The 55,642-nt window shown below is 66.1% G+C and carries 51 protein-coding genes and 1 pseudogene (1 of these 52 cut by a window edge); 29 read left to right on the plus strand and 23 right to left on the minus strand.

Features of this window, described 5'->3' with window-relative positions; genetic code table 11:
- Positions 1-144: 144 nt before the first annotated feature.
- Positions 145-600 (minus strand): MerR family transcriptional regulator, encoded by a 456-nt coding sequence (locus ACOHX0_RS12545; protein ID WP_420677161.1) that lies wholly within the window; start codon positions 598-600, stop codon positions 145-147.
- 74 nt (positions 601-674) lie between these two features.
- Here ACOHX0_RS12545 and ACOHX0_RS12550 point away from each other — a divergent pair, with 74 nt between their 5' ends.
- The 6 genes from ACOHX0_RS12550 to ACOHX0_RS12575 are packed head-to-tail and all read left to right on the plus strand — an operon-like array spanning position 675 to position 4,796.
- Complete coding sequence (locus tag ACOHX0_RS12550; RefSeq protein WP_420677164.1) at positions 675-1,070, plus strand: mercuric transporter MerT family protein; 396 nt, start codon at positions 675-677, stop codon at positions 1,068-1,070.
- A 13-nt stretch (positions 1,071-1,083) separates the two neighbouring features.
- Positions 1,084-1,380 carry a heavy-metal-associated domain-containing protein gene (locus ACOHX0_RS12555; RefSeq protein ID WP_420677165.1) on the plus strand — a complete coding sequence of 99 codons (297 nt, stop codon included), beginning with the start codon at positions 1,084-1,086 and terminating at the stop codon, positions 1,378-1,380.
- Complete coding sequence (gene merF, locus ACOHX0_RS12560; protein WP_420677167.1) at positions 1,377-1,607, plus strand: mercury resistance system transport protein MerF; 231 nt, start codon at positions 1,377-1,379, stop codon at positions 1,605-1,607. The genes ACOHX0_RS12555 and merF overlap by 4 nt, the downstream gene beginning before the upstream one ends.
- A gap of 12 nt (positions 1,608-1,619) precedes the next feature.
- A complete protein-coding gene (merA, locus tag ACOHX0_RS12565) occupies positions 1,620-3,035 on the plus strand; it encodes a mercury(II) reductase (protein WP_420677169.1) in 1,416 nt (471 codons plus the stop codon).
- Between the two features lie 4 nt (positions 3,036-3,039).
- On the plus strand, positions 3,040-3,402 hold the full coding sequence (locus ACOHX0_RS12570; protein WP_420677170.1) for a hypothetical protein: 363 nt from the start codon (positions 3,040-3,042) through the stop codon (positions 3,400-3,402).
- 47 nt (positions 3,403-3,449) lie between these two features.
- Positions 3,450-4,796 carry a dihydrolipoyl dehydrogenase family protein gene (locus ACOHX0_RS12575; RefSeq protein WP_420677172.1) on the plus strand — a complete coding sequence of 449 codons (1,347 nt, stop codon included), beginning with the start codon at positions 3,450-3,452 and terminating at the stop codon, positions 4,794-4,796.
- A gap of 129 nt (positions 4,797-4,925) precedes the next feature.
- Here the strand turns inward: ACOHX0_RS12575 and ACOHX0_RS12580 are convergent, their stop codons facing one another.
- The 3 genes from ACOHX0_RS12580 to ACOHX0_RS12590 all read right to left on the minus strand — a co-directional run bounded on the left by ACOHX0_RS12580 (position 4,926) and on the right by ACOHX0_RS12590 (position 7,033).
- Positions 4,926-5,387: a hypothetical protein gene (locus tag ACOHX0_RS12580; RefSeq protein WP_420677173.1), complete on the minus strand. Its 462-nt coding sequence runs from the start codon at positions 5,385-5,387 to the stop codon at positions 4,926-4,928.
- A 626-nt stretch (positions 5,388-6,013) separates the two neighbouring features.
- Positions 6,014-6,523 carry a metallophosphoesterase family protein gene (locus ACOHX0_RS12585; RefSeq protein WP_420677174.1) on the minus strand — a complete coding sequence of 170 codons (510 nt, stop codon included), beginning with the start codon at positions 6,521-6,523 and terminating at the stop codon, positions 6,014-6,016.
- Between the two features lie 138 nt (positions 6,524-6,661).
- Positions 6,662-7,033 (minus strand): helix-turn-helix domain-containing protein, encoded by a 372-nt coding sequence (locus tag ACOHX0_RS12590; RefSeq protein WP_420677176.1) that lies wholly within the window; start codon positions 7,031-7,033, stop codon positions 6,662-6,664.
- A gap of 587 nt (positions 7,034-7,620) precedes the next feature.
- Here ACOHX0_RS12590 and ACOHX0_RS12595 point away from each other — a divergent pair.
- From ACOHX0_RS12595 to ACOHX0_RS12610, 4 genes and pseudogenes are all read left to right on the plus strand, one after another.
- Positions 7,621-8,068 (plus strand): annotated as a pseudogene (locus ACOHX0_RS12595) (IS66 family transposase); the annotation flags it as partial.
- 137 nt (positions 8,069-8,205) lie between these two features.
- Positions 8,206-14,091 (plus strand): DUF3320 domain-containing protein, encoded by a 5,886-nt coding sequence (locus tag ACOHX0_RS12600; RefSeq protein WP_420677178.1) that lies wholly within the window; start codon positions 8,206-8,208, stop codon positions 14,089-14,091.
- A gap of 1,057 nt (positions 14,092-15,148) precedes the next feature.
- Positions 15,149-17,338, plus strand: a complete 2,190-nt coding sequence (locus ACOHX0_RS12605) for a dehydrogenase E1 component subunit alpha/beta (protein WP_420677179.1) — start codon at positions 15,149-15,151, stop codon at positions 17,336-17,338.
- Positions 17,335-18,369 (plus strand): ACP S-malonyltransferase, encoded by a 1,035-nt coding sequence (locus tag ACOHX0_RS12610; RefSeq protein ID WP_420677180.1) that lies wholly within the window; start codon positions 17,335-17,337, stop codon positions 18,367-18,369. The genes ACOHX0_RS12605 and ACOHX0_RS12610 overlap by 4 nt, the downstream gene beginning before the upstream one ends.
- Positions 18,370-18,516: 147 nt before the next feature.
- On the opposite strand, the gene ACOHX0_RS12615 is transcribed toward ACOHX0_RS12610, so the two are convergent.
- The 3 genes from ACOHX0_RS12615 to ACOHX0_RS12625 form a co-directional block, all read right to left on the minus strand.
- Complete coding sequence (locus ACOHX0_RS12615; protein WP_420677181.1) at positions 18,517-20,115, minus strand: DUF427 domain-containing protein; 1,599 nt, start codon at positions 20,113-20,115, stop codon at positions 18,517-18,519.
- Between the two features lie 277 nt (positions 20,116-20,392).
- Positions 20,393-21,094 carry a winged helix-turn-helix domain-containing protein gene (locus tag ACOHX0_RS12620; protein WP_420677182.1) on the minus strand — a complete coding sequence of 234 codons (702 nt, stop codon included), beginning with the start codon at positions 21,092-21,094 and terminating at the stop codon, positions 20,393-20,395.
- A complete protein-coding gene (locus ACOHX0_RS12625; RefSeq protein WP_420677183.1) occupies positions 21,066-21,359 on the minus strand; it encodes a hypothetical protein in 294 nt (97 codons plus the stop codon). The genes ACOHX0_RS12620 and ACOHX0_RS12625 overlap by 29 nt, the downstream gene beginning before the upstream one ends.
- Before the next feature lie 167 nt (positions 21,360-21,526).
- Between ACOHX0_RS12625 and ACOHX0_RS12630 the strand changes: the two genes are divergently transcribed.
- The 4 genes from ACOHX0_RS12630 to ACOHX0_RS12645 all read left to right on the plus strand — a co-directional run bounded on the left by ACOHX0_RS12630 (position 21,527) and on the right by ACOHX0_RS12645 (position 25,506).
- A complete protein-coding gene (locus tag ACOHX0_RS12630; protein ID WP_420677184.1) occupies positions 21,527-22,018 on the plus strand; it encodes a hypothetical protein in 492 nt (163 codons plus the stop codon).
- A 97-nt stretch (positions 22,019-22,115) separates the two neighbouring features.
- On the plus strand, positions 22,116-22,733 hold the full coding sequence (locus tag ACOHX0_RS12635) for a ribonuclease HII (RefSeq protein ID WP_420677185.1): 618 nt from the start codon (positions 22,116-22,118) through the stop codon (positions 22,731-22,733).
- A gap of 108 nt (positions 22,734-22,841) precedes the next feature.
- The gene (locus tag ACOHX0_RS12640) at positions 22,842-23,945 is read left to right on the plus strand and encodes a site-specific DNA-methyltransferase (protein WP_420677187.1); all 1,104 of its coding nucleotides are present in this window, start codon (positions 22,842-22,844) and stop codon (positions 23,943-23,945) included.
- Positions 23,946-24,120: 175 nt separating this feature from the next.
- Entirely contained in the window at positions 24,121-25,506 is a 1,386-nt protein-coding gene (locus ACOHX0_RS12645; RefSeq protein ID WP_420677189.1) for an adenylate/guanylate cyclase domain-containing protein, read from the plus strand.
- 11 nt (positions 25,507-25,517) lie between these two features.
- Here ACOHX0_RS12645 and ACOHX0_RS12650 read toward each other — a convergent pair whose 3' ends face one another.
- Complete coding sequence (locus ACOHX0_RS12650; RefSeq protein ID WP_420677190.1) at positions 25,518-26,651, minus strand: alkane 1-monooxygenase; 1,134 nt, start codon at positions 26,649-26,651, stop codon at positions 25,518-25,520.
- Between the two features lie 73 nt (positions 26,652-26,724).
- Positions 26,725-27,789 (minus strand): A/G-specific adenine glycosylase, encoded by a 1,065-nt coding sequence (locus ACOHX0_RS12655; protein WP_420677192.1) that lies wholly within the window; start codon positions 27,787-27,789, stop codon positions 26,725-26,727.
- Positions 27,790-27,874: 85 nt separating this feature from the next.
- Here ACOHX0_RS12655 and ACOHX0_RS12660 point away from each other — a divergent pair, with 85 nt between their 5' ends.
- Together ACOHX0_RS12660 and ACOHX0_RS12665 are read left to right on the plus strand one after the other, a co-directional pair.
- Positions 27,875-28,402 carry a DUF721 domain-containing protein gene (locus ACOHX0_RS12660; RefSeq protein WP_420677194.1) on the plus strand — a complete coding sequence of 176 codons (528 nt, stop codon included), beginning with the start codon at positions 27,875-27,877 and terminating at the stop codon, positions 28,400-28,402.
- The gene (locus ACOHX0_RS12665; protein WP_420677195.1) at positions 28,399-29,070 is read left to right on the plus strand and encodes a DsbA family protein; all 672 of its coding nucleotides are present in this window, start codon (positions 28,399-28,401) and stop codon (positions 29,068-29,070) included. Before ACOHX0_RS12660 ends, ACOHX0_RS12665 begins: the two co-directional genes overlap by 4 nt.
- 201 nt (positions 29,071-29,271) lie before the next feature.
- Here ACOHX0_RS12665 and lpxK read toward each other — a convergent pair whose 3' ends face one another.
- From lpxK to ACOHX0_RS12685, 4 genes are all read right to left on the minus strand, one after another.
- Positions 29,272-30,273, minus strand: coding sequence for a tetraacyldisaccharide 4'-kinase (gene lpxK / locus ACOHX0_RS12670; protein WP_420677196.1), 1,002 nt, complete (start codon positions 30,271-30,273; stop codon positions 29,272-29,274).
- The gene (locus ACOHX0_RS12675) at positions 30,260-31,453 is read right to left on the minus strand and encodes a 3-deoxy-D-manno-octulosonic acid transferase (RefSeq protein ID WP_420677197.1); all 1,194 of its coding nucleotides are present in this window, start codon (positions 31,451-31,453) and stop codon (positions 30,260-30,262) included. Before ACOHX0_RS12675 ends, lpxK begins: the two co-directional genes overlap by 14 nt.
- 111 nt (positions 31,454-31,564) lie before the next feature.
- A complete protein-coding gene (locus ACOHX0_RS12680; RefSeq protein ID WP_420677198.1) occupies positions 31,565-32,368 on the minus strand; it encodes an inositol monophosphatase family protein in 804 nt (267 codons plus the stop codon).
- The gene (locus ACOHX0_RS12685; RefSeq protein ID WP_420677199.1) at positions 32,355-33,701 is read right to left on the minus strand and encodes a TldD/PmbA family protein; all 1,347 of its coding nucleotides are present in this window, start codon (positions 33,699-33,701) and stop codon (positions 32,355-32,357) included. The genes ACOHX0_RS12680 and ACOHX0_RS12685 overlap by 14 nt, the downstream gene beginning before the upstream one ends.
- Positions 33,702-33,812: 111 nt before the next feature.
- Here ACOHX0_RS12685 and ACOHX0_RS12690 point away from each other — a divergent pair, with 111 nt between their 5' ends.
- Complete coding sequence (locus ACOHX0_RS12690; RefSeq protein WP_420677200.1) at positions 33,813-34,064, plus strand: hypothetical protein; 252 nt, start codon at positions 33,813-33,815, stop codon at positions 34,062-34,064.
- Positions 34,065-34,132: 68 nt separating this feature from the next.
- Here ACOHX0_RS12690 and ACOHX0_RS12695 read toward each other — a convergent pair whose 3' ends face one another.
- Positions 34,133-35,656, minus strand: coding sequence for a DUF2125 domain-containing protein (locus ACOHX0_RS12695; RefSeq protein WP_420677201.1), 1,524 nt, complete (start codon positions 35,654-35,656; stop codon positions 34,133-34,135).
- Positions 35,657-35,789: 133 nt separating this feature from the next.
- On the opposite strand from ACOHX0_RS12695, the gene ACOHX0_RS12700 reads away from it, so the two are divergent.
- Together ACOHX0_RS12700 and ACOHX0_RS12705 are read left to right on the plus strand one after the other, a co-directional pair.
- Entirely contained in the window at positions 35,790-36,539 is a 750-nt protein-coding gene (locus tag ACOHX0_RS12700; RefSeq protein WP_420677202.1) for an SDR family oxidoreductase, read from the plus strand.
- Positions 36,536-37,147, plus strand: coding sequence for an enoyl-CoA hydratase/isomerase family protein (locus ACOHX0_RS12705; protein ID WP_420677203.1), 612 nt, complete (start codon positions 36,536-36,538; stop codon positions 37,145-37,147). The genes ACOHX0_RS12700 and ACOHX0_RS12705 overlap by 4 nt, the downstream gene beginning before the upstream one ends.
- A gap of 102 nt (positions 37,148-37,249) precedes the next feature.
- On the opposite strand, the gene ACOHX0_RS12710 is transcribed toward ACOHX0_RS12705, so the two are convergent.
- Positions 37,250-37,561 carry an HNH endonuclease family protein gene (locus ACOHX0_RS12710; protein WP_420677204.1) on the minus strand — a complete coding sequence of 104 codons (312 nt, stop codon included), beginning with the start codon at positions 37,559-37,561 and terminating at the stop codon, positions 37,250-37,252.
- A gap of 68 nt (positions 37,562-37,629) precedes the next feature.
- On the opposite strand from ACOHX0_RS12710, the gene ACOHX0_RS12715 reads away from it, so the two are divergent.
- Complete coding sequence (locus tag ACOHX0_RS12715) at positions 37,630-38,844, plus strand: TIGR03862 family flavoprotein (RefSeq protein ID WP_420677205.1); 1,215 nt, start codon at positions 37,630-37,632, stop codon at positions 38,842-38,844.
- On the opposite strand, the gene ACOHX0_RS12720 is transcribed toward ACOHX0_RS12715, so the two are convergent.
- The 5 genes from ACOHX0_RS12720 to ACOHX0_RS12740 all read right to left on the minus strand — a co-directional run bounded on the left by ACOHX0_RS12720 (position 38,814) and on the right by ACOHX0_RS12740 (position 44,164).
- Positions 38,814-39,404 carry a glutathione S-transferase family protein gene (locus ACOHX0_RS12720; RefSeq protein ID WP_420677206.1) on the minus strand — a complete coding sequence of 197 codons (591 nt, stop codon included), beginning with the start codon at positions 39,402-39,404 and terminating at the stop codon, positions 38,814-38,816. The genes ACOHX0_RS12715 and ACOHX0_RS12720 overlap by 31 nt on opposite strands.
- 62 nt (positions 39,405-39,466) lie before the next feature.
- A complete protein-coding gene (gene holA, locus ACOHX0_RS12725) occupies positions 39,467-40,495 on the minus strand; it encodes a DNA polymerase III subunit delta (protein ID WP_420677207.1) in 1,029 nt (342 codons plus the stop codon).
- Positions 40,492-41,022 (minus strand): LPS assembly lipoprotein LptE, encoded by a 531-nt coding sequence (locus ACOHX0_RS12730; RefSeq protein WP_420677208.1) that lies wholly within the window; start codon positions 41,020-41,022, stop codon positions 40,492-40,494. The genes holA and ACOHX0_RS12730 overlap by 4 nt, the downstream gene beginning before the upstream one ends.
- Complete coding sequence (gene leuS, locus ACOHX0_RS12735; protein WP_420677209.1) at positions 41,009-43,573, minus strand: leucine--tRNA ligase; 2,565 nt, start codon at positions 43,571-43,573, stop codon at positions 41,009-41,011. Before leuS ends, ACOHX0_RS12730 begins: the two co-directional genes overlap by 14 nt.
- 90 nt (positions 43,574-43,663) lie before the next feature.
- Positions 43,664-44,164: a DUF3576 domain-containing protein gene (locus ACOHX0_RS12740; protein WP_420677210.1), complete on the minus strand. Its 501-nt coding sequence runs from the start codon at positions 44,162-44,164 to the stop codon at positions 43,664-43,666.
- 320 nt (positions 44,165-44,484) lie between these two features.
- Here ACOHX0_RS12740 and ACOHX0_RS12745 point away from each other — a divergent pair, with 320 nt between their 5' ends.
- Together ACOHX0_RS12745 and ACOHX0_RS12750 are read left to right on the plus strand one after the other, a co-directional pair.
- Positions 44,485-45,516, plus strand: coding sequence for a porin (locus ACOHX0_RS12745; protein WP_420677211.1), 1,032 nt, complete (start codon positions 44,485-44,487; stop codon positions 45,514-45,516).
- Between the two features lie 107 nt (positions 45,517-45,623).
- Entirely contained in the window at positions 45,624-46,274 is a 651-nt protein-coding gene (locus tag ACOHX0_RS12750) for a YggS family pyridoxal phosphate-dependent enzyme (protein WP_420677213.1), read from the plus strand.
- Positions 46,275-46,522: 248 nt separating this feature from the next.
- On the opposite strand, the gene ACOHX0_RS12755 is transcribed toward ACOHX0_RS12750, so the two are convergent.
- Both ACOHX0_RS12755 and ribA read right to left on the minus strand, forming a co-directional pair.
- Positions 46,523-47,053 carry a L,D-transpeptidase family protein gene (locus ACOHX0_RS12755; protein ID WP_420677214.1) on the minus strand — a complete coding sequence of 177 codons (531 nt, stop codon included), beginning with the start codon at positions 47,051-47,053 and terminating at the stop codon, positions 46,523-46,525.
- Complete coding sequence (gene ribA, locus ACOHX0_RS12760; RefSeq protein WP_420677215.1) at positions 47,050-48,138, minus strand: GTP cyclohydrolase II; 1,089 nt, start codon at positions 48,136-48,138, stop codon at positions 47,050-47,052. The genes ACOHX0_RS12755 and ribA overlap by 4 nt, the downstream gene beginning before the upstream one ends.
- 170 nt (positions 48,139-48,308) lie before the next feature.
- Between ribA and ACOHX0_RS12765 the strand changes: the two genes are divergently transcribed.
- The 5 genes from ACOHX0_RS12765 (at position 48,309) to ACOHX0_RS12785 (ending at position 51,945) form a co-directional block, all read left to right on the plus strand.
- Positions 48,309-48,995 carry a response regulator transcription factor gene (locus tag ACOHX0_RS12765; protein ID WP_420677216.1) on the plus strand — a complete coding sequence of 229 codons (687 nt, stop codon included), beginning with the start codon at positions 48,309-48,311 and terminating at the stop codon, positions 48,993-48,995.
- 257 nt (positions 48,996-49,252) lie between these two features.
- The gene (locus ACOHX0_RS12770) at positions 49,253-50,041 is read left to right on the plus strand and encodes an exodeoxyribonuclease III (RefSeq protein ID WP_420677217.1); all 789 of its coding nucleotides are present in this window, start codon (positions 49,253-49,255) and stop codon (positions 50,039-50,041) included.
- A gap of 88 nt (positions 50,042-50,129) precedes the next feature.
- Positions 50,130-51,065, plus strand: a complete 936-nt coding sequence (locus ACOHX0_RS12775; protein ID WP_420677218.1) for a tetratricopeptide repeat protein — start codon at positions 50,130-50,132, stop codon at positions 51,063-51,065.
- A 26-nt stretch (positions 51,066-51,091) separates the two neighbouring features.
- Entirely contained in the window at positions 51,092-51,736 is a 645-nt protein-coding gene (locus tag ACOHX0_RS12780) for an LON peptidase substrate-binding domain-containing protein (RefSeq protein WP_420677219.1), read from the plus strand.
- A complete protein-coding gene (locus ACOHX0_RS12785) occupies positions 51,733-51,945 on the plus strand; it encodes a Trm112 family protein (RefSeq protein ID WP_420677221.1) in 213 nt (70 codons plus the stop codon). The genes ACOHX0_RS12780 and ACOHX0_RS12785 overlap by 4 nt, the downstream gene beginning before the upstream one ends.
- 410 nt (positions 51,946-52,355) lie before the next feature.
- On the opposite strand, the gene ACOHX0_RS12790 is transcribed toward ACOHX0_RS12785, so the two are convergent.
- Positions 52,356-53,582 (minus strand): FAD-dependent monooxygenase, encoded by a 1,227-nt coding sequence (locus tag ACOHX0_RS12790; RefSeq protein ID WP_420677222.1) that lies wholly within the window; start codon positions 53,580-53,582, stop codon positions 52,356-52,358.
- A 109-nt stretch (positions 53,583-53,691) separates the two neighbouring features.
- On the opposite strand from ACOHX0_RS12790, the gene ACOHX0_RS12795 reads away from it, so the two are divergent.
- Both ACOHX0_RS12795 and ACOHX0_RS12800 read left to right on the plus strand, forming a co-directional pair.
- Positions 53,692-55,023: an amidase gene (locus ACOHX0_RS12795; protein ID WP_420677223.1), complete on the plus strand. Its 1,332-nt coding sequence runs from the start codon at positions 53,692-53,694 to the stop codon at positions 55,021-55,023.
- A 112-nt stretch (positions 55,024-55,135) separates the two neighbouring features.
- Positions 55,136-55,642 carry the 5' end (the start) of an aminotransferase class I/II-fold pyridoxal phosphate-dependent enzyme gene (locus ACOHX0_RS12800; RefSeq protein WP_420677224.1) on the plus strand. The gene runs 672 nt beyond the window's last position, so only the first 507 of its 1,179 coding nucleotides appear in the window; its start codon is at positions 55,136-55,138; its stop codon lies beyond the right edge, outside the window.

A 55,642-nucleotide genomic window follows, 5' to 3' on the forward strand; every position in this document is an offset into this window, starting at 1 on the left:
ACGTCCAGACCAACATAATGCAACATGGTCGTTCTCCTTCACGGCTGGTTTTGCTGAGGCCGATCTTATCGGACCTCGTTCGCCCTGGGAGAGCGGCCGCCGCAAACACACCATGTCAATCTCTGCGCCCCGCCTTAACGGCAATTATTCGGACGTCCTTGCCACCCGTTCTGTATAGGCCTGCCCCTCGTTGAGAACATTGAGCAATGGGCAGTCAGGGGTGTCGGTGCCGGTGCAGCATGCGATAGTTCCGGCGAGAACGGACTCGATCGCCTGAAGATCACGGATTTTTGCGCGGACGACATCGAGATGGTGGCGCCCCATCCGTTCCACCTCGGCGCAGGTATGGCTGCCGCGATCGACGAGGGACAGCAGGCCGCGGATCTCTTCCATGGTGAAGCCAAGATCCCGGGCACGCATCACGAAGTTGAGCCGTTCCACATGCGCCGAGCCGTAGCGGCGATGGCCCGACGCCGTGCGCGGCGGATCGGGCAGCAGGCCCACGTTCTCGTAGTAGCGGATCGTCTCGAGATTGCAGCCCGTCAGGCGCGCGAGATCCGAACGCTTCAGGCTGCTCGCGATGGCGTGATCATCGGACATAAGAAAACCCCTTGTTCCTGTAGCTGCTACAGACCCTATCTTGCCTGTCATCAAGCGACAACCACGGTGAAGCGATGAGCGAGATGATTGAGATGGAGCGACAGGCCAGAGACCGCCCGGACAGGTCAGGATGGGCTGCCACTGGTGCAGGAGTGCTCGGCGCACTGGCGATGACCTCCTGTTGTATCCTGCCACTTGTGCTTGTCAGCCTCGGCGTGACCGGCGTTATCATCGGCCAGCTCACGGCGCTTTACGCATACAAATGGGTGACTTTCTCCCTCGCGGCAGTGGCTCTGGGCTATGGCTTCTGGAAGGCCTATCGCCCGGTGCCCGCTGATTCCTGCGGCACCGGCGCCTGCGTCCGTCCGGTGGATCGGGGCGTGATGCGGGCGCTTCTCTGGAGCGCACTGGCCGTCGTGCTGCTGGCCCTGGTCTTTCCCTATGTCGCCCCGCGCATTCTGACCTTCTGATACGGAGACCCCGATGAAACGAACCCTTCTTGCCGCGACGCTCATGCTCGCTCCTGTGATGTCATTGGCCGGCGAGGCCGAGACCCGTCTGCATGTCACCGGCCTGACATGCCCCTCGTGCAGCTACATCGTCGCCACCGCGTTGAAGAAAGTGGCGACCGTCCAGATCGCCGAGTTCACCGAGGGCGACGCCGAGGATGGCACTTACCTGGTGCAATATGACGACGCCGTCACCGATCCCGAAGCTCTGCTCACGGCTGTGACTGGCTTCGGTTACGGTGCGTCTCTCGTCGCCGGGAACGGATCGTGACCCAGCCCGAGACACCCTCGGGCAAGAACGACCGCCTCCTGAAATACGGGCTGATCGGCACCGTCCTCGTGGCGCTGTGCTGCTTCACCCCGGTCCTGGTTGTCCTGTTCGGTGCAGTCGGGCTGTCGGCTTTGCTGGGCTGGCTTGATATCGTGCTCCTGCCGACGCTCGCGGTGTTCATCGGCATAACCATCTACGCGCTCTGGCGGCGCCAACGCATCAACTGAAGTGAGACTGACATGAATGATTGCTGCTTCCCCAAGGGCGGCGCCTATGACCTTGCCGTCATCGGCGCCGGCTCTGCCGGCTTCTCGGCCGCCATCACCGCCGCCGAAGCCGGAGCGCGGGTCGCCCTGATCGGCGACGGGACCATCGGCGGGACATGCGTCAACGTGGGCTGCGTGCCCTCCAAGGCGCTGATCCGCGCAGTCGAAGGCGTGCACCATGCCCGCGCCTCGAACCGGTTCGACGGCATTGAGGCCGAGGCCCGTGTCAACGAGTGGGCCGCGACTGTAGGGCAGAAGCAGGCGCTGGTGGAGGAGCTGCGCGCGGCGAAATACGCCGACGTGCTGCCCAGGCACGAGAACATCGACTACGTTGAGGGCCGCGCCCGGTTCGACGACGCGGGTCGGCTGACCCTGGTAGGCTCTGTTTTTCCGGCGGCGAAGATCGTCATCGCGACCGGCTCCCGACCGCATGTGCCGGCGATCCCGGGCATCGAGGCGGTCGACACCCTCGACAGCACCTTGGCACTGGAGATGACCGCGCTGCCCGCCTCCATGCTGGTCCTCGGCGCGGGGTATATCGGCGTGGAATTGGCGCAACTTTTTGCCCGTGCCGGTGTCGCAGTAACGCTGGTCAGCCGCCGCGGCGTGCTGCCCGAGGCCGAACCGGAAGTGTCCGAGGCGCTGGAGGGATACCTTTTCGAAGAAGGCATCCGACTGGCGCGGGTCACGGGCTACGAGAGCGTGGCACGCGACGGCGATGCCATGCGTCTGACCGTCGCGGACGGAGAAACCTTCGACGCCGATCGGCTGCTGCTGGCCACCGGGCGGCTTCCGAACAGCGACGGTCTGAACCTCGGCGCCGCGGGCATCGAAACCGATGCACATGGCGGGATCGTCGTCGACGCGCTGATGCGCACCGCCAACCCGAATGTCTGGGCCGCGGGCGACGTCACCGGGCGCGACCAGTTCGTCTACATGGCGGCCTACGGCGCCAAGATCGCCGCCCGGAACGCGGGGGCGGGCGAGGCGCGCAGCTACGACAACGCCACGATGCCCTGGGTGGTGTTCTCCGACCCGCAGGTGGCGGGCGTGGGGCTGAGCGAAGCACAGGCGCGGGCTGCCGGGCATGAGGTCGTGACCTCGGTCCTGCCGCTCGATGCCGTGCCGCGCGCCCTCGCCGCCCGCGACACGCGCGGGCTGATCAAGTTGGTGGCAGAGGCGGGCAGCAAGCGGCTACTGGGCGCGCAGATCCTCGCCCCCGAGGGCGCGGACAGCATCCAGACGGCGGCGATGGCGCTGAAGGCGGGGCTCACCTACGAAGAGCTGGGCGACACCATCATGCCCTATCTCACCACGGTCGAGGGGCTGAAGCTCGCTGCCCAGACCTTTGAGAAGGACGTGGCCGCGCTCAGCTGCTGCGCCGGGTGACCCCATGAGCGAGAGATCGAAGCGCGACCTCCTCGGCTCGTCCCTCAGCGCCATCCTTGCTTGGTGGCTCCCTATCGGCGCCATGGTCCTGGCGATCCCGCTGCCCGATGGTCCCAAGGCCGGGATTTGGCTGCTGGCGCTGGTATGGATGGGCGGGGCCTGCCTGCTCAACGCCCGGCGGTGCGGTCGGGTGCATTGCCGCTACACCGGGACCTATTTGCTGGCGATGACGCTTCCGGTGTTGGGTCACGGCACCGGGCTGATGCCGCTGGGCGGCAAGGGATGGCTCTGGCTCGGCCTCGCGATCGGCGGGGGCACTGCTGCGATCTGGGGGCTGAGCGAGCGCATCATGGGCAGATACCGCTGAAAGCAGGGAGCCTCTACCATCCGACAGGCAAAAAGCGAGGAGCAGACATGACAGAGACACTCGACCTGATCGTAATCGGTGCCGGCATGGCCGGGATTAACGCCGCGAAGAAGTGCGCACGCGCCGGCTGGTCCACAGCCATCGTCGACGAGCTGCCTTATGGCGGCACCTGCGCGCTCAGGGGCTGCGACCCGAAAAAGATGCTGCGCGCCGGTGCCGAGGCGGTCGACGCTGCCCAGCGGCTCGAAGGCAAGGGCGTCACGGGCGAGACCCGGATCGACTGGCCGGCGCTGATGAAGCACAAGGAAAGCATCACCGAGCCGGTGCCGGAGAGCATGGAAAGCGGGCTGAAGGAGGCCGGGGTGCGGACGCTGCACGGCCGTGCGCGCTTCACGGCCGAAGATCGGCTCGCGATCGACGGTCATGGCGAGATCGCCTTCCGCCACGCGTTGATCGCCACGGGGGCGAAGCCGCGGCCGCTGGAGTTCCCCGGCGCCGAGAAGTTGATCGACAGCACCGACTTCCTGAACCTCGCCGAGCTGCCCCGCCGGATCGTCTTCGTTGGCGGCGGCTACATCTCCTTCGAGTTCGCCCATATCGCGGCGCGGGCCGGGGCCCAGGTGACGATCCTCGACCGTGGCGCGCGGCAACTGAAAATGTTCGACCCCGATCTCGTCGACATGCTGATCGAGCGCAGCCGCGCCGCCGGGATCGAGATTGTGGCCGAGGCCGCGATCGAGCAGGTCGAGGATAAGGATGGTGCGCACCGCGTGATCTACCGAAGGGCGAACGAGAACCATGCCATCGAGGCCGACCTGGTCGTTCACGGCGCGGGCCGGGTGCCCGCCATCGACCACCTCGACCTCGCCGCCGCGGGCATCGAGACCGAGCACGGCGGCGTGAAGGTTACACCCTGGCTGCAATCGACGTCGAACCCGCGCGTCTTCGCGGCCGGCGACGCGGCCGCCTCGCGCGGCAAGCCGCTGACCCCGGTGGCGGTCTTCGAGGGCAAAATCGTCGCTTCGAACATGCTGAAGGACAAGCGCACCGAGCCCGACTACACCGGCGTGCCGAGCGTCGTCTTCACCATCCCTGAGCTGGCACGGGTTGGCCTCCTCGAGGAGGAGGCGCGAGAAAGGGGCGATGTCGATGTGAGATTCCCCGACACCTCGGGCTGGTTCTCGCAGAAGCGGCTGGGCGAAAGCCATGCGGGCGCGAAGATCATTACCGGTAAGGAAGGGCAGATCCTCGGTGCGCACATGTTCGGCCCGGACTACGCCGAGCTCATCAGTGTCTTCTCGCTGGCGATTAAGCTGGGGCTGACGGCAGCGCAGCTAAAGGCCATGCCCGCAGCTTACCCGACGGGCGCATCCGACATCGGGTCGATGTTCTGAAAGACCAGCGGCCCTTCGCTGCGCGATCCACCAATGTTGGCTAACGGCCGGAAGAGACAGAAGCCCGACGGCCAAAGGTCCGTCGCACCTGAACCCATCTCTTGCAAGTCACGATCAACCGGCAATAGCCTACGCGGCTGGTATCGGCTGCGAAGCGAGGACTTGCTCGACGAGTTCAAGGTTTTTCGCTCGACCATCTTGCAGGACCCCAAAACACTCGGTCAAATCAATGATCTTCATTAGCTGTTTCGGTGATAGTTCGATGCCAAGATAGACCGCGCCTTTACCGATGGCCCATGTCGAGTCGATGACACGTCCGGATGAGGGGCAGAGGTTCCAGGCGTGAGAGAACGGGAGCGCCCTCAGTTCGACGTCCCATCCATAGCCCTCACAGTAAGGAAACCCATGCGAAAGGCTCAGTTGCCAAGCATTTCGAAAACACTGTCTTTGGGGCCCTTTCTTTATGCCTGGCGGCAAAGCACTTCCCGTCCAGCGCCTGCCGTTCCTGCGAAGGTAGTCTGTGAGAGGCAGGGCTCCGTAGGGACCGGCTAAAGTCTGGTCGATCAGGTCGAGTTGCTGAACGGCGTTCATGTTGTGTCTCCTTTTTGGTGCTCAGGAGATTGGTCTTTGCCGTCGCAACGAAAAACCAAGATCGGAGCGAAGGTCTGCTCTCGCTCGAAAGGTGACCCTCGCACCCTGGGCGATCCTGTGCGCCACCGTTTAGCACTGCGGGATGAAGGCGACGGGTATCATGAAGTTCCGGAATGGGCCGACAGCGAACTCAGTTGACCGTCGCCGCTGTCTACGAGGACATTTCGCTCGACCGGGGAGTTAGAGGGCGCCCGCAGAGCGTGATGATTTGATGGGCGTCGCTACCCCCGCGAGCCCGTCGTGCAGCCTTTCAACGGCAACTTGGGCACCAGAGGACAATGTCGGCTGCACGGACTGGCTCATTCGGCTGGCAAGTATGGGTTTGGCAATACCGGTATGTAACGAGGCAATGCCGTGCACATACCAGTACTCGCAGTCGCGCAGGACGTTCTTCGGACGGCCCAAGATTTAGGGCCTGGTCCTGCCCCTGCGAAAGCATCCCCGCTTCTCGGGCTTATGGAAGGAATGCCCCGCGCGAGCGGGTGATCTGCTGCCCGCGGCAAGGGCAACTATGTCACGTGCGTCCGAATTGGCGGTCCAGATGTTCACGCTTAATCGGCGGCGGTTTAAACAGGCAACTGGTGGATCATGGCACGGGGGCGGCCATCCTCCGCCCAAAGGAACGCCAGCGTGATCGGCAGCCGGAAGCGGCGCGGGCCGGCTGCCCCGGGATTCAACCAGAGAATTGGGCCGGCCTCTTCAATGCTGGGCTTGTGCGAATGGCCCGAGATCACAACATTCCAGTCTGCGGCCTCCGGATCGGCCATTAGATCCTTGCGGTTATGGATCATGTAAATATGCAGCCCGTGGATCGTGAGGCTCGCCGTTCGGGGCAGGTCCTCAGCCCAGGGACTGCGGTCGATGTTGCCGCGTATTGCCGTCAAAGGCGCTATGCGCGCGAGAGCGTCGAGATGTTCTGGATCGCCGATGTCTCCTGCGTGCAGGATGCGGCCGACGCCTTGAAGAGCTTCCAGCGCTTCGGGTCGGAGAAGGCCGTGAGTATCGGAGATGACGCCGACAAGCTCCTCGCGAGTCGGCGGGCGAAGGGACTGCACAGGAGAAGCGTCGGTGGTCATCGAAGGAAATCCTGTATGTGTTTAGCGTCTCGGAGAGTGGCTCGGCGCGACAGTAGAATGCGGACGGCTCCATGAGACTGAGTAAGCGCTCATCCTGCTCTCTCACCCCCTCGTCGGGGAGTTGCTTGGTGGCTCGCGCTATTCAACATCGAGGTCGATATCCGAACTGATGCGGCCGCGGGCCTTCACGAAAGCATCCCTGAACGCATCTTCGCTATCGATCTGCTTGTCCGAGATGAGCAGCGCGAAGTGGCCACCACATGCATTCACGTAGCGCTCGATGGACCCGAGGCTTGGCACGGGCCCGGACAGGGATTCCAGCCGTGCAATCACCGATTGGGTCATACCCGCTGCCGCCGCAACTTCCTCCTGGGTTAGTCCTCGTGCATCGCGCAGAGCGCGCAGTTTTACGGCGATCCCACGCTTGCGGGCGTTCTTGGCTTGGTGCTCCGCGAGCTGCGGATGCGCGTGATGGAGCGCGCCTCGGAGGGATTTGTAACTCTTGGCCATGACCAGGATCTCCATCGTGGAGCCGTAGTATAGCACATTTGCTATGAATCTATCAGTCGCTTGTGATGTTCTTGATTTGCGCCCGGCCAGTCTGGCCAAGCCGAAGGCTCTAAAGGCGATGGGCGTGCACGCCATCCTGCACCGCGAATTAGGACTGCCGAGGACGCCTTCGACGCCGCACTCGACCTCGTCGACGGCCTTTGACGTCCAACGGAAAACGCCTTCTATGGACGGCGTGACGTGCCCCGAAAAAATATGCGCGCAGGCCGCGAAAAAAATCGCGCGCGGAACGCAGCTAAGTCCCTGATCCCCAGCGTGCCAGACGAAAAAATATCCGCACCCCTACATCGGGTGCAGGGGTCGCATATTTTTTCGCGCCGCGGCTGTTCTCTGCGTAGTCCCACTCCCAAATTTTCAAAGGGATAGGTAGGCTGCGCGCAGCAGAAACGAGTCCGGACTCGCTGAGCTATGTCTCTTGCAAGCGACAGGGCGAGAGCTTCGGCGCCAATGCCATTTGTCAACGCCGAGGCGCATTGCCCATCAATCGAACGCCGGTTGGTGCATGAGGCCGAGCCATCGCTTTGGGTGGCAGCAGCCAGTTCCGGGAGGCGGCGTGCTCGGCGTATCTGAGGCGTGGCCTTCATGATGTCTGGGGAGGCAACCGGGTCAGAGATCGCGCGGCAAGCCCTCGACGGGATCGGAAAGCTCTGCAAAATTGAACGGAAGATTACCGGCCAGCGCGCCGAACTGCGCAAGGCTGCGCGCCAACAGCACTCCGGGCCCATGGCCGCGGCCTTCAAGACGTGGGCTGAGGCCCGGCTGGCGCGCATTCCAGGAAAGGGCGATCTCGCCAAGGCCTTCCGCTATGGGCTGTCCCGCTGGCCCTCCTTCGTGCTCTTCCCGGAAAACGGGCGCATCGGTATTGAACACAACTCCGCCGAGCAGGCTTTCCGCCCGATTGGCATCGGGCGGAAAAACTGGCTTTTCGCCGCTTTCGACAGCGGTGGGGAAGCCCTCGCTCGAGCCATGATGCTTTGATGCTTTTCGAACCCGTGCTCTGCGCCCCAACCTTAGATCGTCAAAAGCTGGATTTTTCCGGGGGCAGAGCACTACGGATTGACACACTGGTGCACGTGTGCAGCATCGACCCAGGTTTATCAATAGGTCGCATTATGTCAGAAGTCATTGAACCGGAAGCCCCAATCAAGAAAAGTCAGAATCTTGAAGTAACTTTTTCGACGGCGGACAAGGTCAACTTCTCCTCTGCCCAGAACGGGGTTTCGATCCTTCGCAAGATTACACTGCATAATCCGACAGACGCTCCCCTGGAAGGCCTCGCCATTTCCATTGAGAGCAGCCCCTCCGTCATCAAACCGAAAACCTGGACGCTGGATCGGCTCGGCCCGGGCGAAGAGCGGAACCTGTCAGACCTCGAAACGCCCTTGAACGACACGCTTCTTTCCGGGCTGAACGAGGCGGAATTTGGCCAATTGACCTTGACGGTGTCCGCCAATGACACCGAATTGTTTCGCGAAGAGCGCCGGATCGAAATGCTGGCCCGCGATGAGTGGGGCGGCATCGGAGACATGGCGCATCTGCTGGCAGCATATGTCTCGCCCAACGATGCCGTGGTGGCCGCGATCCTGAAGGAAGCCGGCCGGTTGCTGGAGCGTGGCGGGCAAAGTGGCGCGATCGACGGCTACCAGTCTAAAGACCCGGGACGGGCGTGGATGCTGGCAGGAGCGATCTGGTCCGCGACAACTGCACTCGGGCTGACTTATGCTTATCCGCCAGCCTCTTTTGAGACCCGCGGACAGAAGGTGCGCAGCCCTGCGCGGATCAAGTCCGAAGGGCTGGCCACCTGCCTGGACAGCGCCTTGCTGCTGGCTGCCTGTTTCGAAGCTGCGGGGCTGAACCCGGTGGTATTGTTTTCCGAGGGACACGCCTGGACGGGTGTATGGCTCAGAGAGCGGGATTTCGGTCAGGTGACGGAACCTGACGTGATGACCGTGCGCAAGGCCATCGACGCCCGCGAGTTTGTCGCTATGGAAACCACACTTCTGACAAAGAGGCCGGCAATCGGGTTCGAACAGGCGGTCAGCGCGGGTCGAGATCTGACGGCGGAGCGCAATGAACACACGTTCCAGCTGGCTGTTGATATTCGCCGGGCCCGCGTGGCGCGTATTCGGCCTCTCGCCTCTCATAACACTGAGACAAGCCAGGATGCTGGGCAGATCGACGCCGCGCCGCCAGCCCTGCCGAAACCGCTGGCCTTCGATTTCCTGCCGGGCGATCTGGTGGATGAAGAGCCCAAAACGCCGCAGGATCGGATTTCCCGCTGGCAACGCAAGTTGCTCGACCTCTCCCTGCGCAATCGCCTGCTCAACTTCCGCGATACCAAGCAGACACTTCCGTTCATCTGCCCGGACGTGTCGAGCCTTGAAGACCAACTGGCCGACGGCAAGAAGTTCAAAGCCTTTGCACTCAAGGACGAAGACCCGGTTGGACAGCGTGACCTGCTCAACAAGGAAGAGCCGAAGCTGCTCGAAGAGGTCGCGCGCGATGCCTTCGCCAAGGGACAAGTGGCTGTTCCGCTGACGGGAAAGGATACGAACAACCGCCTGCTCGCTCTGTTTCGTAAGGCCAAGAGCGACATGCAGGAAGGCGGCACCAATACGCTGTTCCTCGCGGCAGGTTTCCTGCGCTGGAAGAAGACCGAGACTGATACGCGCAGCTACCGCGCACCTTTGCTGCTGATCCCCGTGAAGATTTCGCGCCGCTCGGCCCAATCCGACTTCATTATCGAGCATCACGAGGATGATGTCCGCCTGAACGCGACCCTGCTCGAATTTCTCAAGCGCGACTTCGACCTGCGTATCCCGGAACTTGAGGGTGAGTTGCCGCGTGATGACAGCGGCTACGACCTGCCGCTGATCTTCGAAATCATGCGGCGCAAAGTTCGCGACGTGGCCGGGTTCGAGGTGGTCGAAGAACTGGCCATGTCCACCTTCTCCTTTGCCAAGTTCCTGATGTGGAAAGACTTAGTCGACCGGACGGACAGCCTGCGCAACAATGCACTGGTACAGCACCTCGTCGACAATCCCACAGAGCCGTTCCTTGCCGAAGGCGCGGCCGCGCTTCCTTCTGCCGCGGATGTGGATCGACGGGTGGCGCCACGTGATCTCTTCACGCCATTGCCTGCGGATTCGTCGCAGTTGTCGGCAGTGCTTGCCGCACAGGAGGGGCATGACTTTGTCCTGATCGGCCCTCCTGGTACGGGCAAGAGCCAGACCATCGCCAACATCATTTCGCAGTGCCTTGCAGTGGGCAAGACAGTGCTTTTCGTTGCCGAGAAATCCGCCGCGCTGGACGTGGTTCATCGCCGTTTATCGGCGCACGGGCTGGGCGACGCAGTGCTGGAACTGCATTCCAACAAGGCGGACCGAAAGTCCGTGCTTGACCAACTCGGGCGCAGCTGGGACCGGCAGGGCGAGATGTCCGAGGCCGAATGGATACGAGTGACCGATGACCTCTCGGTCACGCGCACTCAGCTGAACGAATACGTGGCTGCCTTACACCGCAAGGGAACGCAGGGCTTCAGCGTCTACGACGCCGTGGGCTGCGCTGCTCGCGCCGAGGTGCCCTTTAGCCTGTCCTTCGACAACAAGGATGCCCACGATGCCGAGAGCTATGCGCATTTGAGCAACTTGGCCGAGGCGGTCGGGCGGTGCCATCAGATTGTCCAAGGCCGCCCCGGCCTGCCGCTTGTCGGAGCTGAAGAGTGGTCCTTTAGCTGGCAGGCGGAGCTGTTAAAGCGGGCCGAGAATCTGCGCACAGTCTCCCGTGACCTGGCTAAGGGCGCTGCCGCCCTGTCTGCGCTGTGCGGGTTGACCGATGATGTGCTGACCCGGGACCGGCTCGAAAAACTGGTGGCGCTCGCCGGATGGCCGGCCAATGGGTCCGATGTCAGCTGGGGCCTGGATGCGGACCTATCGAAAGCGGAGCAGGAGAGCGAACGACTTGGCCCACTGCTAAACGCGTATCGGGACGCTGCCGGGGCGCTGTCAGCAAGCTATCCTCTGGATCGGCTGGGTGCGATGCCGCTCGACCAGATGGACGCCGACTGGCGGCGGGCCCAGACAAAGTCCTGGCCATTCTCGATCTTCGCCAAATCCGCCGTGCGGAAGCTTCTCCAGACCTATGCCACGGACGGCAAGGCCGATCCGGCAACGGACATTGCCGGTCTCGATGCCTTGCAGCGGATCAACGACGACATCGACACCATCGCATTGTCCGGTTGTCCCGCTTTCGACAAGGCTGCGACGGACGCTGCCCGATTGACGCAGTTCATTGCCGAAGCGCGGCAATTCCGAGCGGTCACCGAGCCGCTGGCACAACAGGTTTCGGATCGCTCGCGATGGACGGAGGCCAAAGCCGCACTGGCCCGCCGCGAGGCTGGCGACCTGCGAGCAGCACTCGATCGTTTCCGCGTGCTTTATCAAAGCTGGGCAACGCAGGCGGATGCGTTCCGGGACACCGCAGGAACCGACCCGACACAGCATTCCCTCGATGAACTCGCCCAGCTCCTTGATCAGACGCTGGAAAACCGCGAAGCGTTGGAGGATTGGACGCGCTGGATGAATGTGCGCAATCAAGCCTGCGCGGCGGGTTTGACCTCCCTCGTCGAAGCTGTCGAAGCCCGAACTCTGGCTGGCCCGGCGGAAGAAGCGTTCACCACGGCCTACGCTCAGTGGTGGCTGCCGCAAGCCATGGACGCAGAACCCGTGCTGCGGGGCTTTTCCCATTGGTCACACGAGGACGCGATCACCAAGTTCCGCGCCCTCGATGATCGCGCTACCGAGATGGCGGCAGAGCAAGTCCTTCACCGCATCCGGCACGGACTGCCAGCCCGCGATGGCGTGGCCCGCAAATCCGAGTTGGGAACCCTGCGCTACCAGCTCGGCCTGCAACGTCCCAGCATGCCGATCCGAACGCTGATCTCAGAGATGCCGGCTACCTTCACCAAACTCGCACCGTGCGTGTTGATGTCGCCTCTGTCTGTCGCGCAATACCTGCCAGCCGGGCAAGCCGCCTTTGACGTGGTAATCTTCGACGAAGCTTCTCAGATCACGACCTGGGACGCGATCGGAGCCATTGCGCGGGGACGGCAGGCCATCATCGTCGGCGATCCCAAGCAGCTGCCCCCGACCAACTTCTTTGGCCGCACCGAGGGCACCGACGAGGACCTGCCGGAAAGCGAAAAAGACCTTGCCTCGATCCTTGACGAGGTGGCCGCCGCTGGCATCCCGACCCAGCAACTCGACTGGCACTACCGCAGCCGGGATGAATCCCTCATCGCATTCTCCAACTGGCATTACTATGGCGGAAGACTGGTGACTTTCCCGTCTCCAACTACGGAATCTCAGGCGGTGCAGTTGCACCAGATCAATGGCACCTACGCCCGTGGTATGGGCCGCACCAACGAGGACGAAGCCCGCGCTATCACACGTGTGGTCGTGCGACGCCTGACGGAATGGCTCGCCTTGCCCGAAGAAGCGCGCCTCACGCTCGGCGTCATCACTTTTAACGGTGAGCAACAAGGGCTGATCCTCGACCTGCTTGACGAAGAACGCCGCAAGAACCCCGATCTGGAATGGTTCTTCGAAGATGATCGCGAAGAACCCGTCATCGTTAAGAATCTGGAAAACATCCAAGGGGATGAACGCGATGTCATGCTGTTCTCGATCACCTTCGGCCCGGATCACGCGGGCAAGCTGTCCATGGCATTTGGTGCGCTCAACGGCGATGGCGGCGAAAAGCGGCTGAACGTGGCGATCACCCGCGCCCGGCAGGAGTTGCACATCTTCGCCTCGATCCGCGCGGATCAGATCGATTTGACCCGCACGAAGGCGCTTGGCGTCAAACACCTCAAGGGCTTCCTCGACTTCGCGGCGCGCGGGCCGGTTGCACTGCCCTCGCAAGACGACGGCTCACTCGGCCCAGTGGAGAATGCCTTTGAGGCGGCGATCAAGGCGGCCATCGAGGCGAAGGGGTGGGAGCTGCGACCGCAAATCGGCGTCTCCGGCTTCCGCATCGACTTGGGCGTCGTGCATCCGGATCATGCGGGCGTCTACCTTGCAGGGATCGAATGCGACGGGGCGACTTATCACGGCTCTGCCACGGCACGAGACCGGGACAAGGTCCGGCAAGCCGTTCTGGAAAACCTCGGCTGGAAGATCTTGCGCATCTGGTCGACCGATTGGTTCAAGAACCCGAAAGCCGTCGTGGAGCGCATCCACGAGGCGCTGACTGAGCATCTGGAGGCAGATAGGGAAAGGCGTGCGGAAGAGGACGCCGCTCGAATTTCATCGTCAGAAGAGGTTTTGCCAGCCAATGATTTCCAATCTGACGAACGGGGTGTTGCAGCCGGTCAGGCAACGGCTCCGGCGGAAATGGAGCCGCTGCCTGACCCAGGCCTGCGTGCGCCCGAATACCGCGAGGAGCCTCTTGTTGCAGGTGTGATAGCACCGGAACATAATGCACTAGACGCAGCCGCCGCCGCACAATCGGACGGCCTTACCCCCGACCCGGAGCAATTCTACGAATCCGCCTACATCCCGCGCCTTGAGCGTTTGATAGAGGGCATCGTCAGAACCGAAGGGCCGCTTCCTGTGACGCTCCTTTCGCGGCGTGTCGCTCAACAACACGGGTGGCAACGCACTGGCCGACGTATCGTTGATCAGGTGCGCGCGGCTTTGGCGCGCATCGATATCCACAATGAGGATGGCGTCGATTTCGCCTGGAGCAAGGGCAGCTGCTCAAACCGTGTGCCGTTCCAGACTGAACTGAGGCGCAGCATCCGCGACATCTCACGCGCCGAAATCGTCTGGCTATACGACGATAATGCCGAGGCGCTTGATGAGAGCGACGATCCGGCTCGCGAGCTATCACGCCTGGCAGGAATCAATCGCTTAACGGCTGACAGCCGAAGCTATCTTGAAACCTGTATCGAATGGCGAAGAGAAACTGCCTCGATGCCGGGCGCTGACGCTCCATAGGCAAATCGACATTCCGATCCATAATTCGCCGGAGCGGGAGTATTCGAGAGCTACGGTAAATTTTACACTGATGTCAGGCGCGATACCCGCTTGTCCTCATTTTGCCTGGTCTTGTGTAGGGCCGTTGGTTCAACGGCTGAACGTTCAGCTGGAAGGCGATGGTGGTAGGGTAGCCGTTTGCTCAGGATCGTCCGAAATCCATTCGGTATTAGTTGTTGCCCCTTTCGGCCCATTACAGACATTCACTGCACACTGAGCCGACGGCTGCTTTGGCGGAGCCTGGGACTTCGAGGAAAAACCTTACTGGCCTGAGTTTCTTTTCTTCCAAAGTGCGACACGCTGCTCATCACGTTTTTCGTATTCAGCAATAGCCTCGCCGATCTTACGATCCACCAGATCCTCACGATCTGCTCCAAGATCGGTCAGACCGAACAGCACTATTAGCGTAAGACATGCCAGAAAAACCATTACCGCCAAGGTTCGCGCAGGGGGCATAGGGGCGGAGGCGCTTGTCTCATAGCCGCGCAAGATCTACCGGGCCCGATAGGCCACGTCTTGCGGACGTGGACAGGTGACCACTCAGGGTGGTGAATGCTTGATGCACAGACCGTGGGGCGCCGGCATCCGGCGTAGCTCATCGCGAAGTTCCTCGACGAGTGCCACGTCGACATCCGCATGAAATTCGTCGTTGCTGGCCATCGCGTCGCAGTTTGGTTGGGTCCGCAGGAATCGCATTCCACGAAACGCCGCGGCAGAGCCCGGGAAGCGGCTCGTTCTGGTTTGATGAAGCATCATGCACTCAATCGGCGAAATAAATAGTGCCCAGAACGCTGCTAGCTCTTTTCCCTGTCGTTCGCGGTACGAAAATACACGCTCCACTGCATCGGTCCCGCCACTGTGGATCCGATGACGGCGCGCAAGAGGGCTTGCGCACCGCTTTTGCATCTGCGCTGGAGCTCAACATTCCAAACCGGAATGGACGCAGAACGCTTCCGCATTGGCTTAAAGTGCCGGGATAGGGGATAAAGGCGTTTGGAAACAACGTCGAGGAGGCCCCATGGACCGCGCCCAGATCGTGCATCAGAACTTCCTGGACCGGGTGACAAGCCAGGCCCTCCCCGGCGGCCGCGCGCCCGCGGGGCCGCTGGAGGCGCCGGTTGCGGCGGCGGTCTACCGCGCGCAGGTGCTGAGCCGGGCGCTGGATCTGACCAGCCGGGCGATGCAGAAGGCCGGCGAGGGGTTCTATACTATCGGCTCCTCCGGGCATGAGGGGATGGCAGCGGTGGCCCGCGCGCTGCGGCCGGACGACATGGCCTTCCTGCACTACCGCGATGCCGCGTTCCAGATCGCCCGTGCCGATCAGGTGCCGGGCCAGCGTATCGCCTGGGACATGCTGTTGTCCTTTGCCTGTTCCAGTGAGGACCCGACCTCCGGCGGGCGGCACAAGGTTCTGGGCTCGAAGGCGCTGATGATCCCGCCGCAGACCTCCACCATCGCCTCGCATCTGCCGAAGGCCGTCGGGGCGGCCTATTCCATCGGTGCGGCCCGGCGGAACAAGCCGGAGCATCAGCTGCTGCCGGACGATGCCATCGTGATGTGCTCCTTCGGGGATGCCTCCGCCAACCATTCCACCGCGCAGGGCGCGATCAACACGGCGGGCTGGACCTCGGTGCAGTCGACGCCGCTGCCCCTGCTTTTTGTCTGCGAGGACAATGGCATCGGCATCTCGGTCAAGACGCCGAAGGGCTGGATCGAGGCCTCGATGGCGCAGCGGCCGGGGATCAGGTACTTCAAGGCGGACGGACTCGACATCTACGACAGCTTCCGGGTGGCGCAAGAGGCCGCGGACTATGTGCGCCGCTGCCGCAAGCCCGCCTTCCTGCACCTGCGCACGGTGCGGCTTTACGGGCACGCAGGCGCCGATGTGCCTACCACCTACATGAGCAAATCCGAGGTGGAGGCGGATGAGGCCAACGATCCGCTGCTGCACTCTGTGCGGCTGCTGCGCGACGCCGGGGTGATGGCGCCGGAGGCCGCGCTGAAGATCTACGAGGACACCCGCGCCCGCGTGGAGCGCATCCGAGCCGAGGCGGTGAAGCGCCCGCATCTGAAGACGGCTCAGGACGTCGCCGCCAGTCTGGTCCCCCCGAAACGCGCCTGCGCCCCCACCAACGGCCCCGGTGCGGCGGCGCGGGCAGCGGCGTTCGGAAGCGACCTGCGCGCGATGGCGGAGCCGCAGCCGATGTCGCGGCTGATCAACTGGGCGCTCACCGACCTGATGCTGGAACATGGCGAGATCGTGCTGATGGGCGAGGACGTGGGCCGCAAGGGCGGGGTCTATGGCGTTTCCCAGAAACTTCAGCAGCGGTTCGGGCCGGACCGGGTGATCGACACGCTGCTGGACGAGCAGTCGATCCTGGGGCTGGCGATCGGAATGGGGCACAACGGCTTTGTGCCGATCCCGGAGATCCAGTTCCTCGCCTATCTGCACAACGCCGAAGACCAGCTGCGCGGCGAGGCGGCGACTTTGCCGTTTTTCTCGGACGGGCAGTTCACCAACCCGATGGTGGTGCGGATTGCCGGGCTTGGCTACCAGAAGGGCTTTGGCGGGCATTTCCACAACGACAACTCGCTGGCGGTGCTGCGTGACATTCCCGGGCTGGTGGTGGCCTGCCCTTCGGACGGAGCGGAGGCCGCGATGATGCTGCGCGAATGCGTGCGGCTGGCGCGGGAGGAGCAGCGGGTCGTGGTCTTTGTCGAGCCCATCGCGCTCTACCCGATGCGCGATTTGAACGGTGAGAAGGACGGCGGCTGGATGCAGCCCTATCCGTCGCCGGACCGGCGCATTGGCCTCGGTGAGGTCGGCGTGCACGGCGAGGGCAGTGATCTGGCCATCGTCACCTATGGCAACGGGCGGTATCTCTCCACTCAGGCGCAGGCGGAGCTGGCGGATCAAGGCGTGCAGGCGCGGGTGATCGACCTGCGCTGGCTGGCGCCGCTGCCGCAAGAGGCGCTGCTGGAGGCGGTGAAGGGCTGCGGGCATGTGCTGATCGTCGATGAATGCCGCGTGACCGGCAGCCAGTCGGAGGCGCTGATGGCGCTCTTTGCCGAGCGCAGCGATATCCCCGCCGCCCGTATCGCTGCTGGCGATTGCTTCATCGCAACCGGCCCGGCCTATGCAGCCTCCCTGCCGTCGAAAGAGAGCATCGTGGAGGCCGCGCAGGCCCTGACGGGAGGCAAGGCATGACTCGCACCGCCGTTCTGATCTGCCCCGGCCGGGGCACCTACAACAAGCCCGAGCTCGGGTATCTGTACCGCAACCATGCGGATAAGGCTGCGCTGCTGGAAGGCTTCGATGCGCAGCGCCGCGCCGCCGGGCAGGAAGAGGTGACGGCGCTGGACGGGGCCGGGCGGTTCTCGGTTGCGAAATATTCCCGAGGGGATATCGCCTCGCCGCTTATTTACGCCTGCGCGATGGCGGATGCTCAATCGCTGGCGAAAGATATCGAGGTGGTGGCAGTCACCGGAAACTCGATGGGCTGGTATATCGCGCTGGCGGCGGCGGGGGCGCTGAGCGCCAAGGATGGACTCGAGGTGGTGAACACTATGGGCACGCTGATGCAGGAGCGGCTTATCGGCGGCCAGCTGGTCTATCCTTTCATGGGGCCGGACTGGCAGGACGATCCAGCGCGCAGGGCGGAGCTGCTGGCGCTGGCGGCGGAGATCGGCGCGCGCGAGGGACATGAGCTTGCGCTGTCGATCAGCCTGGGCGGCCTGCTGGTGCTCGGCGGCAACGAAGCCGGGCTCGCCGCCTTCGAGGCCGCGGTGCCGGTGCTGGAGCAGCGGTTCCCGTTGCGGCTTGGCAACCACGCCGCATTTCACACCGCACTGCAAGCACCGGTGGCCGAGGCGGGCCGCAAGCGGCTGGGGCCTGAGATGTTCCGCCAGCCAAAGCTGCCGCTGATCGACGGGCGCGGGCAGACTTGGTGGCCGGGCGCCACGGACCGTGAGGCGCTCTGGGACTACACCCTGGGGCACCAGGTGGTGGCGCCCTACGATTTCACCCGCGCGGTGCAGAACGCGGCTTTTGAGTTCGCGCCGGACCTGTTCATCGTGACCGGCCCCAGCACCACGCTGGGCGGTGCTGTGGCGCAATCGCTGGTTCAGGCGCGCTGGCAGGGGCTGGCGGGCAAGGCGGATTTCAAAGCACGGCAGGCGGAAGACCCCTTGCTGATCGCCATGGGCGATCCGGAACAACGCGCCCGCGTCACGGGCTGAACCTGTTTCCCGTGAAACTGCCGGTGGCTCTGTGGAGGGGCGGGCTCCCGCGCCTGTTGCCCGCATCCAGGATGCGGGCAAATCAGCCTTGGGCGTGGCACGGCCCCCTGGGCCGTGCGGGCGCACTCCGGCAAGCCTGAGCCGCGCCTATTCCGCGGCGGCCAGCGGCTGCGGCGCGGCAGCGATGGCGTAGCAGACCACCGGCTGCGAGACGTTGTGCAGCCGCACCTCGCCCAGCGGCTCGCCGTCGGGCAGGCTGCCAAGCGCGTCCTGGCTGACGACGATGGGCCGGTCCGCCGATTTCCCGTAGTCACCCAGCCGTGCGGCGACATTGGCGGCCTGGCCGATCACCGTGAAATCCAGCCGCTCGCGCGAGCCGACGTTGCCATAAGTCACCCGGCCGTAGGCGATGCCGATGGCGCATTCGCAGCGGTGCCCGCCTCCCTTCGCCCCTGCTTCCGCCTCTTCCTCCTGCGCCAGCTCCTCCAGCCGGTTGACGATGGCGCGGGCGCTGGCCACCGCCTGGGCGCGGGCCTGGTCCGGATCGCTGCCCGCCGGGAACACCGCCAGCACAGCGTCGCCGATGAACTTCAGCACCTCGCCGCCGTGTTCGTGCACCAGAGTGGAAGCGGTCTCGAAGAACTGGTTCAGGAGCGCGATATAGTCCCGCCGCCCCAGCTCCTCCTCCAGCCGGGTCGAGCCGCGCAGGTCGCAGAACATTATCGCGGCGTCGATCTCGTCGCCGTCGCCGCGGCGGATCTCGCCGCCCAGCACCCGCGCGCCGGTGCGTTTGCCCACGTAGGTCTCCAGCAGCGACTGGGCATTCTCGCGCTGCATGAAAACCTCATAATACCGCGCGATCACGCCGGAGCATTCGAAGATCAGCCCGAGGTCGGAGGTCGAGAACCCCTCCGGCCGGTCGCTGGTCAGCGTCAGCACGTTGATGCGCCCGTCGGAGAAGCGAAGCGGCATCGCCACGTAATCGGTCGCGCCCTCCTGGCGCAGATCGGCGAGGATCGGGAAGGCGTCATCGGGCTGGCCGAGTCCGATCCGATGGCGCACGCCGCCCAAGCCGTTGGAGACATGGCGCAGCGGGCTGGCGCGGAAGGCCGGGTGGTCGTGGATCTCGTAGGAGGGGGCATAGGTGGTGACCTCACCGGTCTTGCGGCTCCAGATGAAGTTCTTGCCCGCGACCAGCGGGTGCAGCGACCAGACCATGACCGAGAGCCGCGACAGGGACACGCCCTGTTCCACGAATTTCTCTCCGAGTGCAGCGGTGAATTCCTCGGGCGCGTTCAGATGCACCGCCTCGCGCAGGAGCCAGTCGATCACCGGGCCGGAAATGTTGCCGTAATCCGGCATTTCCACCCGGTTCGGGCCGGGGTCGAAATCGGTGTAGGTGCCGGGCATGAAGCTGATGTGGCCCGAGATGCCCGCCGATTCCGGCAGCGCATCGTCATAAGACCAGACGCCGTTTTCCAGCCGCTCGCCGGGCAGCAGGATGTCCCGGTAGCCGGCGGTGCCCTTGAAGGGGCAAAAGGTCTGCAGCCCGGTCAGCCCGGAGAGCGGCACCTGCACGTCGTCGAGCGGGAAATAGACGGCGGGCGGCAGGCGGGTTTCATACATCACCTTGGCGCGGGTGCTTTCTGCGAGCAGCACATCTCCCCGGCGCAGGGCAACCCGGCCTTTCAGCGGTTCGATGAGGATGCCGTATCCGGCCGGTGGCGGCTGCGTTCTTGCGTCCATCTTCGGGGTCCTTGTCCGGTGCCGCGATGGGCCCGGCACGCTGGCGGCACAGCAGCGCTCTGTCCCGCAGGGCGCCCCGTCCGGTCAGGCGGAAGCGGGCGCGGCAGGTGCGGCCGGGTCCCAAACTATGTGTCCCGGCATGCGCGCTTGTCCACCCCGGCACACCGGATGGTGAGCAAAACGGAGCCAGGCAGCCGGTGTTTCGCGCAGGGCCTGCACAGGGCCTGCCCGGTTCGCGCCGGCCGCCCGCCCGGCACCGCCCGCCCGGCACCGCCTGTCAGACCATTCGGATCACGTCCTTGCTGATCGCCAGCACATAGCCGCGCTTGGCAATGTTCTTGACCAGCAGTTCGCTCACCATCTGGTTGCCAAGCGTGTCGCGCAGCCGCTTGATCCTGGTGGCCCCCGCCGCCTCCTCGCAGTCGCTGGCCGTGCGGCCCGAAATCACCGCCTCGATCTCGGCGCCCGACAAGACGTCACCGTCCAGCCGCGCCTCGGCCAGAACCGAAAGTGTTTCCATCGCGGAGGGCGTGAGCTTGAAGCCCATGTTGTTGAGATAAAGCGTGTTTTCCTCGCGGCTGATCAGCAGCTCGGTGACCTGGATGCCCGCGCGCTCGATCTGCGCCATGCGCCGGTTCAGCATCGCCAGCATACCCAGCACCGACAGCGCCGCCACCATCATCGCGGTGGCAAAAACCAGCAGCACGAAGATGATCACCCGGTAACTCGCCAGCGTGTCGGAAAAGGCGGTGCCAGACTGCGCCAGGATCTCCAGGAGCTTGATCTCGGCCTGCGCCGTCAGGTCGTTCTCGACAAACAGCCGCTCCACCCTTGCGTTGAAGGCGTTGCCGTCGGGCAGCGTGAGGATCAGCAGAGTGCCGGCGATGGCCAGCAGCGCGACGATGGCCGCGATGCCAAACGCGATCACCCGGCCGCCGGCTGCGCGCGCCTCAGAAACGGAGATAGTAGGGTCCGGCATTGGCCTTCCTCTGTTCGAGCCCCTCGGGTCCGAAGACCGACAGGACGTTCAGCAGGGTCCAGCCGCCGGGCGTGAGGCGGGCCTGGATTTCCGCCTTGGCGGCCTGCTTCTTGCAAGGGCCGGAGAGCGCGATCACGCCGTAGTGCAGGCGCAGCGGGTTGTCCTGCTTTGCCTTGTAATCGGCATAGCAGTCTGCCGCCTGCGCGGGTGAGGTGAAGGTCAGGAGGGCGGCCATGACGGCGGCCGGGACAAGGAAATGTTTCATCTGCTCATCCTGCGGCCCGCAGCGTTGAAATTCAATAACCGCAGGGGGTTGGGACGGGTGATATCGGATAACAGGGGGGCGATATTGCTTGTCCCGCGGGGCGGGGCGCAGGCTGGGGCATCCGGCGCTCTGATGCGTCCAAGTGTATTTTCGGAAAGGTCTTTGACATGGCCCAGACACATCGCCCCAAACCGCACCGCAAATTCATTGCCCTGATCCTTGCTGCCTCGATTGCCATCACCGGGTTTTCATCGGCGCCCGCCCGCGCCGATGAGGATGTCGCCAAGGTGCTGGCGGGGCTCGCGCTGCTCGGCATCATCGGCGCTGTCATCAATGACCGCAAGGACGACAACCACGGCGTCTCCCGCGCCTATGCCGCCCCGCCGCAGCACCCGCACGGCGGCCATGGCTACCGGCCCAAGCCGCTGCCGGATCACTTCCGTAAATACGATCTGCCGGCCCGCTGCCTGCGGCATTTCCCAGCCTACAGCAGCAGGCACGCGCTGGTGGGCCAAGCCTGCCTGGACCGGCACTATGGCTACAAGGCCAAGTCTCTGCCGCAATCCTGCCGGGTGACTTTCTGGAACGGCAAGCGGCACAAGTCGGGCTACAAGCCGCAGTGCCTGCGCGGCCGCGGCTACCGGCTGGTGCAGCGCTGAGCTTGCGCGCTCCCGCAGCAGGCCCTGCCGGCCTGTTGCCGGGGCGCGCTGCGCGTGACAGAACCGCTCCGCCAGGCGCTAGCAAGCAGGAGCACAGATGAGCACACCGGATTTCACGTTCGAGCAGGCCGCGCAGCAGCGCGGCTGTTCGTGCATCGCGGGGGTGGACGAGGTGGGCCGCGGCCCGCTGGCCGGGCCGGTCACTGCCGCCGCGGTCATTCTGGACCCCGCCGCCATTCCCGAAGGGCTCAACGATTCCAAGAAACTGAGCCTGAAACGGCGCGAGGCGCTGGAGCAGGAAATTTCCGCCAGCGCCGTCTTTGCCGTGGCCCATGCCAGTGTGGAGGAGATCGACAGGCTCAACATCCTGCGCGCCTCTCATCTGGCGATGGAGCGCGCGGTGGCGGCGCTCGATCCGCAGCCGGATTACCTGCTGATCGACGGAAATTTGATTCCGCGCGGCCTCACGCTGCCCTCCGAAGCTGTGGTCAAGGGCGATGCCCGCTCGCTTTCCATCGCGGCTGCTTCGGTGATGGCGAAGCTGGCCCGTGACCGGGTGATGGTGGATTTGGCGCAACAGTACCCGGGCTACGGCTGGGAGAAAAACGCGGGCTACCCCTCGAAACAGCACAAGGGGGCGCTAACTGAACTTGGAGTGACGCCACATCATCGGTGCTCCTTCAAACCGGTACACAACATCTTGTATCAAGACTGAAGCGCAGGGTGTTGTCCCAAAAAACAAATTGACCTCGATTCCGCTATGGCCGATCCTGTGGACAACCAAATGAGCGCAAAAATGCGCCGCGGTTATGAGGCAGAGCAAATGAATACAACCATGACAAAGGGCGCGGCAGCGCTCCCTTTAAACGTGATTCTTGGTGGCGACTGTATCGAGGTGATGAACAGTCTGCCGGCCAATTCGGTGGATCTGATCTTTGCGGATCCACCGTACAACCTCCAGCTGAAAGGCCAGCTGCACCGCCCCGACAACTCAAAAGTCGACGCGGTGGACGACCACTGGGACCAGTTTTCCAGCTTTTCGGTCTATGACCAGTTCACCAAGGCCTGGCTGAAGGCGGCGCGCCGCCTCTTGAAGCCGAACGGCTCGATCTGGGTGATCGGCTCCTACCACAACATCTTCCGGGTCGGCTCGGCGATGCAGGACGAGGGCTACTGGGTCCTGAACGACGTCATCTGGCGCAAGTCGAACCCGATGCCGAACTTCCGCGGCAAGCGCTTCACCAACGCGCATGAGACGATGATCTGGGCCTCCAAGGCCGAGGGCGCCAAGTACACCTTCAACTACGAGGCGCTGAAGGCGCTGAACGAAGGCATTCAGATGCGCAGCGACTGGGTGCTGCCGATCTGCACCGGCCACGAGCGGCTGAAGGACGAAAACGGCGACAAGGCGCATCCGACGCAAAAGCCGGAATCGCTCTTGCACCGTATCCTCGTCGGCTCCACCAATCCCGGTGACGTGGTGCTGGACCCGTTCTTCGGCACCGGCACCACCGGTGCTGTGGCCAAGATGCTGGGCCGCGAGTTCATCGGCATCGAACGCGAGGTCGCCTACCGCGAAGTGGCCGAAAAACGCATCAAGGCGGTGCGCAAATACGACCGCGAGGCGCTGGAGGTGTCCGCCAGCAAGCGCGCCGCACCGCGGGTGCCCTTCGGCCAGCTGGTCGAGCGCGGCATGCTGCGCCCGGGCGAGGAGCTTTATTCGATGAACCGGCGCCACAAGGCCAAGGTGCGCGCCGACGGCACCCTGATCGGCGCCAACATCAAGGGCTCGATCCACCAGGTCGGCGCGCATCTGGAAAACGCGCCCTCCTGCAACGGCTGGACTTACTGGTGCTTCAAACGCGACGGCAAGACCGTGCCGATCGACGTGCTGCGCCAGCAGATCCGGGCCGAAATGCAGGCCTGAGCCCCCTACACACATCCGGTTGCACCAACCTGCAATGGGCGCCCGAGGCGAGAGCCGGGGCGCCTCACCTTGCCCCGCCTTTGCAGGCGGGGTTTTTTGTCTCAGTCACAATTGAACCCCTGTATTCCGGCCGCGGCGGTCTTATGGTCCGTCCCGCAAGTGAAAGGATGCGCCGATGGCCGACATTGCCCTCTCCCCGCCGCAAGCCGCAGCCGCAAAAGGGTCGGACGCCAGGCCCGCGGACGCGATCGATTCGCAATATGCCGCCGCGCTGCTGGAAGCGCACAAGCGGCGCGGGCTTCAGCTTGCCTTGCGCGCCCGCTGGATCGCGCTGCCGATCATTGCGGTCTTCATCGTCTTTCTGAACCCCGTCTGGAGCCTGATGTACTACCACGGGTTCCTTGCGCTCCTGGCGTTGAACGGCTGGTTCATCAGCCGGGTCGGCACGGTCGGCAGGTCGCGGGCGGAGCTGTTCCTGATCTTCCTGGACCTTCTCATCATGACCTTCGCCCTGGTCGTGCCCAATCCCTTCGACAGCCGGGATATCCCGGTGGCCATGTATTACCGGTTCGACAATTTCCAGTATTTCTTCGTCATTCTCGCGGCCGGCACCATGGCGTTTTCGTGGCGCACTGTGATCGCGATCGGCACCTGGACCGCAGTGATGTGGCTCGGCGCGCTGGCGCTTGTGTGGCGGATCGTGGGTCCGGGTCCGGGGCTGTCACACGCCGAAGCTGCCGTCAGCGGCCTTGGTCCGGAGCTGGCGAAGTTCCTTGATCCCTACAATCTGGTGGTGGAGCTGCGGATCCAGGAGGCGGTGGTTTTTGTGCTGGTGGCGGTGACGCTGGGCTTGTCCGTGCGCCGCTTCGACCGGCTGCTGATGAACAACGCACGCCTCACCCGGGAGCGTGCGAACCTTTCGCGCTATTTTTCGCCCAACGTGGTGGAGCAGCTGTCGCAGAACGACGAGCCGCTGAAGCAGGTGCGCAGCCAGCAGGTGGCGGTGCTGTTCATCGACATCATCGGCTTCACCCGGATGACCGCCGAGCGCCCGCCGCGGGAAGTGATCGCGCTGCTGCGCGAGTTTCACGCGCTGATGGAGGCAGAGGTCTTCCGCCATGGCGGCACGCTGGACAAATACCTCGGCGACGGGCTGATGGCCACCTTTGGGACGCCACTGGCAGGGGAGCGCGATGCCGCGGATGCGCTGGCTTGCGCGCGGGCGATGCAGGCGGCGCTCGATGCCTGGAACCGGGACCGCACCCGCTGCGGCGAGGAGGCCGTGCGCGCAGGCATCGGTATCGACTATGGCGAGACCCTGCTGGGCGACATCGGCGCCAACCGGCTGGAATACGCGGTGCTGGGCATGCCGGTGAACATCGCCGCGCGGCTGGAGAAGATGACCCGCCCTCTGGGGGTGCGTATCGTCATCAGCCAGCCGCTGGCCGATGCCGTGCGGCAGGATCCGGATGGGGCCGCGCTGCTTGACAGGTTCAGCGAACATCCGGACCAGACCGTGCGCGGGCTGGACCGGCCGGTGACGGTGCTAGCGCTCGGCTGAACGGTGGCGCGTTACCGCGGCGCCGGGTTCTGCGCTTTGTTGTAGGGGTGCCAGTCGGTGATTTCCGGGTAGTACTGCTGCCGCCAGCGCCGCACCCGCGGGTTCATAACCCGCCGCCACAAGGGCGGGATCAGCGCCGCCACCGTCATCACCGGATAGCCATAGGGCAGCTGCGGCGCCTCCGTCTCGGTGTGGTTCTGCAAGAGCGGGAAGCGGCGGCTGGGCTTGTAGTGATGGTCGGAGTGGCGCTGGAGATTGATCAGCAGCCAGTTCGACGCCTTATGCGCCGCGTTCCAGGAATGGCGCGGCTTCACCGGTTCATACCGGCCCTCGCCCAAGTGCTTGCGGGTCAGGCCGTAGTGTTCAACGTAGTTCACCAGCTCCAGCTGCCAGATCGCGATGCCCGCTTGCAGAAGGAACAGCAGCACGCCGGTCAGCCCTCCGAGGGCCAAGGCGAGGAGCAGCATAGCGCCCTGCAAGGCCCAGTAGCGGAAGAACGGGTTGGAGCGGTCGGTCCAGGGGCGGTTCTTCTTTGCCAGCTTATCGGCCTCGGCCCGGAAGGCGGAGAGCCAGCACTGCCGCAGCACCCGCGGGTAGAAGCGGTGGAAGCCCTCGTTGTAGCGCGCCGTCACCGGATCGCGCGGGGTGCCGACATAGCGGTGATGCACCAAGAGGTGCTCGGAGCGGAAGTGCGAGTAGAGCACCATGGCAAGCAGGATATCGGCGAGCCAGCGCTCGACCCGGCTCGACTGGTGCATCAGCTCGTGGCTGTAGTTGATGCCGATGGTGCCGGTCACCACGCCCACGCCAAGAAAGACCGCGGCCTTTTCCCATCCGGCGAGGTGCGCGGCACCGCTCACGTACCAGATCAGCGCAAAGAGCGTCACGATTTGCAGCGGCACCCAGGCGGCGGTCAGCAGCTTGTACCACTTGAGATCGCGCTCGGGCGTCTCCGGGTCGGCGTTGTCGAGGTTCAGCCCGAGCACCTTGTCGAGCATTGCAAACAGTTGCCATGTGAACAGCGGCGGCAGCAGCAAGGCCCAGCCGCCTTGCGCGGCGGCAAACCAGACCAGGGGCGGCAGCAGGAAGGACAGCCAGAACGGCAGCACGCTGTTCCAGCGGGCCAGGGGTTTGGAGGCAGCCATGCCAATATCTCCGAATTCGTCTGCGCGCGTTCGGGCTGAGCCTAGGCAAGGGCCGGGCAAAACCCAAGAGGCTTCAGCGCCCCTGCCACAGATCGAAGCCCTTGCGCATTACCGTGGGCAGGTCAGAGGGTTTGAAGGCATGGCGGGCGATCAGCTCCTGCCCTTCGGCGGGGGTGAAATCCGCGGGCAGCTCGGCGGTCATCACCTGCAGGATCAGGTGGAAATGGGTGAAGGTATGGCGCACCTCGCCGCCCAGATCCTGCCAGTCGGCGGCAAACGGCGGCTTCGGCGCCGGGGCCTCGCTCCAGTCCGAGCCGGGCCAGCCCAGCATGCCGCCGAGCAGCCCCTTATCGGGCCGCCGCTCCATCAGCCAGGCACCGTCAGTGGAGCGGGCGAGGTAGATGATGCCGGTCCTTGTGGGCTTGGGCTTCTTCGGGGTCTTCTTCGGCAGCTCGGGCGCGGTGCCCGCCGCGTGCGCCGCGCAAGGGCCGCGCCAGGGGCAGATGCCGCAGGCCGGGTTCCGGGGCGTGCAGATGGTGGCGCCCAGATCCATCACCGCCTGGGCATAGTCGCCGGGCCGCTGCAAGGGTGTGAGCGCCGCGGCGCGCGCCTTCAGCTCGGGCTTCACCCCGGGCAGCGGCGCGTGGATGTCGTAGAGCCGCGCCATCACCCGTTCGACATTGCCGTCGAGCACGCATTCCGGCCGGTCAAAGGCGATCGAGGCGATGGCGGCGGCGGTATAAGGCCCGATGCCGGGCAGCTCCAGCAGGCCTTCGTAAGTGTCAGGGAAGACGCCGCCCAGGTCTGCCGCCACCACCCGCGCGCATTTCAAGAGATTGCGGGCGCGGGCGTAATAGCCAAGTCCCGCCCATTCGCCCATCACCTCGGCATCTTCGGCCGCGGCGAGATCGGCCACAGCGGGCCAGCGCGCGGTGAAGCGCTGGAAATACTCCCGCACCGCCGCAACCGTGGTCTGCTGCAGCATCACCTCGCTCAGCCAGATCCGGTAGGGATCAGGGCGGATACCCGCCGCGCGTGCCGCTGGCCCCACCCGCCAGGGCATCTCGCGGGCATGGTTGTCGTACCAGGCCAGCAAGTCTCCGCTCAGCCCGGTCTGGTCGTCGTTCAGGTCACGCATTCTTTATCCCCCGGGCCGGCGGTTTGGCTGGCAGCTGCATAGAGGCTCTTTACAATAGGTACGCCACTCTAGCAAAACCAGGTTCATGGCATTCAGGCGCAGCACAACACGCGGGTTCGCACGGACCGCCCAGCTCCTCAACGAGCAGATCCGCAAGGCGGGCGAAAGCCGGGGTTTTGCGGTCTCCCGCCTGCTCACCCACTGGGAAGAGATCGTCGGCGCCGACATCGCCGCAATGGCGCGGCCGGTCAAGGTCGGTTACGGGCGCAACACGCTGGGCGCGACGCTCACCGTGCTCACCACCGGCGCCAATGCCCCGATGCTGGAGATGCAGAAGGAACGCCTGCGCGAGCGGGTGAACGCGGTTTACGGCTTCAACGCGATCTCCAAGGTGATGATCACCCAGACCGCGCCGACCGGATTCGCCGAGGGCCGCGTGGAATTCCAATACGCCCCCAAGGCCCAAGCGCCGCTGCAGCCGGATCCGCAGGACGCGGCCGAGGCCAGCCAGGCCGCTGCCGGGGTGGAAAACGATGACTTGCGCGCCGCCCTGGAGCGGCTGGGGCGCAATGTGCTGACAAAACAAAAAACTCAACGAAAGGGGTTCAAATGACCCGTCTCATGTCCGGCGTCTTTGCCGCGGTTGCCCTCGCGGCCGGCGGCTATGCCATCTCGGGATTCAACGGCCAGGGCAGCCTGCCGCACAACCCTCTGGTCGGCGCCGCCCACGCGCAGGAGGCCGAAGTCGATACCTCCACCATCACCGAGATGGTCATGGGAGAGGAGGACGCGCCGGTCACGATGATCGAATACGCCTCCTACACCTGCCCGCATTGCGCCAACTTCCACAACAACACCTTCAAGAAGCTGAAGGCCGACTATATCGATACCGGCAAGGTGAAGTTCATCTACCGCGAGGTCTATTTCGACCGCTACGGGTTGTGGGCGTCGATGATCGCGCGTTGCAGCGGGCCGGAGAAGTTCTTTGGCATCTCCGACCTGATCTACAAGGGCCAGTCCGACTGGGCCCGCGCCGGCGGCGCCACCGAGATCGTCGAGGAACTGCGCAAGATCGGCCGCCTGGCGGGGCTGGAGAGCGACGAGCTGGAAGCCTGCCTGCAAGATGCGGAAAAGGCCCAGACGCTGGTGACCTGGTACCAGGAAAACGCCACCGAGCACGGTATCGAATCGACCCCGACCTTCATCATCAACGGCGAGAAGGTGTCGAACCAGCCCTACGAGGACATGAAGGCGTTGATCGACGCCGAACTGGAAAGCTGAGCGGCGCGGAGCTGACAGAACGGAAGGCCCGGGTGCATCGCCCGGGCCTTTTCAGTTGAGAAATCCGCCTGCAGTTCCGAGCCTCCAAAAGGAAAACTGCCGTACCCCTATGCCACCAGCAGAGCGTCGATGGCGCGCCGAAGATGCGCGGCGGCCTGCGGTCCTGTTCCATGCACAGCAACATCCCATGCGGGGAAGCCGTCAAGGCGCGGGTGCGGCCCGTTGCAGCAGTTCCTTCAGCCGGTCTTCGCCCGCAATTTGCAGCCTGACCGGAAGGGTGATCACCTTGGGGCGGAAACTGTCCGGCAGCCGCACCGCGTCTTTCTCAGTGGTGACCAGCTGCGCGTTCAGCGTCTTGGCCTCCGCCTCCAGCCGGTTTAGGAGCTGCGGGCTCAGCGGCTGATGGTCGTCCAGCGCCTCGCCGCGGGCGATTTCGGCGCCAAGGCCGCGCAGGGTGGCAAAGAACTTCTCGGGATGGCCGATGCCTGCAAAGGCCAGCACCCGTGTGCCCTGCCAGGGCATGCCGGTCTGCAAGGGTTCCAGGTGGCCCCGGAAATGCGGCAGCCCGGCCAGCGCGCTGCCCCAGGCGGCGGCAAAGCTCTCCTGCGCCGGTTCCGGCCCCAGCGTCAGCACTGCGCTTGCGCGTTTCAGTCCGGCTGCAACCGGCTCGCGCAGGGGGCCTGCGGGCAGGCAGCGGCCGTTGCCGAAGCCCATCTGCGCATCTGCCACCACCAGCGACAGGTCCTTGGCCACCGCAGGATTCTGGAAGCCGTCGTCCAGCACCACCGCCGTGGCGCCCGCCTGCTCCGCTGCCTGCACCCCGGCGGCGCGGTCGCGCGCCACCCAGACCTCGCCGAAAGCCGCCAGCAGCAGCGGCTCGTCGCCAGTCTCTGCGGCGGTGTGGCGGCCCGGCATCACCTGCACCGGTCCCTCCAATGAGCCGCCATAGCCGCGGCTCACCACATGCGGATCGTGGCCCATGCGGCGCAGCGCCTCCAGCAGCCAGATCACCGTCGGCGTCTTGCCGGTGCCGCCCGCGTTCAGGTTGCCCGCGCAGATCACCGGCACCGCGGCGCGGTACGGCGTGCCGCGGGCCAGGCGCGCGGCGGTGGCGCGGCCGTAGCCCCAGCCCAGCGGCGCCAGCAGGCTTGCGCGCAGATTGAAAGCGCCGGGCGGCATGTGCCAGAAGTCAGGCGCCCGCATAGCTGTCCTCTTCCGCGTCGAGGAGGTTTTGCACCTTGTCGAGCAGCAAGTCGGTGGTGGCGGCGCTTTCGGTCACCGCCTGCCAGCCCGCCAGCGCCATCTCCGCTGCCTTGTCCGGTGCCGAGAGCTGCACCACGGCCTCTCCAAGGGCGGCCGCGCCGCGCACCATTTGCGCAGCCCCGGCCTCGCCCAGGCGGGCGTATATTTCCTTGTGGGCAGACACCCCGGGGCCATGCAGCAGCGCCGAGCCCAAGGAGGCCGCATCCAGCGGCGCCAGTCCGGCGGCTCCCGGGCGCAGGCTGCCCGCCACCAGCGCCACCGGCGCCAGCCGGTACCACAGCCCCAGATCCTCGCCGCCGGTCAGAAGCACCTGGGTGAATTCATCCGGCTCGCCCCCGGTCTCCCAATCGGCCCATTGCAGGCCGCTCGAGCGCAGCACGTCGCGCGCTGCGGGCAGGTCGCCGTAATCCTCCAGCGAGATCACCAGCAGCAGCCGGTGCAACAGCCTGAGCGCGCCGCGGTGCGCCTCCAGGATCTCGCGCAGCTCGGCCGGGGGCACATGTGCGGCAAGCCAGACCGGGCGGCTGCCAAGGGTCTGCTGCATCGCGGCCAGATCGTCCATGCTGCAGCCGGGCGGGGTGGCCGAGACACGCAGCTTGGCCGCCCGCTCCACCTTCTGCGCCGCGATGCCGGCCTTCATCAGCTGCGCGCGCAGCGTGTCCGAGGGGGTGAGGATGCATTCCGCCGCCTCCAAGAGCCGCCGCCGCTGATCCGGCAGCCAACGGCTGGCGCGGGCAGGGAGCTCCTCCTCCAGCAGATCGGCCAGCACCAGCCGCAGCCTGCGGTCGCGCATCTGCCGCAGCAGCACCCGGCGCTGCGGGCCGCCGGTCCAGAGGCAGGCGTTGGGCTGCCAATGGGCCAGAAAGGCCCGCGCCGCACCCGTACTGTCCTCGCCCAAGGGGCCGGCCGCGATATCGCAGCCCTCGGCCGGGTCCAGCCGCATTCCGGGTTCCCAGCTTGCCAGGATGGTGAGGTCGGGGCGCAGGTTCTGCAACCGCCGCCCGATGTCGCACAGCGCATGGTACCGCTCCGGCGTGGTCGCATGCACCCACAGAAGCTCACCCGCGGGGCGGGGCTGCAGGGCAAGGGGCCGGCTGGGGGCGGTCGTGGTCTGCTGCATCGGGTCCGTTCTTGATGGTTTGCGCCAAACTATCTCCAACATGCGGCTTTGTCTGTGAAAAACTTGCAGATTTCCAGCCCCCCGCTGCGTCCCGGTTGCGCCGCGCGGCGCTCAGCGGGCCGAGATGCCGGGGCTGGCCGGGTCCAGCGCGTCCAGAAGCGCGCGGTGCAGCGCCGGGTTGCCTGCCACCACGCCATCGAGCTGCGGATGCGGGTTGTTGAACCGCAAGGGCGCGCCGAATCGGTCCGAGCTGGCACCGCCGGCCTCGCGCAGCAGCAGATCGCCCGCGGCAATGTCCCATTCCCAGCTGCGCCTCAGCGTCAGCATCGCGCCAAAACGGCCATCGGCCACCTTCGCCAGACGGTAGGCAAGCGACGGGCGGTAGCTGCGCGTGAAGGCGGGCGCCGCGGCGCCCAGCCAATGCCGCGCATCCAGGTTGGGCTTGGCGGCCAGAACTTCGGCGCGGGCCAGGTCCATCTCCGGCGCAACCGAGACCGGCACGCCGTTGCAGGCGGCGCCTTCGCCGCGGGCGGCGGTATACATCAGCCCGCGCAGAGGCAGATAGATCACCGCCGCGGTCACCTCTCCGTCTTCGGCCACCGCCAGCGAATGCGCCCAGGTGCGCGAGCCCTCGGCAAAGCTGCGGGTGCCGTCGATCGGGTCGATGATGAAGACAAGGCGGCGGTTGAGCCGGTCGCCGCTGTCCTCGCTTTCCTCCGACAGCCAGCCATAGCCGGGGCGTGCCTTGGGCAGCATGTCCTCCAGCATCGCGTTCACTTCCAGATCCGCCTCCGTCACCGGCCCCGCGCCTTCGGGCTTGTCCCAGCGCCGGGCCGTGGATCCGGTGAAGCGGCTGGCGATGTCTCCGGCCCGTTCCGCCGCTTTCACAAGCAGGGACAGGTCAGTTTCCAGCAAGCGTCATCCCTTCGATCAACAGCGATGGCACCACGGTGGACAGATGGGTGCGGGCGTCATTGGCGGGCACGATCCGGCGCAGCATGCCGCGCAGGTTGCCCGCGATGGTGCATTCGTTGACCGGATAGGCGATCTCGCCATTCTCCACCCAGAAGCCCGAGGCGCCCCGGGAGTAGTCGCCGGTGTTCGGGTTGATGGTGGAGCCGATCATCGAGGTCACCAGCAGCCCGGTGCCCATCTGAGCGACCAGGTCCGCGCGGCTGGCCGCGCCTTGCGTCAGTGCGATGTTCCAGGTCGAGGGGGAGGGCACCCCGCCGATACCGCGGGCGGCGTTGGCGGTGCTCTCCAGCCCCAGCTTGCGGGCGGAGGCGAGGTCCAGCACCCAGCCTTCCAGGATGCCGTCCGCGACAATGGCCCGGCGGCGGGTGGCGAGACCCTCGCCGTCGAAGGGGCGGGAGCCTGCGATGCGCGGGCGGTGCGGATCTTCGATGACGGAGAGCGCCGCGGGCAGGACCTGCTGCCCTTGCGAGTCCTTCAGCCAGGAGGAGCCGCGTGCTACCGCGGCGCCGTTCACCGCTGACAGCAGGTGGCCGATCAGCGACGAGGAAATGCGCTCGTCGAACAGCACCGGGAAGCTGCCGGTCTTGGGTTTCCGCGCGCCAAGCCGCGCCACCGCGCGTTCGCCTGCGGTGCGGCCGATCTCTTCGGCGCTGCGCAGGTCGGACTGGAAGGTGCGCGAATCGCCATCGTAGTCGCGCTCCATCCCGGTGCCGCTGCCCGCGATGCCGGTGCAGGAGAGCGACCGCCCGGTGCGCTGGTAGCCGCCGGAAAAGCCATTCGTCGCCGCCAGATGCACGTGATGGCGTCCATACCCCGCGCCGGCGGATTGCACCTGGGTGATGCCCTCGACCGCCTGGCAGGCGGCTTCGGCCGCCAGCGCATCTTCCTGCAAGGCGGCAGGGGCGGGCTCGCCCGCGGGGTCAGTGAGCTCCAGCGCGGCCAGGTCCCAGGCCTGCGCGAGCTGCGACGGGTCCGCAAGCCCGGCATAGGGGTCCTCGGGCGCTTCCCGCGCCATCGCGACCGCGCGTTCGGCCATTGCCGCCAGCGTCTCTCCCCGCGTGTCGGAGGAGGAGACCAGCGCCTGCTGCTTGCCGACGAAGACCCGCAGCCCGACATCCGTGCCGTCCGAGCGCTCGGCGTGCTCCAGCTTGCCCTCGCGCACTTCGATGCTGAGGGAGCTGCCCTCCGCCGCCATGGCATCGGCGGCATCCGCGCCGGCCTTGCGGGCGGCATCGATCAGGGCGTGGCAGAGCGCTTCGGGGGACTGTGTCATGGGCACCTACGGTTTCCGGGGTCCCCTAAGAGCTAGCCAGAGCCGCCGCCTGCCGCAAGGGCGGGAACGATAAAATGGGGCCGCGCAGAGCCGGCCCTCCGCAGTTTTTTGATGCAGCCGGATGACCGGCACGCGCAGAATGGCAATGACCGCCTGGAGCCGTGTTTTCTTTTTTCATCGGCGCGGGACAAGCCCGCCAGGCCGCCGCGCTTCGTCGGCTCCCCCCCCCGCGGCCGCGATTTGGCTGGAGCCTGGCGCTGGATTGAAAAGGTTCACGGGATTGGCCGGGATAAACTGCCAGCCGCACCGCTTCGGATCGCCGCCGGGCGCGCCGACGATGCGCGGTTTTTCTCTTTTGCCTGAATGCCCGTCTTGCTGGCAAAGCGGGCATCGCAGTCAGAGGCGGGGCGGGACGTCTCTGGCCGGCCCGCTTATTTCAGGCGCTGGCCATTGGCCAGGATCTTGCCGTCTTCGGTGATCTCGATCCGCGATGTCAGGCTGTCCTCGGCCTCGCCCGGGACCGCCAGCATGCCTATCATCATCCGCGCGCCCATCGCGTCGCTGTCGGACATCACGCCGAGCTGGATCAGCTTGTCGAGCAGCGCGTTGGCGCCGGTCAGCATCAGGTTGGCCTCGCCCGAAGGCGCAGGCATGCCATCGAAGCTCTCCAGATCCTCGTTGTCGAAGGTGAAGTCGCCGGTGCCGGTCAGCTCGGCCCCGGCGGCGGAGAGCCGCAGCTCCTTCACCGTCAGCGCGTTCAGCTCGCCCGGGGGCTGGCTGCCGCTTTCCACCGGCGCGATCGACTCGGGGTCGAAGATGTCGAACAGCAGCGTGACCTTTCCGGCCAGGTCGAGCACCAGCGTGGCCGGGTCATGCGGCAGCACACCGGTGGGGTCGATCATGCCCCAGAACATTTCCGGCAGCGCGAAGTCGCGCAGGGTGACGCCGAGCGCGAAATCCTGCTCCTCGCCGGTTCCCGAAACCGGCATCATCAAGCGCAGCCCGGCTTCGGCCATGCGCAGGGACAGCGGGAAGGGCATTTCGGTGCCGCTGATGTTCAGCTCGGCGTCCTGCTGGCTGAGCCCGTAGGTCAGCTGTTCGGCATTCAGCGCCACATCGACCGCGCCGCCGCCCGAGCGGGTCTCCATCGCGAAACTCTCGCCCTCGCCGGTGCCCGCGATGGCGCCGTTGCCGCCGGTAAAGGTGAAGCGGCCGTCAAAGCCGGCTCCGGCGTCGAGCAGGGCGGCCATGTCGGCAGTCTCCAGCCCCTCGGGGATGCTGCTGCTGCCGGTGAAGGCCAGCCCCTCCAGCGCGCCCTTGAAGGAGCCCTTGGCGTCGTTTTCCGCATCGACGAAGGCCAAGTGGTAGGTCAGCGCCGCCGCACTCAGCTGCTGGCCATAGCTGCGGGTGCCGTCCGCCTTCATCGTGGTCTCGGCCGTCACCTCCTGCAGCGCCATGCTGAACTGCGCGGCCTCCGGCGGAATCACCTCGCCATCGGCCTGCAGATCCTTCAGGTCGAGCGTGAGCTCTGGCGCGGCATAAGCATAGGTCATCTCCGACGCATCGCCGGTCACGGTGACGGGGCTGCCGTCATGCCCATAGATCAGCGTGCCGGAGACGTCGTCCTCCGGGCCGGTGAAGGCGAAGGCAACCGGCATCCCGGCAGGCAGCAGCACGCTGACGCTGCCGTCGCCGTTTTCCTCAAAGCGGATCTGCGGCAGCGAGATGCGGGCGCTGCTCTCCTCCGCAGCTTCGCCTGCGGTCATGGTCAGGCCGGAAACCGTGAGCGTGCTGCCAGACAGCGTCTCGGTGGCCTCGACGGCATAGCCGGTGGTGTTCAGATAGGACTTCCAGTCGTCCCAGACCTCCTGCGCAGTGAGATCGGCAAGCGCGCCCTGGGCAGAGAAGAAAACCAATGCCGCAGCGGTACCGCTGCGTGCAAGAATTGCGGACATGAGGGGACCTTTCCCGGTAAGCTTTGCGCCGCATCGTCGGCCCCGGGCGCCGGGCCGTCAAGGGGCCGCGGGCTGGACCGTTCCCCGTTTCCGCCGTACCACGGGGGCAAAGGCCAAACCGAAAGGGTGAGACATGGATTTCAGTGGCAAGACAGTGGCTATCACCGGCGCCAGCGGCGGCATCGGCGCCGAGGCGGCACGGGTATTTTCGCAGGCGGGCGCCAACCTGGCGCTGCTCGCCCGCAGCGGCGGCAAGCTTGATGCGCTGGCGGCGGAGATCGGCGGCAACGTGCGTTGCTTTGCCTGCGACGTATCGGATCACGCGGCGGTGGAGGCGGCGCTAAATGCGGCGCGAAAGGAATTCGGCAGCCTTGATGTGCTGATCAACAACGCGGGCGTGATCGAGCCGATCGCGCGGCTGGAGGACGCCAGCCCGGAAGCCTGGGCCAAGCTGATCGATATCAACGTGACCGGCGTCTTCAACGGCATCCGCGCCGCGCTGCCGCTGATGAAACCCGCCGGCGGCGGCACCATCATCACCGTGAGCTCGGGCGCGGCCCACAACCCGCTGGAAGGCTGGAGCGCCTATTGCACTTCCAAGGCGGGCGCGGCGATGCTGACCCGGGCGCTGGACCTGGAAGAGCGCGGCAACGGCATCCGCGCGCTGGGCCTGTCGCCGGGCACCGTGGCGACCCAGATGCAGCGCGACATAAAGGCGAGCGGCATCAACCCGGTGAGCGAGCTGGACTGGGAAGTCCATGTCCCCGCCGAATGGCCCGCCCGCACGCTCCTGTGGATGTGCACGCCGGACGCGGATGAGTTCATCGGCGAGGAGATCTCCCTGCGCGAGGAGCGCATCCGCAAGCGGGCGGGGCTGATTTGATCCGGCTCGAAACGGCGGAGAATGGGCTGTGGACGGTCACCATCGACCGTCCGCAGAAGGCCAACTCGCTGACCGCGGCGATGCTGGAGGAACTGGCGGAAATCGCGGAGCGCGCGCAGGAGGCCCGCGGGCTGATCGTGACCGGGGCAGGCTCCGTGTTCAGCGCCGGCGCCGATCTGGAGGAAGCGCGGGCCGGGCTTGCCACGTCACCCCTGTGGGAACGGCTCTCGGGCGCGGTGGCGGCGCTGCCCTGTCTGACGGTGGCGGCGCTGAACGGTACGCTGGCGGGCGGCGCCAACGGCATGGCGCTGGCCTGCGATCTGCGCATTGCGGTGCCCTCGGCCAAGGTTTTCTACCCGGTGATGAAGCTCGGCTATCTGCCGCAGCCCTCGGACGCGGGCCGCATGGCGGCGCTGATCGGGCCTGCGCGCACCAAGCTGATCCTGGCGGCGGGGCAGAAGATCACCGCTGAGGAAGCCTGCGATTACGGGCTGGTCGACCGTATCGTGGAGCCTGACGCGCTGATGGAGACCGCAGAGGCGCTCTTGGCCGATTCCCTGGCCGCCGACCGGGACGTCGCCCGCGCCATCCTCAAGGCTTGCAGCTAAGAGGGGGAGGCTCCCGCCCGCCCGGAGTGCATGGGCATGCCCCCCGGCCCGTTGGGCCGGGCGCCGCGCGTGCGCGCGGCGCGGGCTCACGAATGCCACCGCTCACTTGCGGGCGCGGCGCTTGCCGGGCACGCGGGAGCGGAACTCCGGCGGGCGCTTCTGCACCCAAGCGATGAACTTCGCGAGCCGCGGGTGGCTTTGCAGCGCTTGCGGAGTGTTGTAGTGGCGCGCCAACTCCGCCTCGCTTAACGCCGCGTGGATCTCGCGGTGGCAGATGTCGTGCATGAGAACCACCGGGCCGCCCTTGCCTCCCTTCAGTTTTGGGATCAGATGGTGCTGGCTTTGCGGCACACCTGCGGGAATGGGCCGGCCGCAGAGCGGGCAAAGCGGATCCGGCTGAGGCGGTTCGGACATCTGCATCCCTTTCGCGCTGGGGTGGCCCGGATAGAAACGCGCGAGCAACCGGCTGGCAAGAGGACGGCATGACACAAGCACAGGATCTGCAAGTGGAGGCGCTGGTGATCGGCGCCGGGCCGGCCGGGCTGATGGCGGCGGGCGAGCTGGCGCGCGCAGGCCACCGCGTGCTGGTGGCAGAGGCGAAGCCCTCGGTTGCGCGCAAGTTCCTCATGGCGGGCAAGTCCGGGCTGAACCTCACCAAGGACGAGCCCCTTGCAAAGCTGCTCCCACAATACGGCACTGCTTCCGGCTGGCTCGCCCCGATGGTCGAAGCCTTTGACGCCGCGGCGGTGCAGGACTGGGCGCGCGGGCTGGGGGCGGAGCTGTTCACCGGCTCCACCGGACGTGTCTTTCCCACCGTGATGAAGGCCTCTCCGCTGCTGCGCGCCTGGCTGGCGCAACTCGACGGCCTTGGGGTGGAGCGGCGCACGCGCTGGCGCTGGTGCGGCTGGCAGGACGGCGCTTTCGCCTTTGAGACCCCGGAGGGGCCGCGCCGGGTCGCGGCGCGCGCCACCGTGCTGGCGCTGGGCGGGGCGAGCTGGGCGCGGCTGGGCTCGGACGGGGCCTGGGCGCCGCGGCTGGCGGACAGGGGCGTGGAGATCGCGCCTTTCCAGCCGGCCAACGCCGGGCTCCTGGTGGAGTGGACGCCGCACATGGGCCCGCTTTTCGGCCAGCCGCTGAAGGGCATCGCGCTGAGCGCGGGTCCGCTGTCGTCGCGCGGCGAGGCGGTGATTTCCGAACGCGGGCTGGAGGGCGGCGGCATCTACGCGGTCTCCGCCGCGGTGCGGGAGGGGCAGGCGCTGACACTGGACCTGCTGCCGGACCTGACACAGGCCGAAGTGGCCCGCCGCCTGTCCCGGCCGCGCGGCAAGGCCAGTTTCTCCAACCACCTGCGGAAGACGCTGAAGCTCGGCCCGGCCCGCACCGCGCTGCTGCAGGAATTCGCGCGCCCCATGCCTCAGGAACCGGACGCACTTGCCCTGCTCATCAAGTCGCTGCCGGTGCGCCACCAGGGGCTCAGGCCGCTGGACGAGGCGATTTCCGCTGCGGGCGGCGTCGCCCGCGAAGCACTGGACGCAGGGCTGATGCTGAAGGCGCTCCCCGGCACCTTCTGCGCCGGGGAGATGCTGGATTGGGAGGCGCCCACCGGGGGCTACCTGTTGACCGGCTGCCTCGCCACAGGGCGCTGGGCCGGGCGGGCGGCGGCAGATTACTTGGCCAGATCCGCCACCCGGCGGTAGGCGTCCCGCGCGCGCAGCCGCTTGCCATAGGCCAGCATCCCCTCGCTTTCGACCGGGAACTTGGCGGCATAGGCCCAGTTCAGGCAATGTCCGCAAATGATGTCGGCGATGGTGAACTCATCGCCCATCAGGAAGTGGCCGCCGAGCCGCGCCTCCAGCCGCGCGAGGTTGCGGGCGAACTCCCACTTGAGGCTCTCCTTCACTGCCGAGACGCGATGTTCTTCCGGCAGGATGAAGCTGTGCCGCGCGGCGGTCCAGAGCACCGCGTCCAGCTCGTCCAGCACCAGATGGGTGAGCGCATCCTGACGGGCGCGGGCCAGGGTGCCGGCAGAGGCTGTGAGCTGGCCGTGCTTGTCGGCGAGATAGGTAACAATCGCGGTGGAATCGGAGATCGCCTCCTCGCCCTCCACAAGGACCGGCACCTTGCCGGAGGTGTTCAGCGCGCGCACCTCGGGGCTTTGGGGCCCGTGCAGCTTCAGCTCGTAAGGCGCGCCGATCTCCTCCAGCGCCCAGAGCACCCGGAAAGCGCGGGTCCGCGGTGTTCCGATGACAGTATACATGCGGTGGTTCTCCCCTGTTTTCATGCGCCTGCATCACGTGTCGCAGGCGTTTCAGCGCAGTCTCAGCGGGCGCGGCCCAGCATGGCAAGCCGGATCAGCGCGCGCTCCATCAGGGCCATCGCCGGCGCGGTCTGCCCGGCCGAACGCAGCAGCAAGTCGGTATCGGTGATCAAGGTCAGCGCGGTTTCCAGCCGCGCAGCGCCCCAGTTCTGGGCCTGGCGCAGCACCCGGTCGCGCCGCTTGCCGTAAAGCGGCGGGCGCAGGCGGCCGATGCCCTGGGCCGGGCCGCCCGGATCGGCGGCCACGGTGTAAAGCGTGCGGAAATGTCTTGTGGCGCCGATGCAGAGCGTTACCGCATTGGTGCCCTGCGCCTCAAGCCGCGCGATCAGCGGGCCGATCTCGGCGCTGCGGCCGTCGGCGGCGGCGTTCAGAACGTCGTCAAGCGCCGCTTCGGTCGATTGCGGCGCGACGGCGGCGATATCGTCGAGCGTCAGCGGGGTGTCGTCGCCGTACTTATAAAGCGCCAGCTTTTCCACCATGCGGGAAAAATCGCCCGGACCGATGTCATTGGCAATATCGCTGAGCGCCGACATGCTGTCCCCCGGCACGTCGCGAATCTGCGCCTCGCCCAGGATGCGCTCGATCTCGGCGCGGGACGGCGGGTCGTCGTAGATGCCCGCTGCGTAGGCGTTGGAATGTCCCTCGAAGGCCTTGCGCAGCTTGGACGTTGCCTTGAGCTGGCCCGCGGTCACCACGATCTGCGCGTCGCCCGGCTGCCAGTCCTGCAGGGTGGAGAGGATCGCGGGCGTCGCCGTATCATTCGCGCCCTCGACAAAGACCGCGCGCTGGCCGGGGAAGAAGCCCACCGCCTTCACCGCGTCCAGAAGCTGGGCAGGATCCTTGCGCAGATCGGCGCCGGGCAGCCGAGTGAGGCGCATCTCCTCCTCGGCGGCGGGGCCCAGCAGCTTGGCCAGGAGCTGCTGCCGCTTGAGCGCCACCCGCATCGCATCGGCGCCATAGATCAGCACCCCGATTTTGCCGGGATCGGGGCGGGCGAAGTAGCCCTCGGCGTCGCGGGGCGAGAGTTTCATCCGGCGGTGGCAGTTTCGGTTTCAGGCGCGCTGTCCAGGCCGGTGGCGAGCAGCCGGGCGGCGATCTGCTCGGCCAGGATCACCATCAGCCGCTCGTGCGCATCGCGTTCGCCTGCGAGCGTTTCGACCGTGGAGCCGGTGGCGGAATAGCCGGTGAAGTTCTCGGCCTTGCCGCTGGCCACCACCACGCCGTCGGACCGGCGCATCAGCGCATAGCCGGCGGTGCCAATGATCGAGTAGCGGGTGATCTCCGAATCGGCGGTGATCGCCTGGCCCTCGTCGCGGGTGGAGAGCGTGAGGTTCAGCCGGTAGGCGCCGCCGCCGCGGCCGAGCCTGTCCTCCAGGCTGCGGACCAGGAAGTAGGCGTCGCTTTCGCTGGCACCGGCGATCTCCTGCGGCGACTGGATCTCGACCTGGCCGTAAAGCGCAGCACCGCTGCCGCCGGGGGCGAGCACCGGGGTGAAGCCGCAGGCGGCTGCCAGCAGCGGCAGCGCCAGCAGCAGGGTTCTGCGGTCAAGCAACGACATTCACGATCCGCCCCGGGACCACAATGATCTTCTTGGGCGCGCCGCCATCCAGCGCCTTCTGCACCGCCTCGTGGGCGAGCGCGATCTTCTCGATCTCGTTCTTTGCCAGATCCTTGGCCACCTGGATTTCGCCGCGGCGCTTGCCGTTGATCTGCACCGGCAGGGTCACCGTGTCCTCGACCAGATAGGCCTCGTCCGCGGCCGGCCAGGGGGCCGTCGCGCAAAGCCCCTCGCCGCCCTGGTGGTGCCAGATGTCCTCGGCCAGGTGCGGGGTCATCGGCGCCATCAGCTGGGCAAGCGTCATCACCGCCTCGCGCTGCGCCTTGTAGCTGGCCTTGGATTTGGCGAGCGTGCTGGTGAAGGCATAGAGCTTGGCAATCGCCGCGTTGAAGCCGAAGGAATCGACGCCCAGCGTCACGTCGCGGATGCACTTGTGCAATTCACGCAGCAGTTCCTCGTCACCTTCGCCGGGCGCCTCCCGGTCCATCTCCCCGATCCGGTCGCAAAGGTTCCAGACCCGGTTCAGGTGCTTGTGCGCGGCTTCGGCGCCCGAGGCCGTCCATTCCACGTCCCGCTCTGGCGGCGAATCCGAGAGCACGAACCAGCGCGCGGTATCCGCCCCGAAGGAGGTGATGATGTGCAGCGGATCGACCACGTTGTTCTTCGACTTCGACATCTTGGCCGAGGGAATGATCTCAACCTCGCGGCCGTCCTTGAGGAAGCCCATGCCGTCCTTCAGCTCCACTTCCTCCGGGTAGTGATAGACGGGGCGGTGGTTCTCGCCGGTGGTCTTGTAGATCGCGTGGGTCACCATGCCCTGGGTGAAGAGCGCATCAAACGGCTCGATGGATTTCTCCGGCAGGTGGCCGCAGATGTGCATCGCGCGGGCAAAGAAGCGCGAGTAGAGGAGGTGCAGGATCGCGTGCTCGATGCCGCCGATGTACTGGTCGACGTTCATCCAGTATTCGGCCTCGGCCATGTCGGTGGGCGTCTCCGCGCGCGGCGCGGTGAAGCGGGCGAAGTACCAGCTCGAATCGACGAAGGTGTCCATCGTGTCGGTTTCGCGCTTGGCCGGTGCGCCGCAGGCGGGGCATTCGCAGTCGCGCCAGTCCGGGTGGCGGTCGAGCGGGTTGCCCGGCTTGTCGAAGCTCACGTCATCGGGCAGGCGGACGGGCAGGTTTTCCTTCTTCTCCGGCACCACGCCGCAGGTCTCGCAATGCACCACCGGAATCGGGCAGCCCCAGTAGCGCTGCCGGCTGAGGCCCCAGTCGCGCAGGCGATACTTGGTGACGCCCTGGCCCCAGCCCTGCGCCTCGGCATAATCGACGGCGGCGTTCACGCCTTCCTCGCCGGTTTGCAGTTCGTCCCCGGCGAACAGCTTGACGTAACACACCTTTTCGCTCTTCGGCGGCACATAGGCCTCGCCGCCGTTTTCGGGCCGCGTGTGGCTCTCTTCGCCTGCGGCCGGCACGTAGGTCGACACCACAGGCAGGCCGTACTTGTTGCAGAAGTCGAGGTCGCGCTGGTCATGCGCCGGGCAGCCGAAGATGGCGCCGGTGCCGTAGTCCATCAGGATGAAGTTGGCGATCCAGACCGGCAGCTCCCACTGCGGGTTCAGCGGGTGCTTCACGCGGATTCCGGTGTCAAAGCCCAGCTTCTCGGCCGTCTCGATGGCTTCTTCGGTGGTGCCGCCCTTGCGGCATTCCGCTACAAAATCAGCAACTTCGGCACTCTCTGCCTCCAGCGCTCTGGCAATCGGGTGGTCGGGTGAGATGCCGACGAAGGACGCCCCCATCAGCGTATCGGGGCGGGTGGTGTAGACTTCGATGGCGTCGCCGCCGTCCGCGCGCTCGAAGGCGAACTGCAGGCCGCGCGACTTGCCGATCCAGTTCTCCTGCATCAGGCGCACCTTGGCGGGCCAGTTCTCCAGGCCGTCCAGCGCGTCCAGCAGTTCCTCGGAGTAATCGGAGATCTTGAAGAACCACTGCGTCAGCTCGCGCCGCTCCACCAGCGCGCCCGAGCGCCAGCCGCGGCCGTTTTCGACCTGCTCGTTGGCGAGCACGGTCATGTCGATCGGGTCCCAGTTCACCACCGCGTTCTTGCGGTAGACCAGGCCCTTCTCCAGGAAGTCGAGGAACAGCGACTGCTGCTGGCCGTAGTATTCCGGATCGCAGGTGGCAAACATCCGGCTCCAGTCCAGCGACAGGCCCAGGGGCTTCATCTGCTCCACCATCGTGTCGATGTTGGAATAGGTCCACTCCTTCGGATGCCCGCCGCTCGCCATCGCCGCGTTCTCGGCCGGCATGCCGAAAGCGTCAAACCCCATGGGATGCAGCACGTTATGCCCGGTTGACAGCTTGTAGCGCGCAATCACGTCGCCCATCGTGTAGTTGCGCACATGCCCCATGTGCAGCTTGCCCGACGGGTAAGGGAACATCTCCAGCACGTAATATTTCGGCTTGCCGGGTGTGCGCTTGGCCTGAAAGATTCCGGCCTCATCCCAGGCCTTCTGCCATCGTGCTTCGATTTCAGGAGCTATGTAACGCGGCATCAGAGCGGTCCTTTGCATAAAAACGCCGGGCGAGGGGCCCGGCGCTTCTGATAATGGGGTTTGGCAGGTGATTCCAGAGCGCAGGGCAGGTCAGAGTTTCTTGTCGGCAATCCGAAGCTGCCGGGCGCGCGACAGAATCGCGTCTTCCACCGCGCGGGTGGTGGCGGCGCTGGCCGGGCCGCTTTGGGTTTGCAGCGACAGGTTCAGCGCGCGGGCATCCAGCGCCGGGTCCTTGATGTGGACCGTGGCGCGATAGGCGCGGCCGCCGCCGGGCGGGGTGCCGTAGCCGGTGATGATGACGCCGGTGAAAGGATCGACCGATTGCACCGGCAGGAAGCTCAGCACATCCAGGCTCGCGGTCCAGAGGTAGCGGTTCACCTGCAGGTTCTGGTCGGGTTTGGCGCCGAACGCGTCCCAGATGCTGGTGCCGGTCTGGTTCGCCGGGTCTCTGGGATTGCCGCCGATCACCTTCTCGTTGTAGCCGCGCGGACCGGTGCCTTCGGTGCTGCCGTCCTCGCCGCCGCCGGTGGTGGCACAGCCAGCGGCCGCCAGCAGCAAAGCCATCGTTCCAAACGTCTTAAACCCAAGCATGTGCGGCGCCGCCCCTTCCCCTAGATTGCTGCGCAACAGTCCTAGACAAGGCAATGGCCGGCAACAAGCCCCTTCTTCCGCGGCCCACCTTGCGCGCGGGCCCGTGCGTGCCGCTTTCCCTGTGCGGATGCCTAAACTGCACCCGCTGCCGGAGCCGCGCGCCACTGTGGCATCGTTGCACCAGCTTTAACGTGATCGAAACACTTGCTGTCCGCCGTGCTTGCCCAAACGGCCCAAAAAGAGCGACACGGGGTGCGTACTCAGACTGGTGCCGCAGAGCGCGGTTTGAGATCAGAAAAACTGGAACCCGAGGGAAAACAATGAAAAAGATTCTCTTCGCTTCGACTGCCCTGATCGCCGCCGCCGGTGCTGCGGCCGCACAAGGCGTTGAATTCAACGGCTATGGCCGGTTTGGTCTGGGCTACGCAGAAGACCGCACCGTCACCGGTACCCCGAACGCCGATGAAACCATCATCGTCAGCCGTCTGCGCATCAACATCGATGCAGAAACCGAAACCGACGGCGGCGTCCAGTTCGGTGCCCGCATCCGTCTGCAGGCTGACGAAGCCGCCAACGGCGAAGGCAACGGCGGCGGTCTGAACGCACCGCGCTTCCACGTTGCATTCGGCGGCCTGCGCGTTGAAGTTGGCAACGTTGCCGGCGCCATCGACAACCTGCCGGGCTACTATGGCTTCGAGCCGGGCCTGGAGAACTTCATTGGCCAGTACTCCGGTGTCGACTACGGTTTCGTCGCCTACGGCAGCGATGGTGCAGGTGATGACGGCGCGACCAGCGGCACCCACAACGGCGTCTACACCCGTTACGCAGTGGGTGACTTTGCTGTTGCCGCTTCGTACGATGCAGGCCCCGACACCTCCACCACTGTCGGTGGTGTTACCACCATCACCACGGGCTCTGACCGTTGGGACATCCACGCTGCCTACAGCTTCGGCAACGTGACCGCGGCCTTGGGCTACGGTGAGACCGACAACGCCAACGACGACGACATCACCGTGCTGACGCTGCAGAGCGACTTCGGCCCGTTCAGCACCACCCTGTTCGTGGGTGATGAATCCGTGACCGGCGCCAACGCGGCAGACTCCGCAGCACGCTCCGACACCTTCTACGGTGTCTCCGCTTCCTACGAGCTGTCCGCAGCAACCTCGATCAACTTCGCCTACGGCGACGGCTCCGGCGACCGCGACGGCGAGAGCGTCGGTATCGGCGCGATCCACGACCTGGGCGGCGGCGTCTCCCTGCGCGGCGGCATCGGCCGAGTCACCTCGTTCAGCGGCACTGGCGTTGAAACCGAGCAGGACAAAGCAGACTTCGGTGTGCAGTTCAGCTTCTAAGCTGATCCACGCTTGAGCGTGATCCGGGGCGGGTTCCTTAGGGACCCGCCCTTTTCTTTTGTCTGCAAACAGTGTTTCTTGCCGCCAAACAGTAGGGGGGCCGGTCCATGCCGCTGGAAGAGATCAGATCGAAGATTGCCAAGGCTGAAGCCGCCGCAGGCCGCGCACCGGGCAGCGTGACGCTGATTGCCGTCTCCAAGAAGCAGCCCGACGCGCGGGTCGAGGCGGTGCTGGAGCAGGGCCACCGCTGTTTCGGCGAAAACCGGGTGCAGGAGGCGGCCGGAAAATGGCCCGGCTTCCGCGAGCGTTTCGACGGTATCGACCTGCACCTGATCGGCCCCTTGCAGACCAACAAGGCGCGCCAGGCGATGGAGCTTTGCGACAGCATCCATTCGCTGGACCGCCCCAAGCTGGCGCAGACCCTGGCCCGGCTGGCGCAGGAGCTTGGCCGCTGTCCGGATCTGTTCATCCAGGTGAACACCGGCGAGGAGGAGCAGAAGGCCGGCATCCTGCCAGCCGATGCAGATGCCTTCATCGCCGAATGCCGCGGGCTGGACCTGCCGGTCAAAGGCCTGATGTGCATCCCCCCGGTTGAAGAGGAGGCGAGCCTGCATTTTGCGCTCCTCGCCAAGATCGCCGCGCGCAACGGGCTGGACGGGCTCTCGATGGGGATGAGCGCCGATTTCGGGAAGGCCATCGCGCTCGGCGCTACCCACGTCCGCGTCGGCTCCGCGATATTCGGCGAACGCGCATACTAGGGCGCAAAAGTCTTTGGAAAGACTTTTGCCAAGGCTTTTGCAAAAGCCTTGACCCGTTCCGTTTGGGCCCGCGCGGGACAAGGCCGCAGGCCGCCGCGCATCGCCGGCGCGCGCCCACGCGGCGGCGATTTGGCTTATGCTTGGCGGTTCCTCGGAAGGGCCTACGGACTGGGCTGGGATAAACTGCCAGCCACGCCCGTTCGGATCGCCCCCGCGCGCGCCGGCAACGCGCGGCTTGCTGCCCGGAACTACGGGCGGTGCCCACCGGCGGGCGGCACGATGACCCGCGTGCCCGGCCGCACCCGCGCCGCAAGCCAGTGCAGATCGCGGCGGGCAAAGGCGATGCAGCCTTCGGTCGGGTAGCCGGGCCTGCGCCATTGGTGGATGAAGATCGCCGAGCCGGCACCCGGCACCGCATCCGGCCAGTTCCAGTCCATCACCAGCACCAGATCGTAGAGCGGATCACCCCGGCGCAACCGCTCGTGGCTGAACGGGTAGGGCACGCGGACATGGTGGTTGTAGCCGGTATCGCGCATATCATCCGACCACAGATCCCCGGGCCCGATCGGCTCGGCCCAGTCCGCGGGCCGCCGCACCCGGTCCGGGCGGTAGAGCATCCCCGCGATGCGGTGAAGCCCTGCGGGTGTGGCGCCGTCGCCTTCGCGCTTGGCAGTGGTGATCCCGCCCTTGCCTATGGAACACGGCAGCAGCCGGCCCCAGAAGCGCACCCCTCGCGGCGTCAGCACCAGGTCGGCAGGAGACGCTGCCGGGGAGGTCACAGCATATGGCCCGATTTGCTGGCCTTGGTGGCGAGGTAGTGCCGGTTGTGCAGGTTCTCGCCAACTTTCAGCGGAACCCGTTCGGCCACCTCGATGCCGGTCTTGGCCATCATCGCGAGCTTGTTGGGGTTGTTGGTCAAGAGCCGCACCTGCGAGAAGCCCAGCTTCTTCAGGATCGCCGCGCCGAGGCGGAAATCGCGCTCGTCATCCTCGAACCCCAGCCGGTGGTTGGCCTCCACCGTGTCAAAGCCCTGATCCTGCAGCGAATAGGCGCGCATCTTGTTGGCAAGACCAATGCCGCGGCCCTCCTGGTTGAGGTAGAGCAGCAGGCCCGCGCCCTCGGCCCCCATCTGCATCAGCGCGCCGCGCAGCTGCGGGCCGCAATCGCATTTCAGCGAGCCCAGAACATCGCCGGTGAAACACGCCGAATGCAGCCGTGCCAGCACCGGCTTGTTGCGGTCGGGCTTGCCAATCTCCACCGCGTAATGCTCCTCGGCGCCATCCTCGGGGCGGAAGATGTGCAGCCGTCCGGCCTCCGCCGCGTCCATCGGCAGGCGCGCGGCGGCCACCGGGTGCAGGGGGGAACTTTCGGTGAGCAGCGGCTCGGCGGCGCGGCGGGCAATCACCGTCAGCCCGTGCGCGGCGGCAAAGCCTGCCGCATCCGTGACCGGCACCAGCGCCGCAGCGGGCAGGAGGCGTGCCGATTTCACCAGCGCAATCGCCAGCCGGTGCAGCCCGGCCGAGCCCTCGCGCAGGCTGGAGAGCGGCCCCTTCAGCGGCGTAACGAGATCGCCGGCCGGATCCGCCAGCGACCGGATCCAGTCCAGATCGCCGGAGGCAGGCACCCGCACCCGGGCAATATCCTCGTCATAGACCCGGGCCTTCAGCGTGTCGGCCCGCCGCGCCGTAAGTGCCAGCGTCAGATCGCCAAGCGCCCGCATCTCTGCCAGACGGGGGGCATCCAGCGTTTCGACCGAGATCGCCAGTGCCGCCTCGCCCGCACATGTCAGCACCACCGGCAGCCCCATGCGCAAATCGACCCGGGCACGGGCGAGCAGTTCGATCACGGTGGGCATCAGGCTCATGGGCGGTTCCGTCGTGCAGTTTCGGGCGGGCAGACCATACCTAAGTCGGAACGCGGGGAAAGTGAAACAATTCCCTTCCCCGGGACACGTCGGCGTGAAACTTCTGCAGCATCCCTTGCCGCGGGGCGGGTGGATGCGCATTTTCGAAAGGGCAGACAGGAGGATAGCCAATGGCGCAGCTTAAGAAAATTCTGCTGGTCGACGATGACGAGGACCTTCGCGAGGCGTTGAGCGAACAGCTCGTGATGACCGAGGATTTCGACGTCTTCGAAGCCGAGAGCGGGCAGGGCGCGATGGAGCGTGCGAAGGAAGCGCTCTATGACCTCATCATTCTCGACGTGGGGCTGCCCGATACCGACGGGCGCGAGCTGTGCCGGCTGATGCGCAAGCAGGGCGTGAAGGCGCCGATCCTGATGCTGACCGGCCATGACAGCGATGCCGACACCATTCTCGGGCTTGATGCCGGCGCCAACGACTATGTCACCAAGCCCTTCAAGTTCCCGGTGCTGCTTGCCCGGATCCGCGCCCAGCTGCGCCAGCACGAGCAATCGGAGGACGCGGTCTTTGCGCTGGGGCCTTATACCTTCAAGCCCGCGATGAAGCTGCTGGTGACCGAGGATGACCGCAAGATCCGCCTGACCGAGAAAGAAACCAACATCCTCAAGTTCCTCTACCGCTCCAGCGACGGCGTGGTGCCGCGCGATGTGCTGCTGCATGAGGTCTGGGGCTACAACGCCGGTGTCACCACCCACACGCTGGAGACGCATATCTACCGGCTGCGCCAGAAGATTGAGCCCGATCCGTCGAATGCGCGCCTTCTGGTGACGGAATCAGGCGGATACCGTCTGGTCGGCTGAGGCATACGGGGCGGGGAAGCGGCAACCGCCGCGCGCCCCCACGAGATCCCGCGCACATCCGGGTCATGATGTGCACCTCCCTGTTGGACTGGCCGGGCCTTGCGCCCGGCCTTTTTTTCGTCCCGATGACCTCGCCGCAAGGAGCGGACGTTGCAATCGCCTCTGGAGCTTTCGCCCCCGTGCGGGCAGTATCGCGCCGCAGCAGACTTGAGACGCTCCCGAAACGTCCCTGAAACGCCCCTGAGACGAGATCCGCAATGCCCTTCACCCTTGCCACCTGGAACATCAACTCGGTCCGCCTGCGCGAGCCCATCGTGCTGAAACTCCTGCAGGAGCAGGCGCCGGATGTGCTTTGCTTGCAGGAATGCAAGAGCCCGGTGGAGAAGATCCCGGTGGAAGCCTTCCGGGCGCTTGGCTACACCCACATGATCGGCCGCGGCCAGAAAGGCTACAACGGCGTTGCGATCCTCTCCCGCCTGCCGATCGAGGAGGCGGGCAGCGCGGATTACGCGGGCCTCGGCCACGCCCGCCACATCGCCGGGCGGCTGGAGAACGGTGTCACCATCCATAACTTCTATGTCCCCGCGGGCGGCGACGTGCCGGACCGCGAGGTAAACGCGAAATTCGGCCAGAAGCTCGACTACCTGACGGAAATGCGCGACGCCTTCCGGGCCGAGACGCCGCAGAAGTCGATCCTCGTCGGCGATCTCAACATCGCCCCGCGCGAGGATGACGTCTGGGACCACAAGAAGCTGCTGAAGGTGGTGAGCCACACGCCGGTAGAAGTGGCGCATCTGGCCGAGGTGCAGGCGGCCGGCGGCTGGGCCGACATCACCCGCCAGGACATTCCCGAGGGCCGGCTCTACAGCTGGTGGAGCTACCGCGCGCGGGACTGGGACGCGGCCGACAAGGGCCGCAGGCTCGATCACGTCTGGGCCAGCGCCGATATTGCCGCGGCGGGCCACTCCAGCCGCATCCTGCGCGACGCCCGCGGCTGGGAGAAGCCGAGCGACCACGCGCCGGTCTTTGCCACCTTCGATCTATGAGGCGTGCGGGCCGGGCCCAACTCCTCTCTTGGTTTCTGCCGCGGCCGATTCCATATAGGGGGCAAGTTCCATGCGGGAGAACAGTGACATGATGGATATTATCGGCAACGCGGGCGAAGCGGCCCCGGCAGGTGACCTGATCAAGGACGTGACTGAGGCGTCGTTCATGCAGGATGTGGTCGAGGCGTCGATGCAGGCGCCGGTGATCGTGGACTTCTGGGCGCCCTGGTGCGGCCCTTGCAAGACCCTGGGCCCGGCGCTGGAGGCGGCGGTGGCGCGCGCCAAGGGTGCGGTCACCATGGCCAAGATCAACGTCGACGAAAACCAGCGCCTGGCGCAGGCACTGGCGCAGCAGGGCCTGCCGCTGCAATCGATTCCCACCGTCGTGGCCTTCGTGCAGGGCCGCCCTGTCGACATGTTCCAGGGCGCACTGCCGCCAAGCGAGATCGACGCCTTCCTGAAGCGCGCGATCGAGGCCGCGGGCGGCACCGCCGACGGCGGACTGGGCGAGGCGCTGGAAGCGGCGGAGCAGATGCTGGCTGAAGGCGCGGCCGCCGACGCGGCGCAGACCTTTGCCGCGATCCTGGGCGAGGATGGCAACAACGCCGCGGCCTTCGGCGGGCTGGCGCGGTCGCACATCGCGCTTGGCGATCTGGAACAGGCCGAGGCGATCCTGAACGGCGCCCCGGCGGAGATATCTGATGCGCCGGAGATCGAGGCCGCCCGGGCCCAGATCGAACTGGCCCGCCAGGCCGAGAATGCAGGCCCCGTGGGTGATCTGCGCGCCGCGGTGGACGCAAACCCGGACGATCTCCAGGCCCGTTTCGATCTCGCCCAGGCGCTGCATGCATCGGGCGACGCCGAGGGCGCAGTGAACGAGCTGCTGGAGCTGTTCCGCCGCGACCGCGAATGGAACGAAGGCGCGGCCAAGGCGCAGCTTTTCACTATCTTCGGTGCGCTGAAGCCCAATGATCCGGTGGTTCTGAATGGCCGCCGCAAGCTGAGCTCGATGATATTTGCCTAACAAAGGGGCAGCACTAACTCTGTTCTATGATTCAGGCCGCTGATCTGCCGGACACGATCCCCGTGTTCCCCTTGCCCGGGGCGCTTCTGCTGCCCCGGTCCCGTCTGCCCCTTCACATTTTCGAGCCGCGCTACCTGCAAATGCTTGAAGACACGCTGAAGTCCCAGCAGCGGCTGATCGGCATGGTGCAGCCCTGCCCAGCCGGCAATGGCAGCGCCGAGGGGCTGCACGTGATCGGATGCGCGGGCCGGGTCACCCAGTTCTCCGAAACCGAGGACGGACGCTACCTGATTACCCTTTCTGGCGTATCGCGCTTCCGCATCACCGGCGAGGCCGACGGCTTCACCCCCTACCGGCGCTGCGATGTCAGTTGGAACGGCTTCGAGCGCGACCTTGGCCGCACCGAGGCCGATACCAGCCTCGACCGGCATGCCTTCCTAGACCTTCTGGAGCGGTTCTTCGTGGCCCGCGGGCTATCGACCGACTGGGAATCGCTGAAGGAGGCGGATGACGAATTGCTGATCAACTCGCTGTCGATGCTCTTGGAATTCGATCCCGAGGACAAGCAGGCCTTGCTCGAGGCGCCCTGTCTTGCCACAAGGCGGGAAACGCTGGTCACTTTGATCGAATACACCCTGCGCGGCGGGACACACGAGGAAATTCTGCAATGACGGAGAAAGAGGCTCTCAACGCGGACGCCAAGGAAGCTCCCGCCTTCGACCGGCGGATGCTGGAAGCGCTGGTCTGCCCGCTGTCCCAGACAGTGCTGGAATATGACGCCGGGGCGCAGGAGCTGATCTCCCGCGCCGCAAACCTCGCATTCCCGATCCGCAACGGCATTCCGGTGATGCTGGAAGACGAGGCGCGCACGCTGGACTGACATCCCTCGCGTCCTGCGCCCCCCGGTGCGTGGGGTGCGCATCCGAGGCATTTCCCCTCCATGTCTTGCCTGGCGGCAGGGGCGCGCTCCCGCCTCCGCAGGTGCCCGGCTGCGTCGGCCCCCATGGCAGAGTTGGGCCGGGCTCCGCGCTGCCGCGCGGAGCGGCTGCTCTGCCGCCGCGGCGATTTCATCGCATCGGTTCTGCTTGCTGCGGGCAAGGCAAAGCGGTGCTTCGAAGCGGTCTGGGTGCGGTGGCAAGGATCGTGTGCGGCGCAAACCGCAGCGCGCTGTCAGGCCCAACTGTGCAGGGCCATCCCCGCGGGAGGGCTCGAAGCTGGCGGGAGGCGGCCCGCCGCCTTGCTCCACAGATGCCATGCGGGCAGCGTCTGCCGCGCACATTGTGCTGTGGCTCAGATCGCCTGCCCCTTCAAGAGCCGCGGCAGGTCTCCGGTGAGCCCCGCCGCCTCGCGCACGAAGCCGCGGCGCAGCCCGGGTACCGCCTGTGCCAGCCCCATGCCAATATCTCTCCCCAGCCGCAGAAGCGGGTTGTCGTTGGAAAACAGCCGGTTGAACATGTCCGTCGCCGCCGCTAGCGTCGCGGTGTCAAAGCGCCGCCATTGCTGGTAGCGCGCCAGAACCAGCTCCGAACCGATGTCCTCGCCGCGGCGGGCGGCTTCGGTCACCACCTCGGCCAGCGCCGCTACGTCGCGCAAGCCCGCGTTCAGCCCCTGGCCCGCGATCGGATGCACCCCATGTGCCGCGTCGCCCACCAGCGCCAGCCGCGCAGCAGTGAAGCTGTTGGCGATGGTGAGGTTCAAGGGGTAGGTGAAGCGCTTGCCGGCCAGCGAGATTTCCCCCAGGAAATCCCCGAACCGCGGCCTGAGCGCGGCCAGGTAGCCGACATCGTCCATTGCGTGAATTGCCTCCGCCGTCTCCCGGCGCTCGCTCCACACGATGGAGGAGCGGTTGCCCGGCAGCGGCAGGATCGCCAGCGGCCCGGGCGGCATGAAGAACTGGTGTGCCACGCCATTGTGCGGCCTCTCATGCGCAATCGCGCAGACCAGCGCGGTCTGGCCGTAGTCCCAGCCGCTGCGCTTGATGCCCGCGCGCGCGGCGGTGCCGCTCCGGCGCCCGTCCGAGCCCACAAGCAGCTGGCCATGTAAGACGCTGCCATCCTCCAGGGTGACGCTGACGCCGCCCGGCTCCACCGCCTGCGCCACCACCCGCTGACCGTGCACCAGGGTGATGCCGGGCGCGGCCTCCATCGCCCTGAGGAAGGCGCGGCGCAGGTAGCGGTCCTCGACCATGTAGCCCATCGGGCCCTCGTCCAGCTCATCGCCGCCGAAGTGCAGGAAGAAGGGCGAGGGCCCCAGGCCCGCATGGCCGTCGGTCACCTTGATCTCCAGCATCGGCTGGGCGTGATCCGCCACCGCGGGCCAGACACCGATCTGGGCCAGCAGCTTCTGCGAGGCCAGCGCCAGCGCATAGCCGCGCCCGTCGAAGGTCTCGTCCTCCAGTTGCGGCGGGCTCAGCGCGTCGATCACGGTGACGCTGTGGCCGGTCTGCGCAAGCGCCAGGGCCAGGGCGGGGCCGTTCAGCCCGCCGCCCACGATCAGGATATCAGAGCTGTTTTTCATGCCCCGCAATATGCCGCTGCCAGCGCGATTGTCCATCCGCCAAGCGCGGGATTGTGCCTGCCCCGCGCTGCCGCTACCGTTTGCCGCAAACGCATGGGGAGACGAGCGAATGAACGACTGGCTGACAATGACGGCCGCCGGCCTGGGGCGCGGCATCGGCGCGGGCGAGATCAGCCCGCTGGCGCTCACCCGCAGCTACCTGGAGGCAATCGATGCTCACCCGCAGGCCAGCCGGATCTACACCCAGGTAACCCATGACCGCGCTCTGGCCGAAGCCGAAGCCGCCGAGGAACGCGCGAGGGCCGGCCTGCGCCGCTCGCCCCTCGACGGGGTGCCGCTGAGCTGGAAGGACCTGTTCGACAGCGCGGGCGTTGCCACCGAGTCCGGATCGGCGCTGCTGAAGGGGCGGGTTCCCGAGCGCGATGCCTTGGTGCTGCGCAATGCTACCCAGATGGGGGCTGTCTGCCTCGGCAAGACGCATATGAGCGAGCTGGCGTTCTCCGGCCTCGGCTTCAACCCGGTGACCGCGACGCCGCCCAACGTGAACGATCCGGAGGCCGCGCCTGGCGGGTCCTCCTCGGGCGCGGCGGCCTCGGTCGCGCATGGCCTGGCGGCGGGGGCCATCGGCTCGGACACCGGCGGCTCGGTGCGTATCCCGGCGGCCTGGAACGATCTGGTGGGGCTGAAGACCACCTCGGGCCGCATTCCGCTCGACGGCGTGGTGCCGCTCTGCCTCAAGTTCGACACCATCGGCCCGCTCGCCCGGTCGATGGAGGACGCGGGCTTGCTCCTTGGCCTGCTCGAAGGCACTGCCGGGCCGGACCTGCGCAACCCGCCGCCGCTGAAGGGCCGCCGCTTTGCCGACCTGCAGACCGTGGTGCTCTCGGACATCGATCCGCAGGTTGCCGCCGCCCATGCCGCCGCGCTGGACCGGCTGCGCGATGCGGGCGCGGAGATCGTGCCGATTGAGGTTCCGGCGCTGGCAGAGGCGATGGACCTCAGCCCGATCCTCTACACCACCGAGGCCTATGGCCTCTGGAAGGACGTGATCGAGGCGGCGCCGCATCTGATGTATGGCGAGATCCTCGAACGCTTCCGCACCGGCGCGCAGTTCTCCGGCCCCGATTACGTCGCCGCCTGGAGCAAGCTGGAGCAGTACCGCGCGGCATGGGGCGGGGCTGTCGCGGGCTTTGACGCGGTGCTGAGCCCGACCGCGCCGAACCTGCCGCCCAACGTGGCGCGGCTGGAAAGCGACCGGGACTACTACGTGAAGGCGAACCTGCTCGCGCTCCGCAACACCCGCGTCGGCAACCTGATGGGGCTGAGCGGCCTGTCGCTGCCCACCGGCACCCCAAGCTGCGGGCTGCAACTCCTGGGCAAGCCCCACGGCGAGGAGGCGCTCCTGCGCATCGGCGCCGCGGTGGAGGCCGCTCTTGTCTGAATGCCACATTCGCCCCGCGCCGGGCGATCACCGGGTGGACGCATCCGCCCCCTCACTGTAACCTGACGCGCAAACGGGGCGCCCATGATCCCGTGTCCGAGGCTTGAAAATCATGACTTTCCCAGAGCGGTTCGCGAACCTGCCTGCCTACGCCTTTCCGCGCCTCCGCGCGCTTCTGGACCACCACGCCCCGGGCGGGGACGTGGTGCATATGACCATTGGCGAGCCGAAACACGCTTTCCCGCAATGGGTGAGTGATGTGATTGCCGCAAACGCCGCGGCCTTCAATCAGTATCCGGCGAATGACGGCACGGCTGAACTGCGCGGCGCGATCACCGGCTGGATCGGCCGCCGCTATGGCGTGAGCCTCGATCCCGAGGTCAACGTCATGGCGCTAAACGGCACCCGCGAGGGGCTCTACAATGCGGCGATGGCGCTGTGCCCGGAGGTGAAGAACGGCAAGCGCCCGGCGGTGCTGATCCCGAACCCGTTTTATCAGGTCTACATGGTGGCGACGATCTCGGTTGGGGCGGAGCCGGTCTTTGTGCCGGCCACTGCCGAGACCGGGCATCTGCCCGACTACGAGAGCCTGCCCGCAGAAGTGCTCGACCGTACCGCC

The sequence above is a fragment of the Cribrihabitans pelagius genome (assembly GCF_048820915.1).
GTDB lineage: Bacteria > Pseudomonadota > Alphaproteobacteria > Rhodobacterales > Rhodobacteraceae > Cribrihabitans_A > Cribrihabitans_A pelagius.

Coding starts and splice junctions, on each gene's coding strand:
- ACOHX0_RS12545 (WP_420677161.1), bottom strand. CDS start 600: ATGTCCGATGATCACGCCATCGCGAGCAGCCTGAAGCGTTCGGATCTC.
- ACOHX0_RS12550 (WP_420677164.1), top strand. CDS start 675: ATGAGCGAGATGATTGAGATGGAGCGACAGGCCAGAGACCGCCCGGAC.
- ACOHX0_RS12555 (WP_420677165.1), top strand. CDS start 1,084: ATGAAACGAACCCTTCTTGCCGCGACGCTCATGCTCGCTCCTGTGATG.
- merA (WP_420677169.1), top strand. CDS start 1,620: ATGAATGATTGCTGCTTCCCCAAGGGCGGCGCCTATGACCTTGCCGTC.
- ACOHX0_RS12570 (WP_420677170.1), top strand. CDS start 3,040: ATGAGCGAGAGATCGAAGCGCGACCTCCTCGGCTCGTCCCTCAGCGCC.
- ACOHX0_RS12575 (WP_420677172.1), top strand. CDS start 3,450: ATGACAGAGACACTCGACCTGATCGTAATCGGTGCCGGCATGGCCGGG.
- ACOHX0_RS12580 (WP_420677173.1), bottom strand. CDS start 5,387: ATGAACGCCGTTCAGCAACTCGACCTGATCGACCAGACTTTAGCCGGT.
- ACOHX0_RS12585 (WP_420677174.1), bottom strand. CDS start 6,523: ATGACCACCGACGCTTCTCCTGTGCAGTCCCTTCGCCCGCCGACTCGC.
- ACOHX0_RS12590 (WP_420677176.1), bottom strand. CDS start 7,033: ATGGCCAAGAGTTACAAATCCCTCCGAGGCGCGCTCCATCACGCGCAT.
- ACOHX0_RS12600 (WP_420677178.1), top strand. CDS start 8,206: ATGTCAGAAGTCATTGAACCGGAAGCCCCAATCAAGAAAAGTCAGAAT.
- ACOHX0_RS12605 (WP_420677179.1), top strand. CDS start 15,149: ATGGACCGCGCCCAGATCGTGCATCAGAACTTCCTGGACCGGGTGACA.
- ACOHX0_RS12610 (WP_420677180.1), top strand. CDS start 17,335: ATGACTCGCACCGCCGTTCTGATCTGCCCCGGCCGGGGCACCTACAAC.
- ACOHX0_RS12615 (WP_420677181.1), bottom strand. CDS start 20,115: ATGGACGCAAGAACGCAGCCGCCACCGGCCGGATACGGCATCCTCATC.
- ACOHX0_RS12620 (WP_420677182.1), bottom strand. CDS start 21,094: ATGCCGGACCCTACTATCTCCGTTTCTGAGGCGCGCGCAGCCGGCGGC.
- ACOHX0_RS12625 (WP_420677183.1), bottom strand. CDS start 21,359: ATGAAACATTTCCTTGTCCCGGCCGCCGTCATGGCCGCCCTCCTGACC.
- ACOHX0_RS12630 (WP_420677184.1), top strand. CDS start 21,527: ATGGCCCAGACACATCGCCCCAAACCGCACCGCAAATTCATTGCCCTG.
- ACOHX0_RS12635 (WP_420677185.1), top strand. CDS start 22,116: ATGAGCACACCGGATTTCACGTTCGAGCAGGCCGCGCAGCAGCGCGGC.
- ACOHX0_RS12640 (WP_420677187.1), top strand. CDS start 22,842: ATGAATACAACCATGACAAAGGGCGCGGCAGCGCTCCCTTTAAACGTG.
- ACOHX0_RS12645 (WP_420677189.1), top strand. CDS start 24,121: ATGGCCGACATTGCCCTCTCCCCGCCGCAAGCCGCAGCCGCAAAAGGG.
- ACOHX0_RS12650 (WP_420677190.1), bottom strand. CDS start 26,651: ATGGCTGCCTCCAAACCCCTGGCCCGCTGGAACAGCGTGCTGCCGTTC.
- ACOHX0_RS12655 (WP_420677192.1), bottom strand. CDS start 27,789: ATGCGTGACCTGAACGACGACCAGACCGGGCTGAGCGGAGACTTGCTG.
- ACOHX0_RS12660 (WP_420677194.1), top strand. CDS start 27,875: ATGGCATTCAGGCGCAGCACAACACGCGGGTTCGCACGGACCGCCCAG.
- ACOHX0_RS12665 (WP_420677195.1), top strand. CDS start 28,399: ATGACCCGTCTCATGTCCGGCGTCTTTGCCGCGGTTGCCCTCGCGGCC.
- lpxK (WP_420677196.1), bottom strand. CDS start 30,273: ATGCGGGCGCCTGACTTCTGGCACATGCCGCCCGGCGCTTTCAATCTG.
- ACOHX0_RS12675 (WP_420677197.1), bottom strand. CDS start 31,453: ATGCAGCAGACCACGACCGCCCCCAGCCGGCCCCTTGCCCTGCAGCCC.
- ACOHX0_RS12685 (WP_420677199.1), bottom strand. CDS start 33,701: ATGACACAGTCCCCCGAAGCGCTCTGCCACGCCCTGATCGATGCCGCC.
- ACOHX0_RS12690 (WP_420677200.1), top strand. CDS start 33,813: ATGCAGCCGGATGACCGGCACGCGCAGAATGGCAATGACCGCCTGGAG.
- ACOHX0_RS12695 (WP_420677201.1), bottom strand. CDS start 35,656: ATGTCCGCAATTCTTGCACGCAGCGGTACCGCTGCGGCATTGGTTTTC.
- ACOHX0_RS12700 (WP_420677202.1), top strand. CDS start 35,790: ATGGATTTCAGTGGCAAGACAGTGGCTATCACCGGCGCCAGCGGCGGC.
- ACOHX0_RS12710 (WP_420677204.1), bottom strand. CDS start 37,561: ATGTCCGAACCGCCTCAGCCGGATCCGCTTTGCCCGCTCTGCGGCCGG.
- ACOHX0_RS12715 (WP_420677205.1), top strand. CDS start 37,630: ATGACACAAGCACAGGATCTGCAAGTGGAGGCGCTGGTGATCGGCGCC.
- ACOHX0_RS12720 (WP_420677206.1), bottom strand. CDS start 39,404: ATGTATACTGTCATCGGAACACCGCGGACCCGCGCTTTCCGGGTGCTC.
- holA (WP_420677207.1), bottom strand. CDS start 40,495: ATGAAACTCTCGCCCCGCGACGCCGAGGGCTACTTCGCCCGCCCCGAT.
- ACOHX0_RS12730 (WP_420677208.1), bottom strand. CDS start 41,022: ATGTCGTTGCTTGACCGCAGAACCCTGCTGCTGGCGCTGCCGCTGCTG.
- leuS (WP_420677209.1), bottom strand. CDS start 43,573: ATGCCGCGTTACATAGCTCCTGAAATCGAAGCACGATGGCAGAAGGCC.
- ACOHX0_RS12740 (WP_420677210.1), bottom strand. CDS start 44,164: ATGCTTGGGTTTAAGACGTTTGGAACGATGGCTTTGCTGCTGGCGGCC.
- ACOHX0_RS12745 (WP_420677211.1), top strand. CDS start 44,485: ATGAAAAAGATTCTCTTCGCTTCGACTGCCCTGATCGCCGCCGCCGGT.
- ACOHX0_RS12750 (WP_420677213.1), top strand. CDS start 45,624: ATGCCGCTGGAAGAGATCAGATCGAAGATTGCCAAGGCTGAAGCCGCC.
- ribA (WP_420677215.1), bottom strand. CDS start 48,138: ATGAGCCTGATGCCCACCGTGATCGAACTGCTCGCCCGTGCCCGGGTC.
- ACOHX0_RS12765 (WP_420677216.1), top strand. CDS start 48,309: ATGGCGCAGCTTAAGAAAATTCTGCTGGTCGACGATGACGAGGACCTT.
- ACOHX0_RS12770 (WP_420677217.1), top strand. CDS start 49,253: ATGCCCTTCACCCTTGCCACCTGGAACATCAACTCGGTCCGCCTGCGC.
- ACOHX0_RS12775 (WP_420677218.1), top strand. CDS start 50,130: ATGATGGATATTATCGGCAACGCGGGCGAAGCGGCCCCGGCAGGTGAC.
- ACOHX0_RS12780 (WP_420677219.1), top strand. CDS start 51,092: ATGATTCAGGCCGCTGATCTGCCGGACACGATCCCCGTGTTCCCCTTG.
- ACOHX0_RS12785 (WP_420677221.1), top strand. CDS start 51,733: ATGACGGAGAAAGAGGCTCTCAACGCGGACGCCAAGGAAGCTCCCGCC.
- ACOHX0_RS12790 (WP_420677222.1), bottom strand. CDS start 53,582: ATGAAAAACAGCTCTGATATCCTGATCGTGGGCGGCGGGCTGAACGGC.
- ACOHX0_RS12795 (WP_420677223.1), top strand. CDS start 53,692: ATGAACGACTGGCTGACAATGACGGCCGCCGGCCTGGGGCGCGGCATC.